General features: G+C 70.7%; 33 protein-coding genes, 1 tRNA gene and 1 pseudogene. 27 read left to right on the forward strand and 8 right to left on the reverse strand.

Translation table 11 applies throughout. From position 1 onward, the window contains the following. Positions 1-366 precede the first annotated feature (366 nt). Positions 367-1,776, reverse strand: coding sequence for an amino acid adenylation domain-containing protein (locus KGQ19_RS20055; protein ID WP_212010729.1), 1,410 nt, complete (start codon positions 1,774-1,776; stop codon positions 367-369). A 430-nt stretch (positions 1,777-2,206) separates the two neighbouring features. Between KGQ19_RS20055 and KGQ19_RS20060 the strand changes: the two genes are divergently transcribed. Continuing rightward, complete coding sequence (locus KGQ19_RS20060) at positions 2,207-3,961, forward strand: ABC transporter ATP-binding protein (RefSeq protein WP_307856459.1); 1,755 nt, start codon at positions 2,207-2,209, stop codon at positions 3,959-3,961. Next, positions 3,958-5,799 carry an ABC transporter ATP-binding protein gene (locus tag KGQ19_RS20065; RefSeq protein WP_230418992.1) on the forward strand — a complete coding sequence of 614 codons (1,842 nt, stop codon included), beginning with the start codon at positions 3,958-3,960 and terminating at the stop codon, positions 5,797-5,799. The genes KGQ19_RS20060 and KGQ19_RS20065 overlap by 4 nt, the downstream gene beginning before the upstream one ends. A 51-nt stretch (positions 5,800-5,850) precedes the next feature. On the opposite strand, the gene KGQ19_RS20070 is transcribed toward KGQ19_RS20065, so the two are convergent. After that, positions 5,851-6,477 carry a DUF1707 SHOCT-like domain-containing protein gene (locus KGQ19_RS20070; protein ID WP_212010730.1) on the reverse strand — a complete coding sequence of 209 codons (627 nt, stop codon included), beginning with the start codon at positions 6,475-6,477 and terminating at the stop codon, positions 5,851-5,853. A 95-nt stretch (positions 6,478-6,572) separates the two neighbouring features. Between KGQ19_RS20070 and hisI the strand changes: the two genes are divergently transcribed. From hisI to KGQ19_RS20150, 16 genes are all read left to right on the forward strand, one after another. After that, the gene (gene hisI / locus KGQ19_RS20075; RefSeq protein WP_212010731.1) at positions 6,573-7,019 is read left to right on the forward strand and encodes a phosphoribosyl-AMP cyclohydrolase; all 447 of its coding nucleotides are present in this window, start codon (positions 6,573-6,575) and stop codon (positions 7,017-7,019) included. Continuing rightward, on the forward strand, positions 7,016-8,566 hold the full coding sequence (locus tag KGQ19_RS20080) for an anthranilate synthase component I (protein ID WP_212010732.1): 1,551 nt from the start codon (positions 7,016-7,018) through the stop codon (positions 8,564-8,566). Before hisI ends, KGQ19_RS20080 begins: the two co-directional genes overlap by 4 nt. Next, positions 8,563-9,444: a Trp biosynthesis-associated membrane protein gene (locus KGQ19_RS20085; RefSeq protein WP_212010733.1), complete on the forward strand. Its 882-nt coding sequence runs from the start codon at positions 8,563-8,565 to the stop codon at positions 9,442-9,444. The genes KGQ19_RS20080 and KGQ19_RS20085 overlap by 4 nt, the downstream gene beginning before the upstream one ends. Positions 9,445-9,501: 57 nt before the next feature. Further along, the gene (locus tag KGQ19_RS20090) at positions 9,502-9,708 is read left to right on the forward strand and encodes an HGxxPAAW family protein (protein ID WP_212010734.1); all 207 of its coding nucleotides are present in this window, start codon (positions 9,502-9,504) and stop codon (positions 9,706-9,708) included. A gap of 196 nt (positions 9,709-9,904) precedes the next feature. Beyond that, positions 9,905-10,729 (forward strand): indole-3-glycerol phosphate synthase TrpC, encoded by an 825-nt coding sequence (gene trpC, locus KGQ19_RS20095; RefSeq protein WP_212010735.1) that lies wholly within the window; start codon positions 9,905-9,907, stop codon positions 10,727-10,729. Between the two features lie 172 nt (positions 10,730-10,901). Beyond that, positions 10,902-12,188, forward strand: a complete 1,287-nt coding sequence (gene trpB / locus KGQ19_RS20100; protein ID WP_413563122.1) for a tryptophan synthase subunit beta — start codon at positions 10,902-10,904, stop codon at positions 12,186-12,188. After that, complete coding sequence (gene trpA / locus KGQ19_RS20105) at positions 12,185-12,994, forward strand: tryptophan synthase subunit alpha (protein ID WP_212010736.1); 810 nt, start codon at positions 12,185-12,187, stop codon at positions 12,992-12,994. Before trpB ends, trpA begins: the two co-directional genes overlap by 4 nt. Before the next feature lie 157 nt (positions 12,995-13,151). Beyond that, positions 13,152-13,682, forward strand: coding sequence for a MauE/DoxX family redox-associated membrane protein (locus KGQ19_RS20110; RefSeq protein WP_230418993.1), 531 nt, complete (start codon positions 13,152-13,154; stop codon positions 13,680-13,682). An 89-nt stretch (positions 13,683-13,771) separates the two neighbouring features. Beyond that, the gene (locus tag KGQ19_RS20115; protein WP_212010738.1) at positions 13,772-14,620 is read left to right on the forward strand and encodes a DsbA family protein; all 849 of its coding nucleotides are present in this window, start codon (positions 13,772-13,774) and stop codon (positions 14,618-14,620) included. A 210-nt stretch (positions 14,621-14,830) separates the two neighbouring features. Beyond that, positions 14,831-15,835 (forward strand): DsbA family protein, encoded by a 1,005-nt coding sequence (locus tag KGQ19_RS20120; RefSeq protein ID WP_212010739.1) that lies wholly within the window; start codon positions 14,831-14,833, stop codon positions 15,833-15,835. A gap of 75 nt (positions 15,836-15,910) precedes the next feature. Further along, entirely contained in the window at positions 15,911-17,074 is a 1,164-nt protein-coding gene (gene lgt, locus KGQ19_RS20125) for a prolipoprotein diacylglyceryl transferase (RefSeq protein WP_212010740.1), read from the forward strand. Between the two features lie 282 nt (positions 17,075-17,356). Then, complete coding sequence (locus tag KGQ19_RS20130) at positions 17,357-18,046, forward strand: VIT1/CCC1 transporter family protein (protein WP_368862127.1); 690 nt, start codon at positions 17,357-17,359, stop codon at positions 18,044-18,046. Between the two features lie 203 nt (positions 18,047-18,249). Then, positions 18,250-19,896, forward strand: a complete 1,647-nt coding sequence (locus tag KGQ19_RS20135) for a phosphodiester glycosidase family protein (protein ID WP_212010741.1) — start codon at positions 18,250-18,252, stop codon at positions 19,894-19,896. 119 nt (positions 19,897-20,015) lie between these two features. Next, on the forward strand, positions 20,016-20,174 hold the full coding sequence (locus tag KGQ19_RS20140; protein ID WP_212010742.1) for a hypothetical protein: 159 nt from the start codon (positions 20,016-20,018) through the stop codon (positions 20,172-20,174). Positions 20,175-20,450: 276 nt separating this feature from the next. After that, positions 20,451-25,127 (forward strand): glutamate synthase large subunit, encoded by a 4,677-nt coding sequence (gltB, locus tag KGQ19_RS20145; RefSeq protein WP_212010743.1) that lies wholly within the window; start codon positions 20,451-20,453, stop codon positions 25,125-25,127. Further along, positions 25,120-26,580 (forward strand): glutamate synthase subunit beta, encoded by a 1,461-nt coding sequence (locus KGQ19_RS20150; protein ID WP_212010744.1) that lies wholly within the window; start codon positions 25,120-25,122, stop codon positions 26,578-26,580. Before gltB ends, KGQ19_RS20150 begins: the two co-directional genes overlap by 8 nt. 146 nt (positions 26,581-26,726) lie before the next feature. Here KGQ19_RS20150 and KGQ19_RS20155 read toward each other — a convergent pair whose 3' ends face one another. Further along, positions 26,727-27,302, reverse strand: a complete 576-nt coding sequence (locus KGQ19_RS20155) for a DUF4190 domain-containing protein (RefSeq protein WP_212010745.1) — start codon at positions 27,300-27,302, stop codon at positions 26,727-26,729. 138 nt (positions 27,303-27,440) lie between these two features. Here KGQ19_RS20155 and pyk point away from each other — a divergent pair, with 138 nt between their 5' ends. Further along, complete coding sequence (gene pyk / locus KGQ19_RS20160) at positions 27,441-28,922, forward strand: pyruvate kinase (protein WP_212010746.1); 1,482 nt, start codon at positions 27,441-27,443, stop codon at positions 28,920-28,922. Positions 28,923-29,220: 298 nt separating this feature from the next. Here the strand turns inward: pyk and KGQ19_RS20165 are convergent. Next, a tRNA-Leu gene (locus KGQ19_RS20165) sits at positions 29,221-29,294 on the reverse strand. Positions 29,295-29,451: 157 nt separating this feature from the next. Here KGQ19_RS20165 and KGQ19_RS20170 point away from each other — a divergent pair. The 6 genes from KGQ19_RS20170 to KGQ19_RS20195 all read left to right on the forward strand — a co-directional run bounded on the left by KGQ19_RS20170 (position 29,452) and on the right by KGQ19_RS20195 (position 36,638). Further along, the gene (locus tag KGQ19_RS20170; protein WP_212010747.1) at positions 29,452-30,087 is read left to right on the forward strand and encodes an ANTAR domain-containing response regulator; all 636 of its coding nucleotides are present in this window, start codon (positions 29,452-29,454) and stop codon (positions 30,085-30,087) included. Positions 30,088-30,537: 450 nt separating this feature from the next. Next, the gene (locus KGQ19_RS20175; protein ID WP_212010748.1) at positions 30,538-31,767 is read left to right on the forward strand and encodes a branched-chain amino acid ABC transporter substrate-binding protein; all 1,230 of its coding nucleotides are present in this window, start codon (positions 30,538-30,540) and stop codon (positions 31,765-31,767) included. Between the two features lie 203 nt (positions 31,768-31,970). After that, positions 31,971-32,927 carry a branched-chain amino acid ABC transporter permease gene (locus KGQ19_RS20180; RefSeq protein ID WP_212010749.1) on the forward strand — a complete coding sequence of 319 codons (957 nt, stop codon included), beginning with the start codon at positions 31,971-31,973 and terminating at the stop codon, positions 32,925-32,927. Beyond that, entirely contained in the window at positions 32,924-34,414 is a 1,491-nt protein-coding gene (locus KGQ19_RS20185; protein ID WP_212010750.1) for a branched-chain amino acid ABC transporter permease, read from the forward strand. The genes KGQ19_RS20180 and KGQ19_RS20185 overlap by 4 nt, the downstream gene beginning before the upstream one ends. After that, the gene (locus KGQ19_RS53445) at positions 34,411-35,868 is read left to right on the forward strand and encodes an ABC transporter ATP-binding protein (protein WP_307856460.1); all 1,458 of its coding nucleotides are present in this window, start codon (positions 34,411-34,413) and stop codon (positions 35,866-35,868) included. The genes KGQ19_RS20185 and KGQ19_RS53445 overlap by 4 nt, the downstream gene beginning before the upstream one ends. A 17-nt stretch (positions 35,869-35,885) precedes the next feature. Then, complete coding sequence (locus KGQ19_RS20195) at positions 35,886-36,638, forward strand: ABC transporter ATP-binding protein (RefSeq protein ID WP_212010760.1); 753 nt, start codon at positions 35,886-35,888, stop codon at positions 36,636-36,638. 158 nt (positions 36,639-36,796) lie between these two features. Here the strand turns inward: KGQ19_RS20195 and KGQ19_RS20200 are convergent, their stop codons facing one another. Both KGQ19_RS20200 and KGQ19_RS20205 read right to left on the reverse strand, forming a co-directional pair. Beyond that, the gene (locus KGQ19_RS20200) at positions 36,797-37,933 is read right to left on the reverse strand and encodes a hypothetical protein (RefSeq protein WP_212010751.1); all 1,137 of its coding nucleotides are present in this window, start codon (positions 37,931-37,933) and stop codon (positions 36,797-36,799) included. An 85-nt stretch (positions 37,934-38,018) separates the two neighbouring features. After that, complete coding sequence (locus KGQ19_RS20205) at positions 38,019-38,450, reverse strand: hotdog fold thioesterase (RefSeq protein ID WP_212010752.1); 432 nt, start codon at positions 38,448-38,450, stop codon at positions 38,019-38,021. Positions 38,451-38,644: 194 nt separating this feature from the next. On the opposite strand from KGQ19_RS20205, the gene polA reads away from it, so the two are divergent. Next, complete coding sequence (gene polA / locus KGQ19_RS20210) at positions 38,645-41,371, forward strand: DNA polymerase I (RefSeq protein WP_212010753.1); 2,727 nt, start codon at positions 38,645-38,647, stop codon at positions 41,369-41,371. A gap of 130 nt (positions 41,372-41,501) precedes the next feature. Here the strand turns inward: polA and KGQ19_RS20215 are convergent, their stop codons facing one another. Further along, positions 41,502-43,115 (reverse strand): polysaccharide biosynthesis protein, encoded by a 1,614-nt coding sequence (locus tag KGQ19_RS20215; protein ID WP_212010754.1) that lies wholly within the window; start codon positions 43,113-43,115, stop codon positions 41,502-41,504. A 269-nt stretch (positions 43,116-43,384) separates the two neighbouring features. On the opposite strand from KGQ19_RS20215, the gene KGQ19_RS20220 reads away from it, so the two are divergent. Beyond that, positions 43,385-44,590 (forward strand): glycosyltransferase family 4 protein, encoded by a 1,206-nt coding sequence (locus tag KGQ19_RS20220; RefSeq protein ID WP_212010755.1) that lies wholly within the window; start codon positions 43,385-43,387, stop codon positions 44,588-44,590. 290 nt (positions 44,591-44,880) lie between these two features. On the opposite strand, the pseudogene KGQ19_RS52855 reads toward KGQ19_RS20220, so the two are convergent. Then, positions 44,881-45,063: pseudogene (locus tag KGQ19_RS52855) on the reverse strand (methyltransferase domain-containing protein); the annotation flags it as partial. Positions 45,064-45,086: the final 23 nt, after the last annotated feature.

Raw genomic sequence — 45,086 nt, forward strand, 5'->3', positions numbered from 1 at the left:
TCTGACTTGCTGGAGTTGAAGAGGCCTGAGGTGGGGCGGGGTTGTGAACGCGCGAACCGGCAGCCGACAAACACACCCACCACCCCGAACCCCGAACCGGCACAACTATGACCGAAGGCCGTAAAAAGCCTTGAAACCCACAGACTAACCGCAACCCGGCCAGCAACCTAGCGAAACCACCACGCCGACAACCTCCGCCCAGGCCAAGTCATCACCAGGGCAAACGTTGCCTGATACGGCACTAGCGTGTCCCAGCACATCGGATCGCAGCCCGGCGGCGACAAGTAGCCGCCCGGCTTACGGCCCAGCGGCGAGAAGTGGCAGCCTGGCTCGCAGCCCGGCGGCGACAAGTAGCTGCCGCCCGGCTCACAACCCAGCAGTGACAAGCAGCCGGTCCATCTCGTCGACCGGCAGGTGCGGCGAGGCCGCGGCGGCGTGCACCACGTGCTCGCAGTCGTCGCAGAGCAGGGCGATCAGGTTCGGCGTCGGCAGGCTTCGGTGCCCGGCCACGGCGGCGCGTACCGAGGCCTCGGGGTCCTTGGCCAGTGCCACGGCCAGGTCGGCTGGCAGGTCCGGGTCGTCGCAGGCCATTGCCCGCAGGCGTGGCTCGGCGTCCACGGCGAACCGGCGCAGTGTCTCGGCGGGGTGGGTGAGGACCGGCTCGTACTCCCACCACATGCTCAGCCGGTCCCAGTGGTGCGCGCGCTCGATCCGCTCGGCGCGTTGCGGGTCGACCAGGTGCGGCGCGGTGTGGACCATGGTGATGCGGACCTGTTCGTCCGGGTCGTCCAGCAGTTTGCGGACGGCCTCGATCGGCAGTTCGGTGCTGCGGGCGGCCGCGGCGCGGAAGCAGGGGTAGGGGGAGTCGACGTGCCGCTCGGCCTCGGCGGTGACCCAGGCCGGTCGCAGTGTGCTGAGTGCGGAGTCGGCTTGCAGGTACTCGAAGACCAGGCTGTAGCCGTCGTCGGCGGCGATCAGGTCGTCCAGGGTCGGGGCGTTCTCGGTGATGTCGGCGTGGATCGCCGCGCGCACCGCCTCGGGGGTGTCCGGCCGGGCGAAGATCGCCAGTCGGACGACTGGACTGGGATCCCGAGTAAGGACGTTGAGCATGGGGTCCGGCAGGTCCGGGCGCGCGGCCAGGCCGGCCCGCACCTCGCTGTCCGGATCCCGGGCCAGGAGATCGATCAGGGCCTCGTCGAGGTCGAGGTGGCCGAAGTAGGCGCAGAAGGCCGCGGAGCGGACCCGCTCGTCCGGGTCGCCCAGCAGCACGTCGCGGACGTTGGCCGGGGCCTGGGCCCACCACCGTGCCAGCATGACGCGGATCTGCGGCTCCGGGTCGGCGGCCAGCCGGGCGCGCAGGTCGGCCGGGACGCCCTCGGTGCGGGCCAGGGTCTCGCGGACCTCGCGGGCCGGATCGTCGATCAGCGTCTCGAACAGTCGGCGGCCGGCGTCCTTCGGGGTCTCCGGGCAGATCCGGCCGTCGCCGCCGACGATCACCGCGGCCCGGATCCCCGGCTCCCGGTGCCGGGCCAGCACCGTGCGGAACCGGTGGCACAGCCACGGGTTCAGCGCGAGTGCGTGCACCTGCCAGCGGTCGTCGCGACCGATGATCTCGGCGACCATGGCATCGGTCAGGTCCGGCCGTTCGGCCACCGCTTGCAGCGCGCGCGGTCGGGCGAGCAGCCGGAACACCATGTCCGGCGGCAGCGCCGGATTCTCCGCGAGGCCTTTGACCGCCTCCAAAACCGTGACATCGCGCGGCCCATCCCCGGCCATGTCGTCCCCGTCCTTCCGCCCCGCGACCCCCGTCGCGGGTTTCCCTTCAGGAGCTGCTGCACTACGAGCAACCCCACCGCTCGTCGTACTTCGTAGTACCCGTACATACGTGCGAGTAACGTGGCGTCGGCCACGCTGGCCCGGCCCCGAGGCGTTCCGGTCAGGACAAGGTCGGCGTGTGGCAGCTTCGTCACTGATCGTAGAGTGTGCCCCTCGCGGTCCGGTCCCGATCGTCGCAATGTCCCCAACAAACCGGGAGTAATACCCGCGCCTATGGAATGGGGTTTACCCGACCCGGTGTTGTCCGCCAGAGTGGAAGCCGGGTAGGGAGTCGGCGTGACATGGGTGGGATGAGTTGAGCACGGAGAGTTTACAGACGGCTGCGCGGACGCAGAAATCGATCCTCAGACGGGGATTCGGGTTGCTCGGCGTGGCGATCCGGACCGAGCCGCGGGTGTTCGCCGCTGCGGTCGGCGGCAGCGCGGTGTACGGGATCATGACGGTCGGCGCGGCCTCGGCGGTCGGCTGGGCCACCGACCACGCGGTGCTGCCGGCGTTCCGGGCCGGGAAGGTGCCGGTCGGGGCGACCGTCACGGCCGGGCTGCTGATCCTGGGCGTGGCGCTGGCCAAGGTGATGGGCATCATCGGGCGGCGGCTGCTGGCCGGGGTGATGCAGTTCCGGCTGCAGTCGCGCTACCGGCGCGCCGTCTCCGAGCGCTACCTGCAACTCCCGCTGTCCTGGCACCGGCGCCACCCCACCGGCCAGCTGCTGTCCAACGCCGGTTCGGACGTGGACATGACCTGGCAGTTCATCGCGCCGCTGCCGATGTCGCTCGGGGTGCTGATCATGATGGTCGCGGCCCTGGTGTCGATGGTGCTCACCGATCCGGTGCTGGCCATCGTCGGCTTCCTGCTGTTCCCGGCGATCATCGTGCTCAACACCGTCTACCAGCGCTTCGCCGCGCCCCGGCTGGCCGCGGCGCAGGAGATGCGGGCCGGGGTCGCCGAGATCGCCCACGAGTCCTTCGACGGCGGCCTGGTCGTGAAGACCCTGGGCCGCGAGGACGTGGAGACCGCGCGCTTCGCCGTCGCCGCCGACCAGCTGCGGGACGCCAACATCGCCGCCGGCCGGGCCCGGGCCTTCTTCGATCCGGCGCTGGAGGCCGTCCCCAACTTCGGGGTGCTGGTCGCGCTGCTGGTCGGCACCTCCCGGGTGGCCTCCGGCGCGATCCAGGCCGGGCAGGTCGTGCAGGTCGCCTACCTGATCACGCTGCTGGCCTTCCCGCTGCGGGCGATCGGCTGGGTGCTGGGCGAGCTGCCGCGCTCGGTGGTCGGCTACGCCCGGGTCAAGGCCGTGCTCGACGCGCGCGGCGACATGTCTTACGGCACCGCCCAGGCGCCGGCCGCCGGCGCCGCCGACGTCCGGTTGGAGCACGTCAGCTTCGGCTACGCCGGCCAGGAGATCCTGCGCGACGTCGACCTGAGCCTGCGGCCCGGCTCGACCGTGGCGCTGGTCGGGCCGACCGGCGCCGGCAAGTCCACGCTCACCGGGCTGCTGGCCAGGCTCTCCGATCCGGACAGCGGCAGCGTCCGGCTGGACGGCACCGACGTCCGGGAGTTCGCCCGCGGCCAGATCCCGGCCCAGGTCTCGCTGGTCCCGCAGCAGACCTTCCTGTTCGCCGACAGCATCCGCGACAACATCCGGCTGGACCGCGACGCCGACGACGAGCAGGTCTGGGCCGCGCTGCGGCTGGCCCAGGCCGACCGGTTCGTCAAGCGGCTGCCCGAGGGCCTGGACTCGGTCATCGGCGAGCGCGGCGCGACCCTGTCCGGCGGCCAGCGGCAGCGGCTGGCGCTGGCCAGAGCCCTGATCCGGCAGCCCCGGCTGCTGATCCTGGACGACTGCACGGCCAGCGTGGACCCGCAGGTCGAGGCCGCGATCCTGGGCGGGCTCCGAGAAGCCGCCGGCGAGGGCACGCTGGCCAGCACGGTCCTGGTCGTCGCCTACCGCAAGGCCACGATCGCGCTGGCCGACGAGGTGGTCTACGTCGAGCGCGGCCGGATCATCGACCACGGCCCGCACCTGGAGCTGGTCGAGCGCTGCGAAGGCTACCGCGACCTGATCACCGCCTATGAACGCGACCACGACGAGCGCGACAGCGCCCTGCAGGAGGTCGGGACATGACCACCGCCACCGCCGACCTCGAATCCGACCTCGACGACGAGCAGACCTCCCCGGCCCCGGGCGGCTACCAGCTCCCCGAAGCCCTCGACGGCGGCTACGCGGTCCTGCGCCGCGGCGTCCGCCTGGCCCCGGCCTTCACCAAGGGCCTGGGCCTGACCATCACCTTCGCGCTGATCGCCACGGTCGGCCGGATCGTGATCCCGCTGACCGTGCAGCAGAGCCTGGACCACGGCATCCTCGCCAAGGGCGGCCCGGACTACGGCGTGGTGCGCAACATGGTCGCGTTCAGCGCCGTGGCCGTGCTGGCCACGGCCGTGTCGGCCTACCTGATGAACTTCCGGCTCTACACCTCCAGCGAGCGCGGGCTGGCACAGGTGCGCACCAAGGCGTTCCGGCACATCCACGACCTGTCGCTGCTGCACCAGCAGACCGAGCAGCGCGGCGCCCTGGTCAGCCGGGTCACCAGCGACATCGACACGGTCACGGTGTTCATCCAGGAAGGCGGCATGCAGCTGTTCGTGGCCGCCGCCCAGGTGACGGTCGTGACCATCGTGATGGCCGTGTTCTCCTGGCAGCTGACCATCCTGGTCTGGATCTGCTTCGTGCCGCTGTTCCTGGTCATGCGCAAGATCCAGAAGCGGACCGGGCGCGCGTACCGCAAGGTGCGCCGGCGCTACGGCAAGATGCTCGGCGAGGTGTCCGAGGCGCTGGTCGGCGCCGACGTGCTGCGCGCCTACGGCATCGAGGACCGCGTCGGCGGGCGGATCGGCGCGGCGGTGGAGAACACCCGCGACTCGCAGGTGCGGACCCAGCGGCTGATCGTCATCACGTTCTCGATGGGCGAACTGGTCGTCGGCCTGGTCAACTCGGCGATCGTGGTGGTCGGCGTGCTGCTCGGGGTCGGCGGCCACCTGTCCGCCGGCGACCTGGCGGCGATGCTGTTCCTGGTGAACCTGTTCATCTCGCCGGTGCAGTTCGCCACCGAGATGCTGAACGAGGCGCAGAACGCGATCGCCGGCTGGCGCCGCATCGTCGGGCTGCTGGAGCAGCCGCCGGACGTGGTGGACCCGGGCACCGCCGGGGTGGCCCCGCCCGACGGCCCGCTCGGCGTCGGCTTCGAAGAGGTCGTGTTCGCCTACCCCGGCGGCGCCCCGGTGCTGCACTCGCTGACCACGGAGATCACTGCGCGCACCAGGGTCGCGGTGGTCGGGGAGACCGGATCGGGCAAGACCACGTTCGCCAAGCTGCTGACCCGGCTGATGGATCCGAGTTCCGGCCGGATCCTGATCAACGGGGTGCCGTTGAAGGACATCGGCTTCGAGACACTGCGCTCCCGCATGGTGATGGTGCCGCAGGACGGCTTCCTGTTCGACATGACGGTCGGCGACAACGTCCGCTACGGCAAGCCCGGCGCGAGCGACGCCGAGGTCCGGCGCGCGTTCGCGGACCTGGGCCTGACCGACTGGCTGGACGGACTGCCCCAAGGCCTGGCCACCCGGGTCGGCCAGCGCGGCGAGTCGCTGTCGGCGGGGGAGCGGCAGCTGGTCGCGCTGGCCCGGGCCTACATCGCCGATCCGGACCTGCTGGTGCTGGACGAGGCCACCTCGGCGGTGGACCCGGCGACCGAGGTGCGGATCACGCGCGCGCTGGACGGGCTGACCCGTGGTCGGACCTCGATCGCGATCGCGCACCGGCTGTCGACCGCCGAGGCCGCCGACGAGGTGTTCGTGTTCGACGCCGGGGAGATCGTCGAGCGCGGGCCGCATCGGGAGCTGGTCGGGGCCGGCGGGGTGTATTCGGGTCTTTATGAGAGCTGGGCTCGGCAGCAGAGGTCTTGAGCGAGTCGGGCAGCAGGCGGCAGGGGTTCTGCTGCCCAGGCGGCTCCGCGGTCAAGCGGTGGTGCCGCTTGACCGCTCCGCCTCGTCCGGCGTCTCCCAGACGGTCGTGACCGAGCCGTGCTTGTTCCGCCCGACCAGGTGGATGCGCAGCGTCTCCGGCGTGCCGTCGTCGGGGCCGTTGGTGATCGCCACGCTGCCGTGCCGTACCGACAGCTCGTTGGCGTCGACCACCATCCCCGGCGCGAGCACGAGCACCACGCCGTTGCCCCGGCCCTGGATCTCGACGATCAGCTCCGGCCCGGTCAGCACTGCTCGGGTCAGGTCCAGAGTCACGGTGCACCACAAGGTGCGCAGCACCAGCCGGTGCGGCAGCGTCCAGCGGCCCTCGCGGCGCACCGGGCCGTGCTTCTCCCGGATCAGCACCGACTCCACGGCCGGCCCCGCCGGCGCCGGAACCGCGGGCAGCGGACGCGCGGCGGCGCCGATCGCGACCAGATCCGCGGTCAGCGGCGCCAGCGCCTCGAAGGTGCGCGCCGCCAGCGCCTGCTCGACCCGCTCGTCATACTCCGCCGCGTCCAGCCGGCCGTCGGTGACCGCGGACCGCAGCGTGTCGATGACCCGGTCGCGGTCCGCGTCGGACGCGCGCAGAACGGGTTGGCTGGACGGATCAGTCGACATTCGAGTTCTCCCGGCGCGGCGGCGATGACCCTCACGTTATATCGCAACGTGGCCCCTGGCGGATCCCCGTCTGGCCCGCGGGCGACAATGGGTGCATGACCGACGAAGTCCCCGCCCCCGCCGCCACGCCGGGCCCTGTGCTCGCCCCCGCGATCGCCGCCCGGCTCAAGCGCGACGAGCACGGCCTGTTCGCCGCGATCGCGCAGCAGCACGACACCGGCGAGGTGCTGATGCTGGCGTGGATGGACGACGAGGCGCTGCGGCGCACGCTGGCCACCGGGCGGGTCACCTACTGGTCCCGGTCCCGGCGCGAGTACTGGACCAAGGGGGCCACGTCGGGGAACGTGCAGGTGCTGAAGTCCGCGGCGCTGGACTGCGACGGGGACGCGGTGCTGCTGAAGGTGGACCAGTCCGGCGGGGCCTGCCACACCGGGGACCGCACCTGCTTCGACGCCGGCGCGCTGCCGCTCGGGGCGACGGCGGGGAAGGTTGTGGGGGAGGCGTCTGCGTCGCAGGGCACTCTGGGAGAATCACCGGCATGACGGCCTTCCCCCCAGGGGTGGACACCCCGGACCTGCCGACCTTCCGCGAGCTGGCCGAGAACCGCCGGGTGATCCCGGTGGTGCGGCGGGTCCTGGCCGACGGCGAGACGCCGGTCGGGCTGTACCGCAAGCTCGCCGGGGAACGGCCCGGCACCTTCCTGCTGGAGTCGGCCGAGCGCGGCATCTGGTCGCGCTACTCCTTCGTCGGCGTCAGCACCGGCGCCGCGCTGAGCGAGCAGGACGGCGCCGCGCACTGGATCGGCGAGCCGCCGGTCGGGCTGCCGACCGAGGGCGACCCGATGGACGTGCTGCGCCAGAGCCTGGAACTGCTGCACACCCCGCGGCTGCCGGGCCTGCCGCCGCTGACCGGCGGCCTGGTCGGCTACCTGGGCTACGACGCCGTGCGCCGCCTGGAACGGCTGCCGGAACTGGCCAAGGACGACCTGCGCATCCCGGAGCTGACCTTCCTGCTCAGCCTGGACCTGGCGGTCCTGGACCATGCCGACGGCTCGGTGTGGCTGATCGCCAACGTGGTCAACCACGACAACCTGCCCTCCGGCGTGGAGGCCGCTTATGCGCGCGCCGTGGAGCGGCTGGACGCGATGACCGCCGCGCTGAACGCGCCGGTGGTGAACGTGCCGCTGGTCTACGACCCGGCCGCGGCGCCGTCGTTCAGCGCCAACCGCACCTCCGAGGACTACCGCGAGACGGTGCTGCGCTGCATCGAGGAGATCAAGTCCGGCGAGGCCTTCCAGATCGTGGTGAGCCAGCGGTTCGAGGCCGAGGTGAAGGCCTCGGCGCTGGACGTCTACCGGGTGCTGCGCGCGACGAATCCGAGCCCGTACATGTACCTGCTGCGGGTCCCGGGCCCGGACGGCACCGGAGCCGACGGCTTCGACATCGTCGGCTCCTCGCCCGAGGCGCTGGTGAAGGTCACCGAGGGCCGCGCCATGCTGCACCCGATCGCCGGCACCCGCCCGCGCGGGGCGGACCCGGAGCAGGACGCGCAACTGGCCGCCGACCTGCTGGCCGACCCCAAGGAGCGGGCCGAGCACCTGATGCTGGTCGACCTCGGCCGCAACGACCTGGGCCGGATCGCCGCGCCGGGCTCGGTGGAGGTCGTGGACTTCATGGCGGTCGAGCGCTACAGCCACGTCATGCACATCGTCTCCACGGTGATCGGCGAGCTGGCGCCGGGCAAGACCGCCTTCGACGCGGTCAGCGCGACCTTCCCGGCCGGGACCCTGTCCGGCGCCCCGAAGCCGCGCGCGATGGAGATCATCGAGCACAACGAGCCGACCCGGCGCGGCCTGTACGGCGGCATCGTCGGCTACCTGGACTTCGCCGGCGACGCCGACACCGCGATCGCGATCCGCACGGTGCTGATCCGCGACGGTATGGCGTATGTGCAGGCCGGCGCGGGGATCGTGGCCGACTCCGACCCGGCCGCGGAGGACCAGGAGTGCCGGAACAAGGCGATGGCGGTGCTGAAGGCGGTCGCGGTCGCCGGGACGCTGCGCTCGGCCGTCGGGGAGGATGCACGGTGAGTGCGGGAGCTGAGAAGGACGCGGGGGCCGGCGGCCAGCAGGCGGCCGAGGGCGGCGGCGTAGCCGCGGCGGAAGCCGGGCACTCCGGCGGCGGCATGCCTGGTGGCGGCGAGATCGGCGGCGGCACGCCTGGTGCCGGTGAGCCCGGCGGCACGACCGCTGTCGGCAAGCCTGGTGTCGGTGCCCCCGGTGCCCCCGGTGCCCCCGGTGTCGCCGACCCGGCGGCCGACCCCGCCGCCGCGGCCCGCCGAGCCGGCCGCCGCGAACTGACCATCACGGTCCTGATCGCCCTGCTCGGCGGCGTGATCGCCTGGGCCTGCGCCGGCCGTACCTGGGCCACCGGCCTCGCCGGCTCGGCCCCGAACACCCTCAAGGTCACCGCCAGCGGCAACGACCTGTCGGCCGGGGTGACCGCCCTCGGCCTGACCGCGCTGGCCGGCGCGCTCGCGCTGTTCGCCACCCAGCGCCTGGCCCGCCGGCTGGTCGGCGTGCTGTTGATCGCCGCCGGGATCGGCACGGCCGTCTACGCGTTCGGCGAACGCGGCACGAGTCACGCCGCCCGCGTCCTGGCCCAGAAGGCCGCGGCGAAGGGCTACGCGACGGACTCCGTCCACGCGCACAGCTCCTCCTGGTGGCTGCTCGCCGTCATCGGCGGGGTGCTGGTGGTGCTGGCCGGGGCCTCGGCCGTGCTGCGCGGCGGCGGCTGGCCGGGGATGTCCTCGCGCTACGAGAACGCCGCCTCCAAGGCCGCCGCGCGCGCCGCCGACACCGGCAGCGCCAAGGACCTGTGGGACGCCCTGGACCGGGGCGAAGACCCCACCGAACCGGCCGAGGCGCCCGCCGTCGCGCTCAACACCACCCCGGGCGCGGAGCATTAGGCCGAATCGGTGACAATGGAGGGGTCTTGAGACCCTCCCGTCAGCGCAAGGAGCACCATGTCGTCATCCAGCGGCGAAGACCACGGCAGCACCCCCGCGGCCTGGACCGCCGTCTTCCTCTGCATCGTCGGCTTCCTGATCGGCGGCGCCGGGCTGGTCATCGGCACCCCGGCCCTGGCCATCGTCGGCGGTGCGATCGCCGTGGTGTCCCCGGTCGTCGGCAAGGTCATGTCCGCGATGGGCCTGGGCGCCGCCGCGAAGTAGCCGTGCCCGCCCGAACCGGCCGCGGACCTGGGATCGCCGGACCCGCGGCCGGGCCCGTTCGTCCCACCAGAAGATCACTGGACTTCGGCGGTCCCCGGGAGCCGCTAGAGTGAGACGTCGGACACGCCGCCCACCCAGTCGTATTCTCGGGGCGCCGCGGTCCATCTTGTGAGGCGATCGAGGGGAGCTGACGACGGTGAACGTACTTGCCGAGATCATCGAAGGCGTCCGCCTCGACCTTGCCGAGCGCCAGGAAGAAGTCACCCTCGACGATCTGAAGGCCAAGGTCGCCCGGCTGGACAGCGCCATCGACGGGGTCGAGGCCCTGCGCCGCGGCGGATCCGGCGGCGACGGCGTGAAGGTGATCGCCGAGGTGAAGCGCTCCTCGCCGTCCAAGGGCGCGCTCGCGGCCATCGCGGACCCCGCGGGCCTGGCCGCCGACTACGAGGCCGGCGGCGCGACCGTGATCTCCGTCCTCACCGAGCGGCGCCGCTTCGGGGGCTCGCTGGCCGACCTGGACGACGTCCGCCAGAAGGTGGACATCGCGGTCCTGCGCAAGGACTTCATCGTCACCAGCTACCAGCTCTGGGAGGCCCGCGCGCACCGCGCCGACCTGGCCCTGCTGATCGTCGCCGCCCTCGAACAGCCGGCCCTGGAGTCGCTGATCGAGCGGGCCGGCAGCATCGGGCTGACCCCGCTGGTCGAGGTGCACGACGAGGAGGAGGTGCGCCGCGCCCTGGACGCCGGCGCCCGCCTGATCGGCGTCAACGCCCGCGACCTGAAGACCCTGGAGGTCAAGCGCGACACCTTCGCGCGACTGGCCCCGCTGATCCCGGACGACGTCGTGCGCGTCGCCGAGTCCGGCGTCCGCGGCCCGCACGACCTCATCGCCTACGCCAACTCCGGCGCCGACGCGGTCCTGGTCGGCGAGTCGCTGGTGACCGGCAAGGACCCGCGTGCCGCGGTCGCCGACCTGGTCGCGGCCGGTGCGCATCCCGCACTGCGGAACGGTCGCGGCTGACGGCCGGGCCGGTGGAGTAGAGTCCAGACCGTGATGTCCAGCCAGCCGAGGGCCGCGGCCCGCCGCCGACCGTGGTGGCGGCATGCCCCGGCGGCGCGGCGATGGCAGGAAGCGTAAGAGCCACGCGCTCTTAGTCAGACTTCTGCCATAGCACGTCCCCATCACTCATCACCTGGACATCCCCATGTCTGAACAGACCGATCCGCGCGCTGAGATCATCTCCGCGTACGCGGCCACGGCCGCGATGCCCGACGACACCGGGCACTTCCCCACCGACGACACCCTGTTCGGCGGCCGCTTCATGCCCGAGGCGCTGATGGCCGTTTTGAAAGAGGTCACCGAGGCCTACGAGACCTCCAAGACCGACCCGGCGTTCCACCGGGAGTTCGCCGACCTGCTGCTGCACTACGCGAACCGCCCGAGCCTGCTGACCGAGGCGCGCAACCTGTCCCGGCGGGCCGGCGCGCGCATCCTGCTCAAGCGGGAGGACCTGAACCACACCGGTTCCCACAAGATCAACAATGTGCTGGGCCAGGCGCTGCTGGCCAAGCGCATGGGCAAGACCCGGGTCATCGCCGAGACCGGGGCCGGGCAGCACGGCGTGGCCACCGCGACCGCCGCGGCGCTGCTCGGGCTGGACTGCGTCGTGTACATGGGCGCCGAGGACACCAAACGGCAGGCGCTGAACGTGGCCCGGATGCGGATGCTCGGCGCCGAGGTGGTGCCGGTCGCGATCGGGTCGCAGACCCTCAAGGACGCGATCAACGAGGCGCTGCGCGACTGGGTGGCCAGTGCCGACACCACGTACTACCTGCTCGGGACCGCGGCCGGTCCGCATCCGTTCCCGGCGATGGTCCGCGACTTCGCGCGGGTCATCGGCGTGGAGGCGCGGCGGCAGACGCTGGAGGCCACCGGAGCGCTGCCGGACGCCGTGTGCGCGTGCATCGGCGGCGGCTCCAACGCGATCGGCGTCTTCCACGCCTTCCTGCCGGATGAGTCGGTGCGGCTCTACGGCTTCGAAGCCGGCGGGTCGGGCCTGGCGACCGGGCTGCACGCGTCGTCCATCACCGGCGGTTCGGTCGGCGTCCTGCACGGCACCCGCACCTTCCTGCTCCAGGACGAGTACGGCCAGACCAAGGAGAGCCACAGCATCTCGGCCGGGCTGGACTACCCGGCGGTGGGTCCCGAGCATGCGTATCTGCACGCCACCGGCCGTGCGATCTACGAACCCGTGGACGACCGCGAGGCGATGGACGCCTTCCGCGTCCTGTGCCAGACCGAGGGCATCATCCCGGCCATCGAGTCGGCGCACGCCATCGCCGGCGCCCTGCGCATCGCGCCGCGGCTGGCCGAGGAACTCGGACGCGAACCGGTGATCGTCGTGAACCTGTCGGGCCGCGGCGACAAGGACATGCACACCGCGGCTGGCTACTTCGGCTTCGAGGGGGGAGACCTGTGAACCGGCTCCAGGACGTGCTCAAGAACGCGCGGGCCGAGAACCGCGCGGTCCTCATCGGCTACCTGCCGGCGGGCTACCCGAGCGTGGAGGGCTCCATCGACGCCATGCGCGCCATGGTCGAGGGCGGCTGCGACATCATCGAGGTCGGCCTGCCGTACTCCGACCCGGCGATGGACGGCCCGGTCATCCAGGCCGCCGCCGACCAGGCGCTGGCGCACGGTGTCAGCACCCCGGACGTCATCCGCGCGGCCGGAGCGGTCGCCGACACCGGCGCGGCCGCGCTGATCATGTCCTACTGGAATCCGATCGAGCACTACGGAGTCGACCGCTTCGCCGCCGAACTGGCGGCCGTCGGCGGCAGCGGCGTCATCACCCCGGACCTGATCCCCGAGGAAGCCGGTCCGTGGATCGCCGCGACCGATGCCCACGACCTCGGCCGGGTCTTCCTGGTCGCGCCGAGTTCCAGCGCCGAGCGGATCGCGCTGACCGCCGAAGCCTGTACCGGCTTCGTCTACGCCGGTGCGGTGATGGGCGTCACCGGCGCCCGGGAGCAGGTCGGCCACGCGGCGCAGGAGCTGGTAGCGCGCACGAAGGAGGCGACCGGGCAGGCGGTCTGCGTCGGCCTCGGGGTCTCCACCGGCGAGCAGGCGGCGGAGATCGCGGGCTACGCGGACGGCGTGATCGTCGGCTCGGCCTTCGTGCGCCGGCTGCTGGACAACCGCGATCCGCGCAAGGGCGTGGACGCGGTGCGCGAACTGGCCGCGGAACTCGCCGACGGCGTGCGGCGGGGGAGTAAGGCGCGGTAGCAGTCGCACACAGTAGCTGAGAAACCGCTAGGAAGTTCCCTCGCGGGAGTGAGTGGCACTCCCGCGAGGGTGTTCCCTACCTGTAATTTATGAAGCCCGCCCAGACTTGAGGCGCGAACGCGCCGCGATCGCCCGAGGACAGAAGGTTATGACTTCGATGGCTTCCAAGGCCTCCGCCACGGACAAGGCCGCGCCCACCTCCGGCGGCATCCGCGGTTTCGTGGGCGACAACCAGCAGTGGATCAGCCTGGTCATGCGCGTGCTGTTGGCGGCGATGTGGTTCAACTACAGCCTCGGCAAGCTGACTTCGCCGGAGACCAACGCGCAGAGCGTGCGGGCCTTCCGGATTCTGCCGGAATCGCTGGTCTCCCCGTTCGGGTACGCGCAGCCCTACCTTGAGCTGGCACTGGGCCTGCTGCTGATCCTGGGCCTGGGCACCCGGCTGGTGGCGGTCTTCTCCGCGCTGCTGCTGCTGGTCTACATCGGCGGCATCATCTCGCTGGGCGCCCGGGGCATCGCGATCAGCTGCGGCTGTGGCGGCTCCGGCGGCCTGGTGCCCAAGGGGCACACCCGCTACACCCTGGACGTGCTGCGCGACCTGCTCTACATCCTTCCGGCGGCGTGGCTGATCTGGAAGCCGGCGTCCAAGTTCTCGCTGGAGCGGGCGCTGCTGGGCGACCCGATCTGAGCTTCGCCGGGCGGCTGGTCCGAGCGTGGCGGTGACCCGTTCTGGCCTGTCCGATTGTTCCGTTATGAGAACCCCCGCACCATGGGGTCATGACGAGCACTGGCGGCGGCGGCCCGCGCCGTAGCGGACGGGAACGGGCCGCCGAGGCGCGGCGGCAGCAGGCCGCGGCCGATCGGCGCCGCAAACAGCTGGTGATCGGCGGCGTGGCGGTGGCGGTGATCGCGCTGGCCGTGCTGATCGGCGTACTGGTGCAGCACAACACGTCGAACAACAACAAGAAGGCGCGCAACGCCTACGGCGCCGGTCAGCCCTTCGCGGCCCCCGCCGGCGTGGTGCCGGGCCCCGGATCTCCCACCGACCCCGGGGCCATCGTCTACGGCAAGAGCGAGGCCAAGGTCACCGTCGAGGTGGACGAGGACGTCCGCTGCCCGTTCTGCAAAGAGGCCGAATCCTTCTTCGGCGCCACCAACAAGGAGTATGCCGACGCCGGCAAGATCCAGGTCCACTACCGGCTGGTCGACCTGATCGACCGCAACGGCGGCGGCCAGGGCTCGCTGGTCGGCGGCTCGACACTGGCCTGCGCCGCGGACGTCGGGCAGGCCGAGTTCATCGCCTTCCACGACCTGATCTTCAAGAACCAGCCGGACGAGACGACGGACTCCTACAGTTCCGTGGACACCATGCTCAACCTGGCCAGCCAGGTCCCCAACCTGCGCAGCGCGACGTTCGACCAGTGCGCCCGCAGCGGCAAGTACGCGCAGTGGATCAAGGACAACTACACCTGGCTGGGCAAGAAGCTCGGCGGCAGCGTCGGGACACCGGACATCTACATCGACGGCACCTCGTTCCCGTTGCAGGATCCCAACGCGGTCCCGGGCACCCAGCAGACCGCCAACTACAAGGCCGCGCTGGACGCCGCCGTCGCCAAGCAGGGCTGACGATCGCACTACGAGGCCGCGGCCTGGCACCACCAGGTCGCGGCCTGGCGAACAAGACCCCGGCCTAAAAGTTCCTGAAGGATTTGCCGCAACCCCGACCACCTCCGGTGCGTTTTCAGGCAGTCACCGCATAAGATGCGGTGCGCGCGCCCTGAGACGGAACGGCGGCGTGCCAATACCAGACGGCATCGGACAGGACTGTTAACGACGATGAGCCAGGCGAACCGGGTAGGAAAGCAGAACGCTCGCGAGCGGGTGATGGCGGAGAAGATCGCCCGCCAACGGGCTGAGCGGCGCCGCAAGCAGTGGACCATCGGCGGGGTCGTGGTCGTGGTCATCGCCGTGGCCGGCGGCGTCGGCATCGCGGTCAACGCCGCCAAGCACGACAGCGGCACCTATCTGGCGCCGGTCGGCGCGGTCGTCGACCCGCAGGCCAAGTCCAGCAAGGACCTGGGCATCCACGTCGGCTCGGCCGACGCGCCGGTGAAGATGACCGTGTTCGAGGACTTCCGCTGCCCGGTCTGCCAGGAGATCGAGGGCGCCGTCGAGCCGACGTACAAGCAGTACGTCGAGGCCGGCAAGCTGCAGATCACCTACCACCCGGTCCGGCTGATCGACAGCAACAACGGCGGCAAGGGCTCGCTCAACGGCGGCAACGCCGCGGCCTGCGCGCAGGACCAGGGCGAGTTCGTCCCGATGCACGACCTGCTCTACGCGAACCAGCCGAACGAGGAGACCGACGGCTACGGCGACAACTCCAAGATCCTTTCGATCGCGGACCAGGTCCCGGCGCTGAAGGTCAGCACGGCGTTCCAGACCTGCGTCACCAAGGGCCAGCACGACACCTGGGTGCAGGACAACGCCGACCAGTTCAACAAGCTGCAGCTGCCCGGCACGCCGACCATGTTCATCGACGGCCAGCAGCTGACCTTCGGCCAGCAGAACCAGGCCGCGGTGCTGCAGTACTTCCAGGGCCAGCTGGACGCGGCGTTCAAGAAGGACGGCAGCAAGGCCGGCACCCCGACCACGCTGCCGACCGCACCGGCCTCGGCGCCGTCCTCGGGCGCGTCCTCCTCCGGTGCGCCTTCCGCCTCGGGTTCGTCCTCGGGTGCGTCGTCCTCCTCGGGTGCGCCGTCGTCCTCCGGCTCGTCCTCGGGCACGCCGTCCTCGACCGGCTCCTCCTCCGGTTCCACCCCGACTTCGTCGAAGTCCTGACCGCACCCGGCCTGAGCCGCGGCTGACCGAGAGGCGGCCGCGGCCCACCCGAACCCCAGAGGACGCCCGCCCCCGATGAGCCTCAACCCCGCCCACCAGGTCGCCACGTACCTGGCGGACATCCCGAGCCCGACCAAGGCCCAGTACCACCTGGGACCGATCCCGATCCGGATGTACGCCATGTGCATCCTGGCCGGGATCCTCGTCGCCGTCTGGCTCGGCGACAAGCGCTGGCGTGCCCGCGGCGGCAAGCCGCAGGAGGTCGTCGACATCGCCATCTGGGCGGTGCCGTTCGGCCTGGTGGGCGGGCGGCTCTACCACGTCATCACGACCTCGGCCCCGTACTTCGGCAAGGGCGGGGACCCGGTCAAGGCGTTCTACGTGTGGCAGGGCGGCCTGGGGATCTGGGGTGCCATCGCCCTGGGCGCGCTCGGTGCCTACATCGGCTGCCGCCGCCGCGGCGCCTCGCTGCTCTCCTTCGCCGACGCGGTGGCGCCCGGCGTGGTGCTGGCCCAGGCGATGGGCCGCTGGGGCAACTACTTCAACAACGAGCTCTACGGCGGCCACACCAGCCTGCCGTGGGGCTTGAAGGTCCACGTCATGGACACCACGACGCAGACCGCGGTGGTCGGCCCGGACGGCAAGGCCGAACTGGTGGCCGGCGGGCCGTTCCACCCGACGTTCCTGTACGAGTCGATCTGGTGCGTGGGCGTCGCGATCCTGCTGCTGTGGGCCGACCGCCGGTTCAAGCTCGGCAACGGCCGGGTGTTCGCGCTTTATGTCGCGGCCTACACCGTGGGCCGGTTCTGGATCGAGTCGCTACGCATCGACGACGCGCACCACTTCCTCGGTATGCGGCTCAACGACTGGACCTCGATCATCGTCTTCCTCGGCGCGGTCGTCGGGTTCTTCTGGCTGGCGAAGAACCGGCCGGGACGCGAGGACTCGCCCTACTTGGCGCTCGCGGCCGAGACCGCGGATTCCGCCGAGACCGCCGAGACCGCCGAGGATGGCCAGACCACCGAGGTCGGCGAGAGCGCCGAAACCCCTGAAAACCCAGGTGAGGAAGCCCTTACTGAGGATGCCCTTGTTGGCGCGCAGGCCGGAGAACCTGAAAAACTGGTGAAGGACTCCGAGCCGACCGCCGAGGAGACGTCCGAGGAATCAGTAGTCATCCCGGCACAGGACGAGGCACCGGAAGCGGTGCCGACCCCGACTGGCAAGGCGAACGAGTCCTAGAACCCGTTACCGCCAGCCAGGATCGAGTCGATGAATCACCCTGACGCGCCTGTTCTTGTTTCCGATCCGATCACCGATATCGCTGAATCCGCCGAATCCGCCGACGTCGCATCAGGCGTCGGCGATCCCGCCGCCCCGGCTCTGCCCGGCGCGCGCGACGGGCTGCACGACGATGTGGCCGGCCCCGGCGGCCCAGCCGGCCCCGGCGGTTCCGGAGGTTCCGGCGAGGGCTCCGGCTCCGGCCCGGCCGACCGCTCGCACCCGGCCTACCAGGGCCCCTCGATCCCGAAGAACCACCACCGGGACGTCACCGGCGGCTGGCTGCGGCCGGCCGTGTTCGGCGTCACCGACGGCCTGGTCTCCAACTTCTCGCTGATCGCCGGCATGGCCGGCGGCGATGCCGGACACAAGACCATCGTGCTCACCGGCCTGGCCGGTCTGGTCGCCGGCGCCTGTTCGATGGCGGCCGGGGAGTTCATCTCGGTGGCCAGCCAGACCGAGGTCACCCAGGCCGAGATCGAGCTGGAGCGGCTGGAGCTGGCCCGGCGCCCGGCCGCGGAGATGAAGGAGCTCGCGGAGTTCCTCACCGAGCGCGGGCTGGACGCCGACCTGGCCCTGGAGGCGGCCCGGCAGATCCACCGCGACCCGGACCAGGCGCTGATCGTGCACGTGCAGGAAGAACTCGGCGTGGACCCGACCGACCTGCCCAGCCCGGTGGTGGCCGCGGTGTCCAGCTTCGGGTCGTTCGCGATCGGCGCGGTGCTGCCGCTGCTGCCGTACCTGCTGGGCCTGAACCAGCTGTGGGTGGCGATGCTGCTGGCCTTCGGCGGGCTGTTCGCCTGCGGGGCGATAGTCTCGCGCGTGTCCTCCCGCACCTGGTGGTTCTCCGGCCTGCGCCAACTGCTGTTCGGCATGGCCGCCGCTGTGGTGACCTTCGGACTCGGCGCGCTGATCGGCGGACACCTAGGCTGAGCCGCGATGGTGTACAAATCACATCATCCGGGCTAATCGGTGTTCGCCGGCCGCCTTCCCGTGGGAGATGACTCGCGAGATCGGGTGTCGAGGCAACCACACATGTCCCACCCGCGTCGAAGACGTAGAGCATACGGGCAAGCACGGGGCCGCTGACGGGGATCGGCGCGGTTCTGCGATCATGGCGAGGAGAGGTGCGGCTGTTGTCCGCGAAGAGCGAGGAGCTGGAAGACCTGCGCGACGGGGAACCGGCGCAGGGCCATACCGCCGCGGTTCACGGGAGCGGAGCGGGTGGTCCGTCCGCCGAGGCTGATGCGTTGGCCGAGACGGTCTCGCTGCCGGCGGCCGATCCGGCCCTGGCCGAGACGGTGTCGCTGAACGTGGCCGACGAGCGGGACCACATGCGGGTCCGACCATCGGCCGACCTCCACTCCGCCCCTGCCGCGGTGCCGCAGGACGTCGCGGAGGAGACGGCACGGGCCGTCGCCGAGGCGTCCGCGGACGGCGCCGAGGGAACCGCCGGAGCGGGATTCGAGCCCGGTGCGCAGGACGGCTCCGAGGGTGAGGCGGCCGAGGCCCCGTTCCCCTCGCGCCGCCGGCGGCACACTCCGTTGTACGGCCGCGGTGTCCGGGTCCTGCCGTGGAAGCACAAGGCGCGCCTGAACCCCGCGCAGCGCCGCCGCCGCAAGATCGTGGTGCGCTCGCTGTGGGGCTGCGTGCTGGTCTTCGTCGGCACCGTCGGCTGGTCCATCGGCGGCGCGCTGACCTCGCCGGGCACCGACACCGTGCAGGCCCGGCTGGCCGAGTGGGGCCGCGACCACGGCATGGGCGGCGCGGTGGCGCAGCTGGAGCAGTGGCAGTACGACCTGAACCCGCCGGCCAAGGGCGGTTCGGTGGACGCCAAGCAGTTCACCGACCTCGGGCCCACGGCCGGTGCGCCGAGCGGGGCCAAGCCGTCCAAGGGCGGCGCCGTCCCGGGCAAGCCGGGCGCGCCGAGCAGCCAGGCCGCGGACGTGATCGCGATGCAGCCGCGGATGCCGGCCCCGCCCGGACTGACGCTGGAGCCCGGCGAGGGCGTGTTCCAGGTCGCGGTGCAGACCCCCAACGGCCAGCCGGTGGTCCAGGTCGCGCGCATCCGCCCGGACGCGGTCTACACCGGCACCGCCGCCGACGTGGCCGTGATCGACCAGAAGCACAGCAGCTACGTGCTGCACCCGGGCCACGAGGGCGGCCTGAACTCGATCATCAAGGACGTCCCGAACCAGATCGACGCCAACGCCCGCCCGAACCTGATCGCGCTGTTCAACGGCGGCTTCAAGATCAGCGAGAGCCAGGGCGGCTACTACGACCACGGCGTCACCGCGGCCGCCCTGGTCAACGGCGCGGCCAGCGAGGTCATCTTCAAGGACGGCCACATGGCGGTCGGCATGTGGGGACGCGACTACAGCTTCCAGAAGAACAGCGACATCGTCAGCGTCCGCCAGAACCTCAAGCTCATGGTCGACAACGGCCAGGTCGTCCCCTACATCGACGACAGCTCCGTCTGGGGCCGCGCCGACCACGGCTCGGCCGCCGTCTGGCGCTCCGGCGTCGGCGTCAAGGCCGACGGCGACATCGTCTGGGTCGGCGGCAACACCCTGACCGCCCCCTCCCTGGCCCGCCTGCTGAAGGACGCTGGCGCGGTCCGCGCGATGCAGCTGGACATCAACCTGCGATGGGCGGACTTCCAGTACTTCCCGGCCCACGACGGGAACCCGGACAACTCCAAGCTCTACGAGGACTTCCTCCAGGGGCCGAACAAGTTCTTTGAGAACTCGACGAAGGACTTCATGGCCGTCTACCTGCGCTGAGGTTTCGCGGTATCGCGGTAGAGCAAGCAGCGCGGCGCACTGAAGCGCCGCGCTGCTTGCTGCATCAAGGGCCAATGCCGTCCCGCCGTGTCAGTGGACACGACGGAAGGACGAGCCCGATGAACCTCCTCAACCAGATCTTCACGCTGACCACCTCGGCCGCGGTCGCCATCAACGCGACCCTGACCGCGGTCGGCAAGGTCGGCAAGATCGCCGAAGCCCGGCGCCAAAAGAACTCATCCACTGTCGGTGAGTTGGATTCGCCCGCGGGGGAATAGGGGAGAAGAGGCGTAGCCGCCGTCCGGCGGGCCGTCGGCGCGCCATCGAAATCCCGTGCCGACCCGGCGTCGCACCCGGCCCAGCTCAAGATCCACATCAAATTAGCCGGTCTCACTATCCGGAACACATCTCAAGACCACCGGTCCCGAACTGTGAGATACTCCACTCCCCACCGGCACCACCATGTTGTAACCTCTGCTTACACCTGATCGGATTGCGCAAGGGCCAAAGACGTCCCGCCGTGCCAGACTGACACGACGGAAGGACAGCCCCTCATGGCATTCCCAGCCATACCGACCGGTCGCCCCGGCTCCTCCCGCCCCGAAGGCCGTGCCGTGGCCGAGGCCACCACGCCTGTACCGCCCGCACCGCCCGCAACCAGTGCCGCCCCGCTGTTCTCGGCGCTGCCGGCGGCGCAGGGCCTGTACGACCCGCGCGCGGAGAAGGACTCCTGCGGCGTCGCCTTCGTCGCGACGCTCACCGGGGTCCCCAGCCATTCCATCGTCGACCAGGCGCTGCAAGCCCTGGTCAACATGGAGCACCGGGGCGCGTCCGGCGCCGAGCCCTCGACCGGCGACGGCGCCGGGATCCTGGTGCAGGTCCCGGACGCCTTCCTGCGCGCGGTCCTGGCCCAGGACCAGCACACACGTTTCGACCTCCCGCCGGCCGGGCACTACGCCGTCGGAGTGGCCTTCCTGCCCACCGACGACGACGTCGCGCGGGCGGCCGAGGCCCGGATCGAGGCGATCGCGGCCGAGGAACACCTGGCCGTGCTCGGCTGGCGCGACCTTCCCACGAACCCCGAAGGGCTGGGCAAGGGCGCGCTCTCTGTCATGCCCCGGTTCCGCCAGCTCTTCGTCACCGGCACCGGTGGCGAGTCCGATATCGAACTGGACCGGCTGGCCTTCGCCCTGCGCAAGCGCGCCGAGCACGACACCGAGGTCTACTTCCCGTCCCTGAGCTCGCGCACCCTGGTCTACAAGGGCATGCTCACGACCGCCCAGCTGGAGACCTTCTTCCCGGACCTGCTGGACGAGCGCTTCACCAGCGCCATCGGCCTGGTCCACTCGCGCTTCAGCACCAACACCTTCCCGGCCTGGCCGCTGGCCCACCCCTACCGCTTCGTCGCGCACAACGGCGAGATCAACACCGTGGTCGGGAACCGCAACTGGATGCGGGCCCGGGAGTCGGGCATGGCCACGGACCTGATCGGCGGCGACCTGGACCGGCTGTTCCCGATCTGCAGCCCGAACGCCTCCGACTCCGCCTCCTTCGACGAGGTCCTTGAGCTGCTGCACCTGGCCGGCCGCAGCCTGCCGCACGCCGTGCTGATGATGATCCCCGAGGCGTGGGAGAACCACGGCGAGATGGACGCCGCCCGCCGCGCCTTCTACCAGTTCCACTCCTCCTTCATGGAGCCCTGGGACGGCCCGGCCGACATGGTCTTCTCCGACGGCACCCTGATCGGCGCCGTCCTGGACCGCAACGGCCTGCGTCCCTCGCGCTACTGGGTCACCGACGCCGGCCTGGTGGTGCTGGCCAGCGAGTTCGGCGTGCTGGACATCGACCCGGCCACCGTGGTCCGCAAGGGCCGGCTTCAGCCCGGCCGCATGTTCCTGGTGGACACCGCGGCCGGCCGGATCGTCGAGGACGAGGAGATCAAGGCCGGGCTGGCCGCCGCCGAGCCGTACGCCGAATGGCTGCACGCCGGCCGGATCAAGCTCGACAAGCTCCCCGAGCGCGAGCACATCGTGCACACCCGGGCCTCGGTCACCCGCCGCCAGCAGACCTTCGGCTACACCGAGGAGGAACTGCGGGTCCTGCTGGCCCCGATGGCCCGCACCGGCGGGGAGCCGCTGGGCTCCATGGGCTCGGACTCCCCGGTCGCCGTGCTCTCCGAGAAGCCGCGGCTGATCTTCGACTACTTCAGCCAGCTGTTCGCCCAGGTCACCAACCCGCCGCTGGACGCCATCCGGGAGGAGCTGGTCACCAGCCTGGCCAGCACCATCGGCCCGGAGACCAACCTGCTGGAGCCCAGCGCCGCGGCCTGCCGCCAGGTCGAGGTGGCCTTCCCGGTCATCGACAACGACGAGCTGGCCAAGCTGATCCACATCAACGCCGACGGCGACCTGCCCGGCCTGCGCGCGGTCACCGTCTCGGGCCTGTACCGGGTCGCCGACGGCGGACCGGCGCTGCGGGCCCGGCTGGAGGAGATCCGCGAAGAGGTCTCCAAGGCCATCGCCGCCGGCGCGCGGATCATCGTGCTCTCCGACCGGCACTCCGACGCCGAGCACGCCCCGATCCCCTCGCTGCTGCTCACCTCCGCGGTGCACCACCACCTGATCCGCGAGAAGACCCGCACCCACGTCGGCCTGGTGGTCGAGGCCGGCGACGTCCGCGAGGTGCACCACGTCGCGCTGCTGATCGGCTACGGCGCCGCCGTCGTCAACCCCTACCTGGCGATGGAGTCGGTCGAGGAGATGGCCAGCTCCGGCCACCTCGGCCTGATCGAGCCCGAACAGGCCATCAGGAACCTGATCAAGGCGCTCGGCAAGGGCGTGCTGAAGGTGATGTCGAAGATGGGCATCTCCACCGTCGCCTCCTACCGCGGCGCGCAGATCTTCGAGGCCGTCGGGCTCTCCCAGGACGTCATCGACGAGTACTTCGTCGGCACCACCAGCAAGCTCGACGGAGTCGGCCTGGACACCCTGTCCGAGGAGACGGCCCGCCGGCACGCCCGCGCCTACCCCAGGGAGTCCGGCACCCGCCGCCTGGCCCACCGCCGGCTGGAGATCGGCGGGGAGTACCAGTGGCGCCGCGAGGGCGAGCCGCACCTGTTCGACCCGGACACCGTCTTCCGGCTCCAGCACTCCACCCGCGAGAAGCGCTACGACATCTTCAAGCAGTACACCTCGCGGGTCGACGAGCAGTCCGAGCGGCTGATGACGCTGCGCGGCCTGTTCAAGATCAAGGACGGCGAGCGGGCCCCGATCCCGATCGAGGAGGTCGAGCCGGTCTCCGAGATCGTCAAGCGCTTCTCCACCGGCGCCATGTCCTACGGCTCCATCTCCTACGAGGCGCACCAGACGCTGGCCATCGCCATGAACTCGCTGGGCGCCAAGTCCAACACCGGCGAGGGCGGCGAGGACGTCGAGCGGCTGCGCGACCCCGAGCGCCGCAGCGCGATCAAGCAGGTCGCCTCCGGCCGCTTCGGCGTCACCGCGGAGTACCTGGCCGAGGCCCTGGACATCCAGATCAAGATGGCCCAGGGCGCCAAGCCCGGCGAGGGCGGCCAGCTGCCCGGGCACAAGGTCTACCCGTGGGTGGCCAAGACCCGGCACTCCACGCCCGGCGTCGGCCTGATCTCCCCGCCCCCGCACCACGACATCTACTCGATCGAGGACCTGGCCCAGCTGATCCACGATCTGAAGAACGCCAACCGCGACGCCCGCGTGCACGTCAAGCTGGTCGCCGAGGTCGGCGTCGGCACGGTCGCGGCCGGGGTGTCCAAGGCGCACGCCGACGTGGTCCTGATCTCCGGCCACGACGGCGGCACCGGCGCCAGCCCGCTCACCTCGCTCAAGCACGCCGGAGCCCCCTGGGAGCTGGGCCTGGCCGAGACCCAGCAGACGCTGCTGCTCAACGGCCTGCGCGACCGGATCGTGGTGCAGACCGACGGCCAGCTCAAGACCGGCCGCGACGTGCTGATCGCGGCCCTGCTGGGCGCCGAGGAGTACGGCTTCGCCACCGCGCCGCTGGTCGTCTCCGGCTGCGTCATGATGCGGGTGTGCCACCTGGACACCTGCCCGGTCGGCGTCGCGACCCAGAACCCCGAGCTGCGCGCGCGGTTCAGCGGCCGGCCCGAGTTCGTGGTCACCTTCTTCGAGTACCTGGCCGAGGAGGTGCGCGAGCACCTGGCCGGGCTCGGCTTCCGCTCCCTGCAGGAGGCGATCGGGCACGCCGAGCTGCTGGACACCGCCGCGGCGGTGGCGCACTGGAAGGCCTCCGGGCTCGATCTCGCCCCGCTGCTGCACGTCCCGGACCTGCCCGAGGGCACCGCGCTGCACCGCACCCGCGAGCAGGACCACGGCCTGGACAAGGCCCTGGACCACCAGCTGATCGCGGTCGCGCAGCCGGCGATCCGGGACGGCGAACCGGTCCGCGCGCAGTTCGAGATCCGCAACGTCAACCGCACCGTGGGCACCATGCTCTCGCACGAGGTGGTGAAGGTGCACCGCGGCGAAGGCCTGGCCGAGGGCACCATCGACCTGACCTTCGTCGGTTCGGCCGGCAACTCCTTCGGCGCCTTCCTGGCCCCCGGCATCACCCTGCGCTTGGAGGGCGACGCCAACGACTACGTCGGCAAGGGCCTGTCCGGCGGGCGCATTGTGGTCCGCCCGCACCGGGACGCCGAGAAGATCAACGCCGCGGCCGAGCGCAACGTCATCGCCGGCAACGTCATCGCCTACGGCGCCACCAGCGGCCGCGTGCACCTGCGCGGCACGGTCGGCGAGCGCTTCTGCGTCCGCAACTCCGGCGCCACCGCGGTCGTCGAGGGCGTCGGCGACCACGCCTGCGAGTACATGACCGGCGGCACCGTGGTCATCCTCGGGGCAACCGGCCGCAACCTGGCCGCCGGCATGAGCGGCGGCACCGCCTACGTCCTGGACCTGAAGGTCTCCCGCGTCAACTCCGAGATGGTCAACGTCGAAGCCCTCGACGCCGAAGACCGGGCCCTGCTCCACACCCTGGTCCAGGACCACTTCGAGGAGACCGGCTCCACCGTCGCCGAGGAGCTGCTGGCCGACTGGGCCGGCGGCGCCGTGGGCCGCTTCGCCAAGATCATGCCGGTCGACTACAAGCGGGTGCTCACCGCCCGCGCCGCGGCCCAGGCCGCCGGCCTTTCCGAAGAGCAGACCCTCGACAAGATCATGGAGGCCACCCGTGGCTGACCCCCGTGGTTTCCTGACCACCCCGCAGCAGCACCCCGAGCGCCGCCCGGTCACCGAGCGCGTCCAGGACTGGAAAGAGGTCTACAAGCCCGGCGGGCTCCTGCCGATCATCAGCAAGCAAGCCGGCCGGTGTATGGACTGCGGCATCCCCTTCTGCCACAACGGCTGCCCGCTCGGGAACATCATCCCGGAGTGGAACGACCTGGTGTGGAAGGGCGACTGGGAGGGTGCCTCCGAGCGGCTGCACGCGACCAACAACTTCCCGGAGTTCACCGGGCGGCTGTGTCCGGCGCCGTGTGAGACCGCCTGTGTGCTGGGCATCAACCAGCCGCCGGTGACCATCAAGAACGTCGAGGTCGCGATCATCGACCGGGCCTGGGAGGACGGGACCGTCAAGCCCCTGCCGCCCGAGCGGCTCTCCGGGCGCACCGTGGCCGTGATCGGCTCCGGTCCCTCGGGCCTGGCCGCCGCGCAGCAGCTCACGCGGGCCGGGCACACGGTCGCCGTCTACGAGCGGGCCGACCGGATCGGCGGCCTGCTGCGCTACGGCATCCCCGAGTTCAAGATGGAGAAGCGGCACCTGAACCGGCGGATCGAGCAGATGCGCGCCGAGGGCACGAAGTTCCGTCCCGGTATGCACATCGGCGTCGACCTGACCGGCGACGCGCTGCTGGCCCGCTATGACGCCATCGTGCTCGCGGTCGGCTCGACCAAGGCCCGCGATCTGGAGGTGCCGGGGCGCGATCTGGCCGGGGTGCACCAGGCGATGGACTACCTGCCCTACGCGAACAAGACCTGCGAGGGTGACTACCTGACCGCGCCGATCGACGCGTTCGGCAAGCACGTGGTGGTCATCGGCGGCGGCGACACCGGCGCGGACTGCCTGGGCACGGCCACCCGGCAGGGCGCCGCCTCGGTCACCCAGCTGGAGATCATGCCGCGGCCTACGGATGAGCGGCCCGGGCACCAGCCGTGGCCGACCTACCCGATGATCTTCCGGGTCTCCTCGGCGCACGAGGAGAACGGCGAGCGCGTCTACGCGGTGTCCACCACCGAGTTCGTCGGCGACGACAACGGCCGGGTCCAGGCCCTGAAGCTGACCGAGGTGCGGTTCGAGGGCGGCCGTCCGGTCCCGGTCGAGGGCACCGAGCGCGAGATCCCGGCCGATCTGGTCCTGCTGGCCATGGGCTTCGTCGGCCCCGAGCGCGGCAACGGCCTGATCGACCAGCTGGGCCTGGCCCTGGACGAGCGCGGCAACATCGCGCGGGACGCCGAGTACGCGACCAACGTGCCCGGTGTCTTCGTGGCCGGGGACGCCGGACGCGGGCAATCGCTGATCGTCTGGGCGATCGCCGAGGGCCGCTCGGCGGCCAGTTCGGTGGACGCCTACCTGAGCGGTGCCAGCACGCTGCCCAAGCCGATCCCGCCGACCGCGCGGCAGGTCACGGTCTGAGCGGGGGCCGACCTGAGAGCGTGGCCGCCCGCACCGCGGTCCTGTGCGGGTGGCCACCCTCGGCCACACCCGCGCAGTCCCGTGCGGGTGGCCACCCTCGGCCACACCCCGCCCGCGTCAGCCGGGCAGTTGGCGAGTAGCCTCGGTCAGCGGTTCGCCAACAGGATCAGACCAAGGATCCACAGCACCAGCGTGACGATGCCGAGCACGAACCCGGCCTGCGCCACACCGCGGTTGGTGGCCTCGCCACGGGCCACCCGGTTCAACCCGATCCGCCCGAAGATGATCGCCAGGATGCTGCACGGGCCCACCAGGAACCCGACGACACCCAGGACCAGGGCCGCGACGCCCATGCCGTTGCGGCGTCGGACCGGGGGAGCGCCGTACTCGCCGTACTCGTAGCCACGGCCGCCGCCGTAGGTCGGGAACGCTTCCGGCGGCAGCGGCGGCGGAGCCGGGTACTGCTGGCCGGGCTCGGCGTACTGCGGCGGTGGTTCGGACGGTGAGGGCTCCGCGGAATACGGGGACTGCTGGTCCCGCGCAGGCTGTTCATCATCCGCGGAGTTCTGAGGCGGGGAGGAAGGAGGCTGAGCCGGCCCTTCTGGCACCGCACCCGCGGGCTGCTCCGAGCTCAGCGGGCGCTGCGGGGCCTCGGGCTCCGCCGGCCGCCCGGTTCCCGGCTCCCCGGGTTCCGAGGCCTCCGGGGGAGGGGTTGTCGTCATGGAGGCCAATTGTCTCCGTTACACCCGGTTCATTCCATACAGACACACGGTGAACGGCGGCGGAAAGTTGTGTTCGGCGCCGTGAGAACTTGTCAGACCGGAAAAAGCTACTAACGAGTAGGACATAAGGTAGTAGGCATGCGCCGCGCGAAAATCGTTTGTACCCTGGGCCCGTCCGCCGGAACCCTAGAGCAGCTCACCGCCCTGGTGGAAGCCGGCATGAATGTGGCCCGCTTGAATCTCTCCCACGGTTCTTATGAGGACCACGAAGAGCGATATCGAAACGTCCGGCAGGTCGCCACGAATAGCGGCCAGGCCATCGGCATCCTGGTCGACCTGCAGGGGCCGAAGATCCGGCTGGGCACCTTCGCCAACGGCAAGGAGGTCCTGGCCAACGGCGCGCAGTTCACCATCACCACGCGCGACGTCGCCGGGGACGCCACCATCTGCGGTACCACGTACAAGGGGCTGCCCGGCGACTGCAAGCCCGGCGACCCGATCCTGGTCGACGACGGCAAGCTGTTCCTGGAAGTCCAGAGCGTCACCGACACCGACGTGGTGACCCGGGTGATCGAGGGCGGCCCGATCTCCAACAGCAAGGGCATCAACCTGCCGGGCGTCTCGGTCTCGGTCCCGGCGCTGTCCGAGAAGGACGAGCTGGACCTGCGCTGGGCCCTGGGCAAGCCCGAGCCCGGCCACGGCAACCCGGGTGTGCGGGCCGACATGATCGCGCTGTCCTTCGTCCGGGACGCCGTCGACATCGAGCGGGTCCACGAGATCATGGACGAGGTCGGGCACCGGGTGCCGGTGATCGCCAAGATCGAGAAGCCGCAGGCCGTGGCCAACCTGGACGCCATCGTGGACGCCTTCGACGCCATCATGGTGGCCCGCGGCGACCTGGGCGTGGAGCTGCCGCTGGAGCAGGTCCCGATGGTGCAGAAGCGCTGCATCACGCTGTCCCGGCGCAACGCCAAGCCGGTCATCGTGGCCACCCAGATGCTGGACTCGATGATCACCAACTCCCGGCCGACCCGCGCCGAGGTCTCCGACGTGGCCAACGCGGTGCTGGACGGCACCGACGCGGTGATGCTCTCGGCCGAGACCTCGGTCGGCGCCTACGCGGTCCAGACCGTGGAGACCATGGCCAAGATCATCACCGCGGCCGAGGAGGAGACCCTGGCCGCCGGCCTGAAGCCGGCCCTGAGCAAGCCGCGCACCAAGGGCGGCGCCGTGGCCCGGGCCGCGGCCGAGCTCGGCGAGAACCTGTACGCCAAGTACCTGATCGCCTTCACCGAGAGCGGCGACACCGCCCGCCGGCTGTCCCGCTACCGTCCCCCGACGCCGGTGATCGCCTTCACCCCGCACAACGAGATCCGCAACCAGCTCGCCCTGAGCTGGGGGATCCGCACCTTCTGCAGCCCGGAGGTGGACCACACCGACGAGATGGTGCGCCAGGTCGACACCGAGCTGCTGCAGCTGGAGCTGTGCAAGCCCGGCGACACCGTGGTCATCATCGCCGGCTCCCCGCCCGGGATCCCCGGCTCCACCAACGCGGTGCGCGTGCACCGCGTGGGCGACGCCATCACCGGTGCCGCACCGGCCTACCGCGAGGCGCACTGACCGCGGCCGGGCCCCGGCCCGCGGCCCGGTGCGGAATCGCCCCGCCGCAGACGGATTTTCGCGCCACGGCGCCTTCCTCGGACCTGATCGGGTCCGGGGCGGGCGCCGCTGTTGCTCGCGGGCCGACCGGCTCGCGAGCGAATTGTCAGCTCCCGAACTGCTTGTCCGCGAACTGCTTGTCCCTGAGTGGCTTGTTCGTGGACTGTTTGTCCGTGGACTGCCCTGCTGTGAACTCCCTTGCCCCCACACGAAAAAACCCGCCCGCCGGAACGGCGAACGGGTTCGGGTATTTCAGAAGTGCTCCGGGTGGGACTCGAACCCACACTGAATGGTGTTTGAGACCATCTTCTCTGCCGATTGGAATACCGGAGCATCGATCGGGCGAAAATCGGCCATCCGTTCCCCACGGATGACTGTGATCACCTGCGTCACAGCATACCGGACCGGCGACCGCCCCCCGCAACCAGTTCTGGCGCAGGTAGGCTCGTACCGAAACGAATACCCGGCACCGCCGCCTAGTGAGGACCCCATGACCACCGAGCCGACCCGCACCCGCCGAGTGATCATCGCCGAGGACGAGGCGCTGATCCGCCTGGACCTGAAGGAGATGCTCCAGGAGGAGGGGTACGAGGTCGTGGCCGAGGCTTCCGACGGCGCCGCCGCGGTCCGCCTGGCCGAGGAGCACCGCCCGGACCTGTGCATCTTCGACGTGAAGATGCCGGTGCTGGACGGGATCACCGCCGCCGAGCAGGTGATCGAGGCGCGGATCGCGCCGGTGCTGATCCTCACCGCCTTCTCCCAGCGCGACCTGGTGGAGCGGGCGGCCGAGGCCGGGGTGATGAACTACCTGGTCAAGCCGTTCACCAAGGACAAGCTGGTACCGGCCATCGAGATCGCCGTCTGTCGGCACACCCAGCTGACCGCGCTGGAGGGCGAGGTCGCCGACCTGGCCTCGCGGCTGGAGACCCGCAAGCTGGTGGACCGGGCCAAGGGCATCTTGCAGACGGTGCACGGGATGACCGAGCCGGAGGCGTTCCGCTGGATCCAGAAGACCTCGATGGACCGGCGGATGACCATGAAGGAAGTCGCCGAGGTGGTCATCAGCGGGTCGACGGCGGTCGGCTCCCCGGCACCCGGCGGTGCGACCCCGGCCAAGGCGGAGTGAGCCGCGCCAAGGCGGAGTGCGCCCCGCGAAGGCTCAAATAACGATCTTACGAACCGGCCGGCGGCTGTGACGGGTGTCACGGCGCCGGCCGTCGGCTTTTCCCCGGGGCGAGGGCTCCGGCGCACCGTCCGCGGCCCCGGAATCCGTAACATGCCAGTACCTTGAGCACTGATTACCGACCCTGCGATGACCCCGTCACCACGGGCCGTGAAGATCAACGCACCTCAAAACCGCGCGCGCTCGCCGGGCGGGCCACTACCGGGCATTTGGCTCTGGTCGGGGCCTCACGCCGGTTGGTAACGAGAGCATCACGCGATCTCCGACCCCCTCCCCACGGGTGACGAACAGCACTAGCCTTCCCATCACCCATGTGGTGACCGCGTGAATTCGGACGAGTACCAAATGCCCATACGGCTGATGCCCGTCCGACGATCAGGGAGGATCTGCAAAGTGCGGACCATCAACCGAGTGCGGGCCGGCGCTGTTATTGCCGCGGGCGTGTTCGCACTTTCGGCTTGTGCGGGAAGCTCGACGAAGTCCGGGGGCGGCTCTACGTCGAGTTCGACCGGGAGCGGGAGCTCCACGTCGGCCGCCAATAACGGCAAGCCCACGCTGGAAATCGGCGTGCAGGGCCCGTTGTCCGGTGCCAACCAGGCCCTGGGCCTGAACATCGACTGGGGCGTCAAGCTCGCCGTCCAGCAGGAGAACGCCAAGGGCGACCTGCCGTTCAACCTCGCGGTCAAGGAGGCTGACGACCAGGGCCTGCAGAACAACGGCGCGGACGAGGCGAACCTGCTGATCCAGGACCAGAAGGTGATGGGCGTCGTCGGCCCGGCCTTCTCCGGTCCGACCGCCGCGGCCGGCGCGCTGTACTCCACGGCCAACCTGGTGGCGATCAGCCCCTCGGCGACCGCCCCCAAGCTGACCGCCTCCGGCTTCAAGACCTTCTACCGGGTTGTCGCCAACGACAACATCCAGGGCAAGGCCGCCGCCGACTACATGGCCAAGGCCCTCAAGGCCAGCAACGTCTTCGTGGTCGATGACAAGTCGCAGTACGGCCAGGGCCTGTCCACCGCCATCGTCGCCGAGCTGAAGGCCGACGGCGTCACCGTCGAGACCGACAGCGCGCAGGCCGGTACCCAGGACTACTCGCAGCTGGCCTCCAAGGTCGCCTCTTCCGGCGCCAAGGCCATGTACTACGCGGGCTACTACGCCGACGGCGGCGTGTTCGCCAAGGCGCTGAAGTCCGCCGGCTACAACGGCACGATGATGTCCGGCGACGGTTCCAAGGACCCGAACTTCATCACCACCGCCGGCAAGGACGCCGCCGAGGGCTGGCAGTTCACCTGCGCCTGCCTGGACGCCGGGACCAACCCGAAGTACGCGGCCTTCGTCTCGGCCTACAAGCAGTTGGCCAACGCCGAGCCCGGCACGTACTCCATCGAGGGCTACGACGCGGCGAACACCATCATCAGTGTCCTGAAGGGCCTGAACACCGCCACCCCGACCCGCCAGGCGGTGGCCGACGCGGTGGGCAAGGTGGACTACCAGGGACTGTCGAAGGAGGTCAAGTTCACCTCCACCGGTGACATCTCGACCACCGCGGTGTACGTCTACCAGATCAAGAGCGGTGTGATCACGCTGCTCGGCGACGTCAACACGCTGGTCGGCGGCAGCTGATCCGAGATCGCAGCCGGTGTCCCGCCCCAGCGGCGGGACACCGGCGCCCCGCCGGTCTGCTGGCGCCCGGGTCACCCGGCCCGATCGCACCGGACAAGGACTCCCGCGAGCCGTGGCCCGTCAGGTTCCACTGCGGGCCACGGCTCTCGCGTGATTTCGGGCCGTCCCCGCCACCCTGACGCCTCCTGCACAGGAAGCTTTTTATGTACTTCACCCAACACTTCTGGGAACTGCTGTTCCAAGGGATCAGGCTAGGCTCCCTCTACGCCCTGATCGCCATCGGCTACACGATGGTCTACGGCGTGCTCCAACTGATCAACTTCGCCCACAGCGAGGTGTTCATGTCCGGCGCTCTGGGCGGCGTGTTCATGCTCACCGCGCTGGCCGGCACCAACGGCAACATCCCCAGCGGCTTCTCAGCCTTCGAATACACGGCCCTGGCCCTGATAGCCGGCGCCGTGGTCAGCGCCGCGGTGGCCTTCTCCCTGGAGCGGGTCGCCTACCGGCCGCTGCGTAAACGGCACGCGCCGAAACTGGTGTATCTGATCACCGCGATCGGTGCCTCGATCTTCCTGTACAACCTGGCCGGCAAGCTGTTCGGCCGGAACAACCTGCAGGTTCCGGAGTCCTTCCACTCCGGTCCGGTGTTCGTGCTCCCGGGCAGCGGCCCGTCCGGACCGCGCACCGTGAAGACCCTGGACGTCCTGATCATCGCCACCGCGTTCGTCATGATGATCGTGCTGGACCTGGTGATCAACCGCACCAAGCTGGGCTCCGGCATCCGGGCGGTGGCCCAGGACGCCGAGACCGCGCAGCTGATGGGCGTGGACGTCGGCAAGGTGATCTCCCGGACCTTCATCATCGGCGGCCTGCTGGCCGGCGTCGGCGGCGTGCTGTACGCCATGTTCCACGCCGTGAGCTACACGATGGGCTTCATCCCGGGCATCAAGGCGTTCACCGCCGCGGTGCTCGGCGGCATCGGAAACGTGCGCGGTGCCATGCTCGGCGGTCTGCTGCTGGGCATTGTGGAGAGTTTCAGCCAGGGCATCATCCCCAATGGCTTGGAATGGGTGGACGTGGTCTCCTTCGTGGTGCTGGTCGTGGTGCTGCTGATCCGGCCGACCGGCATCCTGGGCGAGCGGACGGGGAGGGCGGCGTGAGCACGACCTCGATCTCCGAGCTGTCGGCACAGGTCCGGCGGCTGCGCAAGCAGGACGCCTGGTGGAAGAACCCGATGCTGGGCCGGCTGGCCATCATCTTGGCGCTGGTGCTGGTCCTGAGCATCCTGACCAACCAGGTGCAGGGCTCCTCGTCCGACTACACGCTGCTGTTCAAGAGCAGCTGGTTCTCCAGCCGCGGCGCCCAGTACGTGATCGGCGGCGTGCTGATCTGGATCATCGCCGAGGCCTGGCGGATCCAGGGCCTGCGCCGGATAGCCGGGCAGACCATCAGTGTGGCCGGCCGGCGGACCGCGCTCATCGTGCCGCGCTCGTTCACCAGGCAGTACTCACGCCTGGCCGGGTTCTTCAGGTGGCTGATCCCGAACAGGTGGTTCCGGCGGGTCCTGGTGCTGGCCGTGGTGGCTGTGGCGATCTTCCTGCCGTACCTGGGCCTGTTCACCCTGCCGTACTTCCAGTCCGTGCTGGCCGGCCAGGTCGGCGTGTATGTGCTGGCCGCGCTCGGGCTGAACGTGGTGGTCGGCTGGGCCGGCCTGCTGGACCTGGGCTACATCGCGTTCTTCGCGATCGGCGCGTACACCACCGCGATCCTGTCCGGCAAGCTCCCGGTGGGCGCCGACGGCAACCCCGAGGCGCACCCGCCGATCCACCTGAACCTGTTCTTCGCCTTCCCGATCGCGGTCGTGCTGACGATGACCGCCGGTCTGATCCTGGGCGCCCCGACGCTGCGGCTGCGCGGCGACTACCTGGCGATCGTGACGCTGGGCTTCCATGAGATCGTGCTGCAGCTGGCCAAGAACAACCCGCACAACCTGACCAACGGCCCGTTGGGCGCGACCGGGATCTCCACGTTCCGCTTCAACCTGTTCGGCGTCCACTACGACTGGAACCCCACGGACTCCAAACCGTACTGGTTCCTGGCGATCGGGCTGATCCTCATCGTGGTCTTCGCCTTCCGCCGACTGGAACACTCCAAGGTCGGCCGGACCTGGACCGCGATCCGCGAGGACGAGGTGGCCGCGGCCGCCTCGGGCGTGCCGACCGTGAAGTACAAGCTGATGGCCTTCATGATCGGCGCTTCCACCTCCGGCTTCGCCGGCGTGCTGGCGACGGCGAAGATCACCGCGATCACCCCGGACAACTTCCCACTCCAGCTGTCCATCTTCGTGCTCGCCTACGTCATCTTCGGCGGCATGGGCTCGCTGACCGGCGTGATCGTCGGCGCCTCGCTGATGACCTTCCTGCCGTTCTTCCTGCAAGGCCCACCCTCGTGGTTCAACAGCGGTAAACCGGTGGTGGACCCCAAGGACATCCCGATGTGGGTCGGCGCGGTGCTGCTGACCATGATGATCTTCCGGCCGCAGGGCCTGATCCCGTCCAAACGCCGGGCCCAGGAACTGGCCCAGGCCGAGCACGGGGTCGGCGACGCGGACGCGATGACCGAGCCGGCGGAAGGAGTGGCACCGTGACCACGCACAGCACGATCGTCCCGCAGCCGCCGGCCCCCGCCGACGCCCCGGTCCTGCGGGCCGACGGCATCACGCTCCGCTTCGGCGGTCTGACCAGCCTGGACGGCGTCGGCCTGACCCTGAACCGGGGCGAGATCCTGGCGGTGATCGGCCCCAACGGCGCCGGCAAGACCTCGCTGTTCAACAGCCTGACCGGCGTCTACCTGCCGCAGGAGGGCACGATCGAGTTCCTGCCGGCCGGCGGGGCGGTGGTCCCGCTGGTGCACAACAACGTGCTCGGGCGCCGGGTCAGCCGCAAGCCGCACCTGGTGAACCGCGCGGGTATCTCGCGCACGTTCCAGAACATCCGCCTGTTCAACGCCCTGACGGTCCTGGAGAACGTCCAGATCGCCGCCGAGACCCGCAGCGCGTCGGGCCCGATCGGCGTCATGCTGGGCCTGCCCCACAACCGCCGCAACGAGCGCGAGGCCCGCAGGCACTCCCGCGAGATGCTGGACTTCGTGGGCCTGAGCGGCAAAGAGCAGAACATCGCCGGCTCGCTGTCCTACGGCGACCAGCGCCGCCTGGAGATCGCCCGGGCCATGGCCAGCAACCCCAAGGTGCTCCTGCTGGACGAGCCGGCGGCCGGCACCAACCCCTCGGAGAAGCTGGGCCTGGCCCAGCTCATCACCCGCATCAACACCGAGCTGGGCATCAGCATCCTGCTGATCGAGCACGACATGCGCCTGGTGATGTCGGTCGCGCACCGCATCACGGTGCTGAACTTCGGCAAGGTGATCGCCTCCGGCGCTCCCGCCGAGGTGCAGCAGAACCCGGCGGTGATCGAGGCCTACCTCGGGAGCGACGCGGCTGAGGAGGCGGCGGAGGCGGCTGCGGCGGCTGACGCGGCTGCCGGGGACGGGGCCGGTACTGAGGCTTCAGCTGCCGAGCTGCCGGCGTCCGATCTGGGCGATGGCGATGCGAAGGCTGATGTGGTTCCCGATGCCGCCGAGGCCTCGACCGCTGATGCTGAGGTGGCTGGCGCGGCTGAGGCCGGTGCCGATGCTCCGGCTTCCGATGCCGCCGAGGCTTCGGCTGCTGAGGTTTCGACTGCTGAGGCCGAGGCGTCGGCTGCGGAATCCGGCGAGTCGGAGTCTGCCGCCGAATCTGGCGCGGTGGAGTCTGCGGCCGAATCCGGCGCGGCGGAGTCTGCGGCCGAATCCGGCACCGAGGCGTCGGCGGCTGAGTCTTCGGCCACTTCGGCCGAATCGGCGCAGCTGTCCGAGGCCGAGTCGGCTGCTGAGTCTTCGGCGACCTCCGCGGAGTCCGCTCAGCTGGCCGAGGCCGAGGCTGAACCTGATGCCGATGCCGATGCCGATGCCGAACCGGATGCCGAATCTTCAGCCGAGCCCCCGGCCAAGCGATCCCCATCCGAATCCCCGGCCCGCGACACCACCGAGGAGGGCTCCGCGTGAGCGACCAGGCGTCGACCATCCCCGCCCCGCGCACCGAGGCGTCCCCTTCCGACAACGCCGCGCTCCTGGAGCTGAGCTCGGTCGAGGTCGCCTACGGCGGCATCGTCGCGCTGAAGGGCATCGACCTGGAGGTCCGGCAGGGCGAGATCGTGGCCCTGCTCGGCGCGAACGGCGCCGGCAAGACCACCACCCTGCGGACCGTCTCGGGCCTGCTCAAGCCGCGCTCGGGCGAGGTCCGGTACGCCGGGGAGGCCCTGACCGGCATCCCGGCGCACAAGATCGTCCAGCTGGGCATCGGCCACTCCCCGGAAGGCCGCCGCATCTTCTCCCGGATGACCGTCCTGGAGAACCTGCAGATGGGCGCCTACCGCTTCAAGTCGGTGTCCCAGAAGGACCTGGACCAGGTCTTCGAGCTGTTCCCGCGGCTGCAGGAGCGCCGCACCCAGCTCGGCGGCAACCTGTCCGGCGGCGAGCAGCAGATGCTCGCCATCGGCCGGGCCATGATGGGCCAGCCCGCGCTCCTGCTGCTCGACGAACCCTCGATGGGCCTGGCCCCGCTGATCGTGGCCCAGATCTTCGAGATCATCGAGCGCATCAACGCCCTGGGCACCACCATCCTGCTGGTGGAACAGAACGCGGCCCAGGCGCTGAAGCTGGCGCACCGGGGCTACGTCCTGGAAACCGGCGAGGTCGTGATGAGCGCCCCGGCCGGCGAGCTGCTGAACGACCCGCGCATCCGCGAGGCCTACCTCGGCGAGACCGCCGAGTAGGAGCGGCAGTACAGCTGGCAGAACAACAGGCCGTGGTCCCCGATGCCTTACCCGGCAAGGGGATCACGGCCTGTCTTTACCTCTAGCCCAACCGCCCCGAAGCCGCCCGCAGGAACTCAGCCCGCCGCCGGCCAGAGCAGGCGGTAGACGCTACGCGCTCACCCGGTCCCGCAAGCCACCTGCATCATCTCCGTGACCAGCCCCGGCCGCAGTGCCGCCAAGGACGTCTGCTCCGAGGAACCACTGTTCCCAGGGCCTGAACCCGCCATCTGGCCCGTGATCTCCACCCCGCCCATGCCGCCGTTCCACGCCGGTGGGTGCGTGCAGTCGGTGACGTGCCAATGGGTGGCCAGGCGGGCCGTCTGGCCCGGAGTGACGACCACCGGCAGCCCGGAGGCGGTGATGGTGACGCCCGTCTGCCTGGACGCCGGGTCCTGCACGTTCCACGTCGCTATCCCCGCGGCCTCGATCGTGAACGTCAGGTCGAAGCCCTGCGGATCGGCGGGCGCGCCGATCGGCTGCGTCGTGTCGATCGCCGTGACGGCGAACGCGCTGCCGGAGTTCCCGGCCACGGCGCCGGGCCCGGCACAGATCGCAGTCTGCTGACGCGTGTAGTCGTCCCACAGGGTGTCAGAGAGCGGATAGGCGTAGTCGCGCCGGACGTTCGGATCCTGCGGGGTGCTGACGCTGTACCGGATCGTCACGGGCAGCACCGGCAGGGGTTGCCCGTCGCAGCCGTATGGCAGCGTCACCGGCACCGACACCGTGGTCCCGCCGTTCAGGGCCTGAGCCGGCCACGCCGTCGCCGAGCCGATCCGCGTCCCCACCGCGTCCCACAGCTCGGCGCTGACCACGCTCAGCCGGGTCGCCGAGCCGTTGGTCAGCTCCAGGCCCAGCACCGCGTGGTCGACGCTGTCGTCGTCCGTGAGCGAGGTGGTGCTCAGCCGCACCTTGTAGAGGTCGGCGTCCACTTGCGAGGGGGGCGGGTTCGGCTGCGGCGTCGCCCGCCGCGCGCCGGTCGTCGGCCACACCACGAAAGCCAGCACGACGGCCACGGCGAGCGCTCCGGCGATCTGCAGGCCGCGGGGGAGCCGGGCGATCAGCGACGGTACGGCGTCGTCACCGTCGATGGTCTCGAACCCGCTGGCGGCGCAGTTCGGTTCGCCGCCCTCCGCCAGCCGCTCGTCGTCGAACTCGTCGTCCAGCTCGACGACGAGTTCGAACTCCGCGGGGTCCGGCTCCCCGGCCGCGTCGGGCGCGCCGCCGCCCGAGGGGTCCCCCCTGCCTGGTCCCATGGACGCATTGTCCGTCGTGGATCAGCCGGGCACCAGAGGATCAGCGACTCCGGTGTTCCGGTCGGCAATATCGCTCCAGCCGCCGCTATCCCTTCACCAGACACGTGATCCGGCTGGTGCAGCAGCGGCGCCCGGACTCGTCGGTGATCACGATCTCGCTGACCACCAGCGTCCGCCCGGCGGACAGCACCCGGCAGGTGCCGGTGACCCGGCCCTCTTTGGCCGAGCGGTGGTGGGTGGCGTTGATGTCCACGCCGACCACCTGCTTGTCCGGGCCGGCGTGCAGCGCGGCCATCAACGAGCCCAGGGTCTCGGCCAGCACCACCGAGGCGCCGCCGTGCAGCAGACCGTAGACCTGGGTGTTGCCGGCCACCGGCATGGTGCCGACGATCTCCTCCTTGGTCGCGGAGGCGATGACGATGTCCATGCGCTCGGTCAGGTGGCCGGCGCCGACCTCGTTGAACATCGCCGCGATCTGCTCGGCCTCGGACACCTGGCTGTTCTGGTCTATCGACATCGCGGGGCCTCTTTCGGGGAGCTGGGCTGGGGCATTCGCGGGCGGGGCCCGGGTTTTCGCGGGCCGGGCCCGGGCTTTCGGGGGCCGGACCCGGGCGCGGAAAACTACACCACATTAACTGCAACGTGTTACAGCCAGCCTAACCACCGCCGAGTTGCCCCGGCCTGTCGGTACCTCGCCCTAGGATTCATACCGTGAGCCCCGCCAAGAAGACCGCCGAAAAGACCTCCGCGTCCACCGCGACCCGCCCCGTCCTGCTGCTGTTGGACGGCCACTCGCTGGCGTACCGGGCGTACTACGCGCTGAAGGAGGCGGATCTGCGCACCACCACCGGCCAGCCCACCGGCGCGGTGCAGGGGTTCACGTCGATGCTGATCAACACGCTGCGCGACGAGCAGCCGACGCACGTCGCCGTGGCCTTCGACGTCTCGCGCCAGACCTTCCGCACCGAGAAGTTTCCCGAGTACAAGGCCAACCGCTCGGCCTCCCCGGACGACTTCAAGAGCCAGATCGGCCTGATCGACGAACTGCTCGACGGCCTCGGGATCACGGTGATCCGCAAGGAGGGCTTCGAGGCGGACGACGTCATCGCCACCCTGACCACCCAGGCCGCCGCCGACGGCTACGAGGTCCGGATCCTCACCGGCGACCGCGACTCGCTCCAGCTGGTCACCGAGGACGTGACCGTGCTCTACCCCAAGCGCGGCGTGTCGGACCTGTCGCGCTTCACCCCGACCGCGGTCCAGGAGAAGTACGAGCTGACGCCGAAGCAGTACCCCGACTTCGCGGCCCTGCGCGGCGACCCGTCGGACAACCTGCCGAACATGCCCGGCGTGGGGGAGAAGACCGCCGCGAAGTGGATCCGCGAGTTCGGCTCGCTGGCCGATCTGGTGGCGCGCGCCGACGAGGTCAAGGGCAAGGCCGGGGAGACGCTGCGGGGGCACCTGGAGCAGGTGCGCCTCAACCGCGAGCTCACCGAGCTGGTCCGGGACGTGCCGCTGGAGCAGGGCCCGACCGACCTGGCCTGGACCTCCGAGGGCGACCCGGAGGCGGTGTACCAGCTGTTCGACACGCTGGAGTTCTCCACCTCGATGCGGGACCGGGTGGCGCCGCTGCTGGCCTCCGGTGCCGACGCCGAAGCGGTCGGCGACGCCGTGGAGCTGGAAGGCCAGGTGCTCCAGACCGGGGAACTGGCCGACTGGCTGGCCGCCAACGCCACCGGCGACGGCGCCACCGGCGTGGCGGTGCGGGGCCGCTGGAGCCACGGCACCGGCGAGGTCGAGGGCCTGGCCTTCGCGACCGCCGCCGGCACCGCCGCGTACGTCGACGTCACGCAGCTGGACCCGGCCGACGAGCAGGCGCTCGCGGCATGGATGGCCGATCCGCGGCGGGCCAAGGTGCTGCATGACGCCAAGGGCCCGACCCTGGCGCTGGCCGCGCGCGGCCTCACGCTGGCCGGTGTGGTCGCCGACACCGCGCTGGAGGCCTACCTGGCGCAGTCCGGCCGCCGCTCCTTCGACCTGGAGCCGCTGGCCGAGGAGGTGCTGGGCCGCCGCCTGTCGCCCGGGGACGCCGACGCCCAGGGCACGCTGTTCGCCGACGAGGACGCCGAGGCCGAGCGTCAGATGAGTGCCGCGCACGCGGTGCTGGACCTGGCCGACGCGCTGCGCGAGAAGCTGGCCGACACCGGCGCCGGGCAGCTGCTGACCGACATCGAGCTGCCGCTGGTCGGGGTGCTGGCCGAGATGGAGAAGGTCGGGATCGCCATCGACACCCGGCTGTTCCAGGAGCTGGAGAAGGGCTTCACCACCGAGGCGGCCGAACAGGTCGTCCAGGCCCGCGATCACGCCGGCGTCGAGAACCTGAACCTGGGCTCGCCCAAGCAGCTGCAGGAAGTGCTGTTCGAGACCCTGGGCATGCCCAAGACCAAGAAGATCAAGACCGGCTACACCACCGACGCCGACGCCCTGGCCTGGCTCCAGGTCCAGACCCAGCACCCGTTCCTGGACCACCTGCTGCGCTGGCGCGAGGTGAACCGGCTCAAGACGGTGGTCGAGGGCCTGTCGAAGTCGGTGTCGGACGACGACCGCATCCACACCACCTACAACCAGATGATCGCCGCCACCGGCCGGCTGTCCTCGGTGGACCCGAACCTGCAGAACATCCCGATCCGCACCCTGGAAGGGCAGCAGATCCGCAAGGCGTTCATCGCCGGCGCCGACTACGAGTCGCTGATGACGGCCGACTACAGCCAGATCGAGATGCGCATCATGGCGCACCTGTCCGAGGACGCCGGCCTGATCGACGCCTTCACCTCCGGCGAGGACCTGCACAACACCGTCGCCTCCAAGGTCTTCGACGTCGACGCCACCGCCGTCGAACCCGAACACCGCCGCCGCATCAAGGCCATGAGCTACGGCCTGGCCTACGGCCTGTCCGCCTTCGGCCTGTCCCAGCAGCTCGGCATCGAGACCTCCGAAGCCGGCAAGATGATGGACGACTACTTCCAGCGCTTCGGCGGCGTCCGCGACTACCTGCACGAAGTGGTGGTCCAGGCCCGCGCCACCGGCTACACCGAGACCATGTTCGGCCGCCGCCGCTACCTCCCCGACCTGGCCAGCGACAACCGCCAGCGCCGCGAGATGGCCGAGCGCATGGCCCTGAACGCCCCCATCCAGGGCTCGGCCGCGGACATCATCAAGGTGGCGATGATCCGCGTCCGCGACGCCCTCCGCGAGGAGCAGCTGAAGTCACGGATGCTGCTCCAGGTCCACGACGAACTGGTGCTGGAGATCGCCCCCGGCGAGGCCCAGCGCGCTGAGGAACTGGTGCGGCGGGAGATGGCGGCGGCCGCCGAGCTGCGGGTACCGCTGGACGTTTCGGTCGGGGTGGCGGCCAACTGGGCGGATGCCGCGCACTAGGCGCTGCTGCTTGGTTGGTTGCTAGGTTGGTCCGCTGGTTGGTGGGTGCTGCTCTTGATCGGGCGCTTGTTGCGAGGTGTGTTTGCGCCATGCGCGGATATCGCCCACATGCATCGCCTACGTGCGTTACCTACGTACTCTGCGCCACCGCGCCCACCGCCTGCGGATCATCCTCCACCTCAGCCACCACCGCGGTGACCTCGCCCGCCGTCCGCGCCGTCAAGCACACCGTCACCGACACCGTCGCGGTCGCCAGCGTCGACGCCGCCGCGGCCGTCACGATCGCGCCCGCCGACCCGTGCGCGAAGCCCACGATCACCGTCGTCTCCAGCACGATCCCGCCGAGCACCACCGCCGACACCGCGTGCGAGCGCCGCGCCACCCCGTCCAGCAGCGCCAGGTTCACCAGCGCCAGCAACGCTCCCACGCTCGTGAACAGCCAGCCGTCCGCGCCCAGGTCGAACCCGCCCGGTGTGGCGTACTTGTCCCCGAACGCCAGCCCGATCAGCGGATCGCCGCCCACGCCCGCGAGCGCGATCCCCAGCACCCCGATCCCGCCGGTCAGCGCCAGCGCCACCGACAGCGCCCGGCGCCGTTCGGTCGGCCGCGCCAGCCGCGGGTACGCGAGCATCGCCACGAAACTCGGCGCGAAGAACGCCGCCCGCGCCAGCAGTGCGCCGGTGTTGTAGCGTCCCAGGTCCCCGTCGGTCAGGTACCGGCTGGCCAGCAGCGTGTCGAGCACCGTCAGCAGCAGGATGCCGCCGAGCCCGCCGGTCGCCCGCAGCACTTCCGTCAGATAGCCGCTGTGTCCGAGGTGGTGTTCGGCGACCCGCTGGGCTGCCGCCTCCACCGGTCCGGTCGCCGCCGCTGTGGTCTGACCGGCGTGACGGGTCTGACCGGCCTGACCGGCCTGACCGGCCTGACCGGCCTGACCGGCCTGACCGGCTTCGGTGTCCATCGCGATCACCGTGTCCATCGCGACCACCATGTCCATCGCGTCGATCGGGCCCGCCGCCGGCGAACCGGCCTCCGCCCCACTCGCAACCTCCCGCAGCAACCACCGCCCCGCCACCGCCGCGAACGCCCAAGCCGCCGTCTGCACCGCCATCACCGTCGTCGGCGACGACTGCGCCGAAGCCGCCGCGGCCCCGATCACCAACCGCGACCCCTGCGCCGCCAGATACAGCAGGGTCATCGTCATGAACCGCGACGTCCCCTGCGCGATCCCCAAGTACGACGCGAACACCGTGTTCGCCGCCAACGACACCCCCGTCCACACCACGCCCCCGACCGTCACCGACGGCAACAACGCCGCGATCGCCGGAGCCAGCGCCATGAACAAGGCGGCCACCCCGATCCCGACCGCGAACCCCCGCCACCGCAAGCCGCGCACCAAAGCCCCGCGCGCCGCCGGCGACGCCTCCGCGACCACCGCCAACCGCCGCGCGTTGATCGCCTGCACCGCCAGCCCCGGCACGGTCCCGATCAGGAACACCGACAGCAGCGTCCCCAACTCCGCGTACCCGCCGGGCCCCAGGCCCCGCGACAGCACCAGGTTGAACCCGTACGCCAACACGTTCCCGAGCCCGGTCCCGACCGCCACCAGCAGCCCGGCCGACGCGCGGCCACCCCCGCCTCCGCCGCGCGCGCTCCTGCCTTCGCGGGGCAGGCTCCCACCCCCGCGGCGTGCGCCCGCGACCTCGACGGCCGAACTTCCCCGCTCGTCCCTGGCCTTGCGGAGCATCGACGTCCCTCCGGTGCAGTGCCGCGCGCTGTCGCCCGAGCTGTCCGCTGTCCTTTGAGCGGTCACGCTAGACGTCGCCGAAGCCGAAGCACGACCAACCGGCGCCCGTCCGAGTGAACTTCGCTCCCGGATGCCCGCCGACGGCGCGCCACATCCCCAGAACCCCCGCGCCGGCCACGTCGCCCCGTACGATCAAAGTTCGGTCCGCGACCCTCGCCCGAACGGCGCCGTCGCACGTGTCGCCCGCCGCCGCGCGTCGTTGTATCGCAGTGCACTTAGCCATCCTGAACTGGCGCGACCCCTGGCAGCAGACCGCCGGGGGAGCGGAGGCCTTCGCCTACGAGGTCGCCCGCGGCTTCGTGGAACGCGGCGACACCGTCGACTTCCTGACGTCCCGCGAACCGGGCCAACCACGCCGCGAGCTCCGCGACGGAATCAGATGGCTGCGACGCGGCGGACGCTGGTCGGTCTACCCCGCCGTCCTCGCACACTTGATCAGGGTTCGATTATGCGGGCCCGCATACGACTTCGTGATCGACTGCCAGAACGGCATCCCCTTCTTCTCACCACTGGCCCTGTCCCGACGCCGCACCGGCCTCGCGCTCGTCGTCCACCACGTCCACGACGAGCAGTTCGGCACCCACTTCAGCCGCCCGCTCGCCGCCTTGGGACGCTGGCTGGAGGGTCCGGCGGCGCGGCGGGTCTACCGACGGCACCAGGCGGTGGCCGTATCGGAGTCCACCATCGCGGCGATGCGGACCCGACTGCGCTGGACCGGGCCGATCGTGCTCGTGCCCAACGGCGTTACGAGAGAAGGGTTTCCGGCCTCCTCTTTAACTCCAGCCTTAACCCTGGCCTTACGTCCAGCCCCACCTTCAGCCCTACCCACTGCCCCACCTCTGGCGCCCCCGCGACTCGTCGCGGTCGGCCGGCTGGTACGCCACAAGCGCCTGGAACACATCGTCCACCTCGCCGACGACCTGGCCGAGACCTGGCCCGGCATCGAAGTCCACATCGTCGGCCGCGGCCCCGACGAGCCCCGGATCCGCGCCGCCGCCTCCCTGCTCCGCCACGCCGCCCGCGTCCACATCCACGGCCACCTGCCCGCCGAAGCCAAGAACGCGTTGGTGGCGACGTCCGCACTCCACCTGTCCGCCTCCCAAGGCGAGGGCTGGGGCCTGTCGGTCCTGGAGGCCGCCGCGCTGGGCGTGCCGACCGTCGCCTACGACGTCGACGGCCTGCGCGACGCCATCCGCGACGGCGTCACCGGCTGGCTCGTCGCCCCCGGCGCCACGCTCGCCGACACGGTGTCCTCGGCGCTGAAGGAGCTGGACGCCGACCCGGCGCTCGCCTCCGAGATGCGGTCGTCGTGCATCGCGTGGGCCGCCGAGTTCGACTGGGACCGTACCCGCAACGCGATGGCGCAGTTGGCGGTCAGGAACTCGCGCAGCCCCGGCACCCGCACGATCGCGTGAGCCCACGCGGGGTGATAGCGCGGGAAGACGGCCAGCCTCTGCACCGCCCCATCCCGCTCCGCCTCCCGCACCCACCCCAGCACCCGCCCGACCGAGAGCGGGAAGAGCGACGTGCCGTACCGATTGGTCGGGGGAGCGCCACGCCGCCGCTCATACCGCCGCGCCGCCCACTCGCCCCCGAGGTAGTGCCACGGCGAGGTCTCGTGCCCGCCCAACGGCCCCAGCCAGTTGGTGAAGCACACGAACACCACCCCGCCCGGCCGCGTGACCCGCACCATCTCCTGAAGCATCCGCCGCGGCTCCACCACATGTTCGAGCACGTTGGACGAAAAGCAGACATCGACGACCCCATCCCGCACCGGCAACGCCGCCGCATCGCCACACACATCCCCGACCGCCCGCAGATCCACCGACAGGTACCGAGCACCCGCCGCCTCAAAAGCCGCCGCGAAGAACCCCGGCCCACCGCCCACATCCCTGTCTCTTATACAAATCT

It is taken from the genome of Catenulispora pinistramenti (genome assembly GCF_018274385.1).
Classification (GTDB): domain Bacteria; phylum Actinomycetota; class Actinomycetes; order Streptomycetales; family Catenulisporaceae; genus Catenulispora; species Catenulispora pinistramenti.

What these genes read in the sequence shown, in the direction of transcription:
- KGQ19_RS20055 (WP_212010729.1), bottom strand. Translation starts at nt 1,776, where the DNA reads ATGGCCGGGGATGGGCCGCGCGATGTCACGGTTTTGGAGGCGGTCAAA.
- KGQ19_RS20065 (WP_230418992.1), top strand. Translation starts at nt 3,958, where the DNA reads ATGACCACCGCCACCGCCGACCTCGAATCCGACCTCGACGACGAGCAG.
- KGQ19_RS20070 (WP_212010730.1), bottom strand. Translation starts at nt 6,477, where the DNA reads ATGTCGACTGATCCGTCCAGCCAACCCGTTCTGCGCGCGTCCGACGCG.
- hisI (WP_212010731.1), top strand. Translation starts at nt 6,573, where the DNA reads ATGACCGACGAAGTCCCCGCCCCCGCCGCCACGCCGGGCCCTGTGCTC.
- KGQ19_RS20080 (WP_212010732.1), top strand. Translation starts at nt 7,016, where the DNA reads ATGACGGCCTTCCCCCCAGGGGTGGACACCCCGGACCTGCCGACCTTC.
- KGQ19_RS20090 (WP_212010734.1), top strand. Translation starts at nt 9,502, where the DNA reads ATGTCGTCATCCAGCGGCGAAGACCACGGCAGCACCCCCGCGGCCTGG.
- KGQ19_RS20110 (WP_230418993.1), top strand. Translation starts at nt 13,152, where the DNA reads ATGGCTTCCAAGGCCTCCGCCACGGACAAGGCCGCGCCCACCTCCGGC.
- KGQ19_RS20115 (WP_212010738.1), top strand. Translation starts at nt 13,772, where the DNA reads ATGACGAGCACTGGCGGCGGCGGCCCGCGCCGTAGCGGACGGGAACGG.
- KGQ19_RS20120 (WP_212010739.1), top strand. Translation starts at nt 14,831, where the DNA reads ATGAGCCAGGCGAACCGGGTAGGAAAGCAGAACGCTCGCGAGCGGGTG.
- lgt (WP_212010740.1), top strand. Translation starts at nt 15,911, where the DNA reads ATGAGCCTCAACCCCGCCCACCAGGTCGCCACGTACCTGGCGGACATC.
- KGQ19_RS20140 (WP_212010742.1), top strand. Translation starts at nt 20,016, where the DNA reads ATGAACCTCCTCAACCAGATCTTCACGCTGACCACCTCGGCCGCGGTC.
- gltB (WP_212010743.1), top strand. Translation starts at nt 20,451, where the DNA reads ATGGCATTCCCAGCCATACCGACCGGTCGCCCCGGCTCCTCCCGCCCC.
- KGQ19_RS20155 (WP_212010745.1), bottom strand. Translation starts at nt 27,302, where the DNA reads ATGACGACAACCCCTCCCCCGGAGGCCTCGGAACCCGGGGAGCCGGGA.
- pyk (WP_212010746.1), top strand. Translation starts at nt 27,441, where the DNA reads ATGCGCCGCGCGAAAATCGTTTGTACCCTGGGCCCGTCCGCCGGAACC.
- KGQ19_RS20170 (WP_212010747.1), top strand. Translation starts at nt 29,452, where the DNA reads ATGACCACCGAGCCGACCCGCACCCGCCGAGTGATCATCGCCGAGGAC.
- KGQ19_RS20180 (WP_212010749.1), top strand. Translation starts at nt 31,971, where the DNA reads ATGTACTTCACCCAACACTTCTGGGAACTGCTGTTCCAAGGGATCAGG.
- KGQ19_RS20200 (WP_212010751.1), bottom strand. Translation starts at nt 37,933, where the DNA reads ATGGGACCAGGCAGGGGGGACCCCTCGGGCGGCGGCGCGCCCGACGCG.
- KGQ19_RS20205 (WP_212010752.1), bottom strand. Translation starts at nt 38,450, where the DNA reads ATGTCGATAGACCAGAACAGCCAGGTGTCCGAGGCCGAGCAGATCGCG.
- KGQ19_RS20215 (WP_212010754.1), bottom strand. Translation starts at nt 43,115, where the DNA reads ATGCTCCGCAAGGCCAGGGACGAGCGGGGAAGTTCGGCCGTCGAGGTC.